Here is a 57,671-nt window from a genome sequence, read left to right as displayed (position 1 = left end):
CGCTGCACGGGTCCAAGCTCGGCACCAAGGCGGGCAAGGCCGTCGACGTCCCCATGCCCGTCGCCACGCTGTACGCCAACGACTTCCAGCGCGTGACCTATTGGACGACCGCACCCGGCTTCGCCCTGGACTTCGTCATGTCGAAGTGACGCGTGCCCGCTGGAGCGCCGGTGCTCCAGGTGGCTGCCATCCGGCGACGCGACATCGCCGGGGCCGTCCCGTGTGCCGGTTGCGGACACGGATGGTCCCGGCGCAGACCCCGGAGTTCGGGTACGTGCCAACCCGCGGTTCAGCGAACCTTCGTCGTAGGTCCGACCCGTCGCGTGTGGCGTCCGGACAGCCCGCTAACGTTCCTCCGATCACCGGCGTCCAAATGTTCCGACGGGGCCTGCGGCTCCCGGGAACGCAGAGTGACAGGCGGTGTTTCACCAGTGAGACCGGTCGCGACGCCGACCTGTGGGCATCGTAAGGAGACCCCAACGTGGCAACCGCGCCGGCGGGCGAGAGACGCACGCCCTCGCCGACCCCTGCACCCGTACGCCTCGACTCGCTCACGGGGCTTCGCTGGTTCGCGGCTCTGGCTGTCTTTGCCTTCCATGTGTCCGACCGGGCACCATTGCCGCACCTCTACACAGTCAGCCAGTACGGCGACGCCGGGGTGTCGTTCTTCTTTGTGCTCTCCGGGTTCGTTTTGACCTGGTCGTTCTCACCCTCGGTGCCCCTTGGGACCTTCTATTGGCGGCGGTTCGCCAGGGTTTGGCCGCTCCTGCTCGTGACATCGTTGCTGGCCATCTGGGCCCTGCGTGAAGACGTATCGGCGGTGTGGGGGAAAGTGCTGCTCTCCCTCGGGTTGCTGCAGGCATGGCTGCCGGCCGGCGATGTCTTCGGCAATCCCGTTGCATGGACCTTGTCCTGTGAGGCGTTCTTCTACCTGCTGCTCCCCTTCGTCGCCCCACGGCTCATCGGGCGTTCCCTGCGCACGCTCGCGGTCTTCGCACTCGTCGTGATCGCGGCGATGTGGGCCTACCGGTACTTCACGTTCGAGTTGTTGAATCCGACGGAACATCGGACGAGGTTGCAGATCGTGCGTTTTCCGGCCGGCCGTTTCCTCGAGTTCCTGCTCGGCGTCAGCGCCGCCGCAGCAGTGCTCGGCGGCTGGCGGCCGCGGCTCCGACGCCGACACCTGCTGGTGGTCCTGGGCGGGCTGCTCTACGGGCTCGACTGGTTGCACCGGCAGCCGTGGACCGTCGCGAGTTGGACGATCCAAGCGATCGCACCGTTGTTCGCGCTGTTGATCGCGGTGTCCGCGGTCGCCGATGTGCAGGGGCGGCGCTCGTGGCTGTCTTCGTCCACGACCGTGGCCCTCGGCACGTGGTCGTACGCGTTCTACCTGGTCCACATCCTCGTGATGGACGGCTTGACCGACACGGTTGTGTACTCGCCGAAGACGACGTGGTCCAACCTGGCCCCCGCCATGGTGTGGTTGGTGCTGTCGGTCGTGGCATCGGCTATCGCATACCAGTACCTGGAGAAGCCATGCGAGAAACGTCTGCGGCGGCTGTCGGAGCAGCGGCCGTCGGCGACTCCGTCCGTGCCGGGGCAGGTCGTTCGGGAGTCGGATCCTCCGCGACGCGTTGCGGCATCTGGATGAGGACGGCGAGGCCGAGGGCGACGACCAGCCAGAAATGTACGCCGATGCGGTCCACATCCCCCATCGCGGGGTGCAGGGCGAGCGGCAGAACCGTGCACAGCGCGACCGCGATCCAGACAATGCCGAGGCGGCGGAACGCGAGCCCCAGGCCGACGAGGCCGATCAGCGCCAGGCCCGAGCCCATGTTCCAGTTGGGAACGGCTTGGAGCCAATCCGACCAGAAGGTCTGGTTGCCGTCCCACAGCCGGTCGTAGACGTCCGGGGGCATGGGCTTCTGGAAGTGCGCCCCGTAGAAGTCATGCAGGCTGTCCTTCACCCCCGGCAGGCCGAGCGCTGCACTCACCGCCATGTGTGCGGCGCCGGTGGCCGCGCTCACGGAGGCGACCCAGAGAGCGCGCACGCGGAGGGCACCGACGGCGGTCAGCGCGAGGATGATCGAACCTGCGGCCAGCCCGGCCACCACGGCTTGGCCTGACGAGGACCGCGACAACAGTGCCCACAGAAGGCCAAAGACCAGCAAGGCCAGGCATGGATACCGGCGGCCCTTGAGTGCCTTGGCTGCGCCCGCCAGGGCAATGAGTATGCCCAGCAAGGCGGTTCCTTCCGACAGCATGCGGGTCGACCAGTATCCGGTCGGCAGGATGTAGAAGAAGAACTCGGCGAGAAGTGCGTGGGGCTTCGACATTCCCATGGACCTTGCGGCCCCGTACATGGCGACACCGCAGGCCGCTGAGATGAGGAAGCTCGCAACCGCGAAGCCAGGTGGCCCGAGCACCTTGAGGAACGGTGCGGTCAGCAGCGGATACAGCGGCCGAGCGGTGAATATCGCATGGTAGGGGTCCGGGAAGTCCCAGCTCTCCCCGACGTATTCGCGACAGTCGGCCTTCTCTGCCTTGGAAATCTCGTCCATCCGGCGCAGGTCGCCGCAGACGAAGTCCATCGCCTTGCCGCTCACGTCCTCGGACTCGCCTGTGAACCGCAGCGCTTGCTGGTAGTAGTGCATCGTGTCCGGATACGTCAGCACCCGCTGGTTGTTCCACATCACCAACGACAAGGCGAAGGCGACGATCACGGCGGCAATGATCCCGACGGCCGGAATCCCCCGTATTGCAGACTTCATTTCCCTCTCCTGAACCAAACGTTCCGGACGCACTCGGCCGACCCCGCGCTGTACCTCAGACGACGGCGGTCCAGGACGACATCCGACCGCTGTCCGCATCCGAACGCGCCACGTGGAGACGGCCGTCGACGCCCACGACGGCGGCAACCAGGCGTCCTCCCCCATCCCGAGCCACGGCGGGCGAGTGCAGCAGAACAGGGCCACCACTCATCCAGTCCACCGCCGCGTCGTGCTGCAAGTCATGCCACCCCACGCTGACGTTGCCCCGGCCGTTTCGGCACGCCAGGCCCGTACGGCCGCCTTCCGCAGCCACCGCGGCCACCGGGCCGAAACCGCCGTCCCCGCCGAGCCACTGCGGTTGCAGGTCCCACCCGCCGCGCGGTTCGAGCTGGGTGTACAGGAGCACCCACGCCGACTGGGGCTGGCGGACGATCAGCCGGAGGCGGCCGTCGTCGCCGCGGATCGCGATCGGCGGCCCCGCCGGCGCGGCGACGTGCAGCTTCCCGACCCGGAACGGCCCGCCGGAATCCGGCTGGTACCAGCGGACGATGCCGTCCGCGGAGCTGCCGAAGACCTCGATGCGGTTGTCGGCCGTGGTCACCGCGGCAAGCCCGTCCTGGATCCCGCCCCCTTTGTGGTCGGTCCACGGCCCCCACTGGCCTCCAGGGTCGAGGCGCCGACCGCTCAAACCGGTGCCGGTATTACGCACGAAGACGTGCACCCCGCTGTCGACCGCAACCGCCGCGGGCATCCCCATCCCGCGCGCACGCCCGGGTTGGACGTCGGTGCCGTCCGCCGGATTGCCCAGTTCCGCCCACGGCGCGAAGGGGCCTCCAGGAGCCGTCTGGGCCGCGACGACAAGGGCACGCCGCTGTTCGACCGGAGCACGGCCCAGGGTCATCCGCACGCCGAAGACGTGGAAACGTCCGTCTCGCGTACAGGTCACGGCCAGATGCGGAAGCAGCGGCCCACCGCCGAGCGGCACCGGCGCGGCGAAGCGGCCGTCGCGGTCGGCCGCCCACATGACCGCCTCACCGCCGACTACGGCGAACGCCGCCAGTCTCCCGTCGGGAGCCGCACACAGCCAGGAGGCATTGCCCGGATACCGGTGCGTTGTGCTCTGCGCCCAACCCGTGCCGGGAGCTCCAGCGGCGACCTTGAGGTCACCACAGCCCTCCGGCGCGCCGCAGTCCGCGCCGTCCGCCCATCCGTAGACGTCCAGCAGCCGCACCTTCTCGCGGAAGGCGATGCCGTCCAGGTTGTAGGGCCAGCGCTCGTTGACGTAGCCCCGGTAGCTCTCGACCGCCGCGCCACCGCCGCCACGCCCGTTGACAGTCTGTACCGCAGCCCACGAGAACAGCGCCACCGCGGTGTGGTCCTGGTGGTCGGCGAAGTCCTCGAAATCCGCGTGCTGCCTGGTGGCGGGGTTTCGGTCGTCGTGCTTCAAGTGGTCCGGGTCCGGGTCCAGGGTGCGGATCACGGTCGGCTTGAAGCGCTCGATCAGCGCGGCAAGGCCCTCGATCAGCGTTTCGCGGCTGTAGGTGTACGGCCGGGTGGCCGGGCCGGAGCGGAACGCCATGGTCGGGATCGCGGCGGTCTTGCCCTCCCACAGCTCGCGGGGGCGTCCGGTGCCGGCAGTGCCGCTGCGGGTGCCGTCCTGCCACAGATTCAGGAAGACGAGCCGCACGTGCGGGGCGGCCGTAAGCGTGGCCAATTCCGCGATCGGGCCTCCGGGCATCGGCAGCGCTTCGCGCGTCCACGGGCTCTTGCGGTCGCCGACCGCCATCTCGGCGTACGCGGCGCGCAGTCCCGTCTGCCGGGCCGCGCTGTAGCCGGGGAAGTCGACCGGCACCGTGGCTCCGTCGTCCCCGGCGCGGTTGTTGCGGCCGTCCGTTTCCCCGCAGGTGACGCATACACCGATCAGCTGTTCACCGCTGCGTATCGCCTGCTGAATGTCCGGATTGAGGAAATACAGGTCGTCGTCGGGGTGCGCCACGATGTGCAGATGCGTGGCGGCGGTCTTGTCCGGCGGGGCCGTCGAGTTCTGCGGATTCGTCGAGTCCTCCTCGCCGCGCGTCGACACCCAGATGCCTGCGGGCACACCAATCGCAACCGCTCCTCCCACGGCCGACAGGGCCACGAAGTTGCGGCGTGTCATCTGTGCCACAGGCACGCCTTTCCTCACCAGTCAATGCCCTGAACATGGCCCGCCCATGTCCTGGCGCGGCACACTGCAAAACCAGGCAGAACGCGGGGGATGCCGACCCGTCGGCAATAGGCACGACCGGCAGCGGTCATACTGTACGCGCTGGCCCTGAGTGGCTTCTATACGCCTGCCTCTCGGGGATACCGGACATACCTGGACCGACGACCGGGAGAGCGGCACGTGTCAATTGGGGACGCAGAATCGGCCTCGGCCGCCCGTGGCGGCGTCGGCGGCGCGGACGCACCGAAACTGGTGGTCCGCAGCAATTCGGAGCGTTCCCGCGCGGTTCATCTGTACCGCCGATTCGTCCCGGACGCGCTGCGCTCCAAAGTGGCCGAGTCCGTCTCCCCCCAGACCCGCACCCGGATCGTGACCGGCGTCGGAACGGCGGTGCCCCGTGCCGCCTCGGAGGTACGGCGGCGCGCGTTCCAGGTCCGGCACGCCCAATACGTCTCCGCGCCCGGGCGGATCCTCCTCGCGGACGCCGGCGCGCTACGCGTCGCCGAGCTCGTGCCCACGGTGTCCCCGTTGGGGGCCCAGCGCCGCAACCTGGACCGGGTACGCGCCGCTCTCGAAACCGCGGGCGTGCCCTATTTCTGCGTCCGCGGGCACGCACCCCACGCGTCGGTGGTTGCGGTACGCGAGTCGCACCGGCGCTCTGCCCTGGTCGCCGTGCGCCAGGCATGCGGGCAGACGCCGGGGTATGTGTCCTTGCTTCGCGCCGCCGCGAAGACGTTTGCGACCGCGACACCGGGCTTCGAAGCAGCCGTCTGGGCCGCCGCCGAACGGGCTTCCGTCATACGGCTCTTCTGGCTGCAGGCAGCGGACCCCGCCGGGAATCTGGTCTTCGGCGAAGACTACGGCTGCGACATCGAGTTCTGGCGCGAGGACAGCGGCATGCTCGTCGCTCCACGTCCGAACCGCGTCGCGGACGCGGTTCCGGCGGGCACCCGAATAGTGGACGCCGAGGAGGCCCTGACCACACCTTGGGCGCCCCGTGGCGACCGGGGGCGGAGCCGGCCGATTCCCGAGGAATTCGACCTGCCCCTCACCGATGACATCACCTTCCCCGTCGATGCCGTGTACACGTGGGTGGACGGCAACGACCCCGCGTGGCGGGCCCGCCGCGACAAGGCGCTCGCCGACGCCCGGGGCTCCACGGTCCTCAACGGGCAGGCGGCGAACGACGCCCGCTACCGCGACCGTGACGAGTTGCGGTATTCGCTGCGGTCGATCGACATGTACGCCCCCTGGATCCGCACCGTCTACCTGGTCACCGACCGCCAGACCCCGGCCTGGCTCGACACCGACCACCCCCGCGTCAAGATCGTCGACCACCGCGACATCTTCACCGACCCCGACGCGCTACCCACCTTCAACTCCCACGCCATCGAGTCCCAGCTCCACCACATCGACGGACTCGCCGAGCACTTCCTCTACTTCAACGACGACGTCTTCCTCGGACGCCCCGTCACCCCCGCCACCTTCTTCCACGCCAACGGACTCGCCAAGCACTTCACCTCACCGTCCCAGGTACCGCTGGGCCCGCCCGCCGCGGACGATCCGCCGGTCGTGTCCGCGGGGAAGACGAACAGGGCCCTGGTCACCGCGATGTTCGGACGGGTCCCCGTGCAGAAGTTCAAGCACGCGCCGCACCCGTTGCTCCGCAGCGTTCTTGCGGAGATCGAGGAGCGGTTCCCGGCCGAGCACACGGCCACCGCCGCACACCGGTTCCGCGACCCGTCCGACATCTCGGTGACGTCGTCGCTGCACCACAACCACGGCTTCCTCACCGGCCGTTCGGTGCCCGCCGAGATTGCGTTCGCGTACGCGGACCTCGCCGCCCGGCATACGCCCCGACGACTGAACCGGTTTCTGGAACAGCGGGCGCTGGACGCGTTCTGCCTCAACGACACCGAGTCGGAACTCGTCTCGCTGAAGTCTCAGGTCGCCCTGCTGACATGGTTCCTGGAGGCGTACTTCCCGGTCGGCGCGGAGTGGGAGCGCTGACGCCTCCGGCGGATCACACAGACCGGAGGGAGTCCCGGGCCGCATTGTTGCGTTCCGTGCCCCTCTCGAACTGACTCGCCACGGGGAAATACTCGGTGAGGAAGGCGTGGATCACGCGAGCCTGTTCGTCCGCCGGGACGTCGCCGTCGTGGTAGTCGTTCAGGCAGAAGACGTCGTGGGGCCGGGCCGACAACAGGCGGGTGAGCCGCTTCTGCTGCTCGCGCAGACCGACGTTGACGAACCCGCAGGAAATCGCTCCGGGCACGCTTCGGCCGGTCAGGAACGCATAGTAGTGGTGCAGCGACGAGGCGATCGAGATGTCGCCGTGGCTGCGCAGGGGCGAATGCGCGGTGCGCGTGGCAGCGTCGGCGAACTCGGTCTCCAGGTCGGCGAGAACGCTGCGGCGCAGCGGGTGCGGGGTGTGCAGGAACGCGTTCACCAGCGTCCTGCCGAAACGCTCCGCGATGAGCGCCCGGTTGTTCTTGGCCGCGCTCATGTTGAACTCGTCGTCCGCGGCGACCGGCGTCATCGGGACCGTCGTCGGTGAGGTGAAGTGCTTGGCGAGTCCGTTGGCGTGGAAGAAGGTGGCGGGGGTGACGGGGCGTCCGAGGAAGACGTCGTCGTTGAAGTAGAGGAAGTGCTCGGCGAGTCCGTCGATGTGGTGGAGCTGGGACTCGATGGCGTGGGAGTTGAAGGTGGGTAGCGCGTCGGGGTCGGTGAAGATGTCGCGGTGGTCGACGATCTTGACGCGGGGGTGGTCGGTGTCGAGCCAGGCCGGGGTCTGGCGGTCGGTGACCAGGTAGACGGTGCGGATCCAGGGGGCGTACATGTCGATCGACCGCAGCGAATACCGCAACTCGTCACGGTCGCGGTAGCGGGCGGAGCCGTTCGCCTCGGCCGCGGGCGTGAGGCCGTTCGCGACGAACATCTTGTTGCGACGTTCGTTCCATGCGGGGTCGTTGCCGTCCACCCACGTGTACACCGCGTCGATCGGGAAATCGATCGAGCTCACCAGGGTCCGCGTGAACGGCTCGGCAGTGGATACGTCGCGGCCCGCCACCTCGAGGAGCGCGGGAGTCAGGGACTCCTTGGGCAGGATGCGGCCCAGTGTCGTCGCGGCAGGGTTCTCGAGATCCCGGCCGTCCTCCGAGTCGCTCCAGAAGGAGACAGTGGTCCCGTACACCCCGGCGAACCGCACGGTGCCGTTGTCGGTCATGACCGGCTGGAAGACCCGGATGCCTGATGGCGCCTTCAGCAGGTTCCACGCCCCCAGGGTCCCGGCCATGGCGGTCTTCATGACGCCGCCACCCGCGTTCAGCGCCGCGACATAGACCGCCTCGTCGGCATATCGCTCGGCAACCGCGTCCAGCACCTGCTGGCGGTACTCCTCCGCAACGCCGACCTGGTGCCGCAGGTTGCCGTCGTTGAAATAGATGTACGGGATCCCGGACTTCTCCAAGACGTCCAGAACCAAGTGCAGGTTGCGGTCGATGACATCGGCGGCCGACAGGTGATCGGCGACCAGGCACACCTGCCCGCCATGGCGGCGCAGGTTCGGGTGGAGTGCCTCGATGCGGACCTGGTGGGCCTTGTAGCTGAAGCTGGCGATTCGGCGCGTGCCGTGGGAGGGCACGGCCGCGAGCACGACGTTTCCTCCCGAGGTGCCTGCCAGGTGCCGCGCGAACCGGTCGGCTTTGGCGTCCGCGCTGCCGGGCAAGGCGGCCTGGGCGGCCACCTCGCCGAAAAGCGATTCCCAAGCCGCCCCTACACGGTCGGGAGAGAGCTCGTCCAACGTCTCCAACGCGGCGGTTCCGAACTGGTTCCGGAGTTCCTCGTCGCCCATCAGGCGGGCGAGCGCGGCGGCGAGCCCGTCAACGTCGTCCAGCGCGACGAGGAAACCGTCGACCCCGTCGCGGATCAGCTCGGCCGGGCCGTTGGGACAGTCGTACGCAACACACGGGAGACCGGCGGCTTTTGCTTCCGTCAACACGAGCGGGAACGCCTCGACCCTGGAGGTCAGCAGGCAGATCGACGCCCTCGCCCACTCCTCGTCCATGCGCGGCGCGTTGCCGAGCAGGTGGACGTTGTCGTTGAGCTCCAACTCGTCGACCAGGTTGCGCAGTTCCGACAGTTTGGGTCCTTCGCCGTAGACGCGCAGAGTCCACTCGGGAAAGGTGTCCGTGAGCTGCCCAAAGGCGCGGATCGCGTGATGGATCTGCTTCTCCGGCACCATTCGTCCGGCCATCGCCACGACCGGGTTGACCCGGGTCGAACCCGGGCGGAAGCCACCGGGAACCGCGTTGGGGATGGTCGCCAGGTGGGGTGCCAACTCCCCGAACGTCTCGGCAAACCAGGTTCTCGTGGGCTCGGTGAGCGCCACCAGGGCGTCGAGTGCCGGGGCATAGCGCAGCAGCGGTTCCCCGCTGATTCCCCGCAGTTCCGAGACCCGGTGTTCCTGATGCACCGTCTTGACGCGCGAAGGGACCAGTTGCACGGCCAATGCCATGAGCGCGGGCGTGGGCGTCACCACGATGTCGGCGTCGGTTTCCCTGAGCAGACGCTCGAGTTCGAGGTCGGACAGGCGGTTGAAAACCGCCTCCCACGCGGGTTCGACGTAGCGGCTGGGCAAGGCGGCAAGCGAAACACAGTCGTCCGCACCGAGGGAGCGGGCGGCGACAGGTCGGGGCGCCGCCGCGTTCGTGGCGTCGATCAGGTGGCGCAACCGCACGCCGTCGGGTATCGCGAAGAACTGACGGGCGCGCGTCCGGAAGACGCTGACGACCTCGACCTCGTGCCGGGCTGCCATCAGCGCGGCCTGGGTCAGCACGGCGCGCTCCGTGCCACCCATCGTGTCGGCGCTGGTCAGCAGGTACTGAATCTTCACGAGGGAGCTCCGGGGCGGGCGGCGGCGACGAGGGTGCAGCCGATGCGGAATTGGTGGCGGGAACTGTAGTGCGGTCGGACGCGGACCAGAGCCCCGCCCTTGGTGGCGACCAGAAGCTTCCTCATGCGGAAGATGCGCCTGGGCATGCGAACGATGTCGAGTTCCCGGGTCAGAAGCACGCGTTTGCCGTCGCGCAGCCGGGCATGCAATTGCCAGACCCGCTCGCCCGCCCCGGCACCGCTGATCAATGCGTCGAATGGAACCTCGATGGTGACGAGGTGCGATGTGCCGGGTTCAGGCGTGGCTGTGCGGGTGACGCCGTCATGCGTGAACTCCACGGCAGTCGGCCGTGCCCGCGTCAGGCCGACAGCCCGGAATGTCAGACGTGCCCCGCCGTGCCGAAGCTCGAACCGCACCATCTCGGCCCGAGGCTCCGGGTCGGCGACCGCGATGCGGAGCAGACCGAGAGGACTCAGCCGGATCTGGTTGCGCCGACCGGTCAGACCACTCGCCAGGGGCGTCTGGGTGGGTCCGCCGGCGACCGTCGGGCCGAGCGGCCCCTCGAGGTCGAAGGCGCGCAGGCGCTGCCCTTTCGCGGTGACCAGGACCAGTGCCCGCCATCGGCCGGCGGACAGGTCGACGCCGTCCGCTTGCGGGCCGAGCAGCGTCGTCGCCGCCACCTGGACCTCGTCGGGACTGATCTGCTTCAGGCGCAGCGGTACCCGGTGGTGGCTGCTTCCACGCACCAGGAACAGGGAGGCGGCATCCGCCGCCATCTCTTCCCGGAGCGGAAGAACGGCCTGCAGGTTGAGCGAGTGGCCGTCGAGCACCGACGCGTGCAGTACACGGCCGCGACCCTCCCCCGCGACCGGGTGCACGACCTTGTGGACGACCGCCGATCGCGCTTTGGCCACCTGGGGCCGCACCCGCTTGTCCAACATCTGCTGGGTCTTCACCGGCAGTACATCCAACGCGATACGAGCCGAGTCTCGTGTCACACGCAGCGCGTGCCGGGGTCTCACCGTGGCCGTCCTCAGGAGGTCGTGCCGCTTCCGAGTGCTCGGCACCCGAAAACGACGGCATGAGGCACCCCGCAATGCGGCGGCGCGCCTGGAGTGCCGCGAAGTTAAATCGCATGGCGCCGACACCGTTTCCCGGCATCAGGCCTGGCCGACCCGCCCAGGTTAACCGGTTCCTTGGCGGCAGCCGGTTCTACGGCCATCAGAGATGGTAAACAACACTGCCCGCGAATCGAAAGTCACGGTGATCGGGTGCGGTCTGCCGGGTAAACGGTCGCCGAGAACAGGAACCACAGGCATGCATGCAAATACGGAGTGTTATCGCACTCCGTTGGTTTGTTGCCATAAGGAGCGAAACGGCGACTCTGAAGACTTTGGTCGCTTTGCGCCCTTGCCTGAGGCCGCCCCCGCCGACCGGCCCTTCGTCCTGGTCGCCACAAGCCCGATTTGTTCGGTGTTGCGGAAACCCTGGCGGTCAGCCGGGGTCCACCTGGCGTTAACCTGGTCTGATGAGTTGGCTGGTTACCGGTGGCGCCGGATATATCGGCGCGCATGTCGTGCGGTCGCTGCAGTCCGCGGGGTTCGGCGTGGTTGTGCTGGACGATCTGTCGACCGGGTCGGCGGACCGGGTGCCCGAGAGCGTGCCGCTCGTCGTGGGCTCGGTGCTCGACCGCGCGCTGCTCGACACCGTGTTGGCGACCCACGGCGTCGACGGGGTCGTGCACGTGGCCGGCAAGAAGCGCGTCGACGAGTCGGTGACCCGCCCGCTCTTCTACTACGAGGAGAACGTCGAGGGCCTGCGTACGCTGCTCGACGCGGTGGTCGCCGCGGGTGTACGCCGCATCGTGTTCTCCTCCAGCGCGGCCGTCTACGGCATGCCGGACGTCGACTTGGTCGACGAGGACGTCACCTGCCGGCCGATCAACCCGTACGGCGAGAGCAAGCTCGTCGGCGAGTGGCTGATCCGGGCCGCCGCCACCGCACACGGCATCGCGTACGCCTCGCTGCGCTACTTCAACGTGGCCGGCGCGGGCGCCCCCGAGCTGGCCGACACCGGCGTCTTCAACCTGATCCCGATGGTCTTCGAGCGTCTGCGCGACGGCGCGGCGCCGCTCATTTTCGGCAACGACTACCCGACGCCCGACGGTACGTGCGTCCGCGACTTCATCCACGTGCAGGACCTCGCCGAGGCGCACGCCGCCGCCGCCCGCCGCCTGATCGACGACCCGGAGGCGGCCCTGACGCTCAACGTCGGTCGCGGCGAGGGGACATCGGTCCGTGCGATGGTCGACCTGATCCGCGCCGAGACCGGCCACGAGGACGTGGTCGCCGCCGTCCGGCCGCGCCGCCCCGGCGACCCCGCGCGCGTGGTGGCCGCCGCCGACCGCATCCGGCGCGAGCTGGGCTTCGAGGCGAGGTACGGCCTGCACGACATGGTGGCCTCGGCGTGGCGGGGTTGGGCACCCCAGCCTGTCACCTGACCCAGCCCCGCATGTGACCCGGTCCGGCGTGTGACCCGGCCCGGCGCGGCGCCCGGTCGCCGAGCCGTGTGCCGCATCCGGGCCGGTCAGGCGGATGCTGCGATGGCTACCACCACGGCGATGATCGCGATCAGGGCGATCAGCACCAGTATCAGTGTGCGTGAGACCGGTGCCTCCTCGGGAGCGTCCGGCGTCCCCACCGGAACCGGGGGCGGCATCGGCCGTGGCGGCGGCATGTTGAACGCGTCCTGACCCGTCACCGCGGCGCGGGCGCACCAGGGGCACGCGGTGAGGTGGAAGCCGTACGTGTGCCGCGGCCGTTCCCCGCAGGTCTCCACGCGCGACCGTTCGCGGTCCAGCGCGCGCAGCCAGTCCTCCGCCGACGGCCGCGACTCGGGCCGGTGCACGCCGGGTCCGAAGGCCTGCCGCGCGAGCGCCAGCAGCGAGGGCGGCAGGACGGTCGGCTCGACCATGTTGCGCGGCGTCGTCACCGCCTCGGGGTGGACTACGTACGAGCAACTCGCCGCGATGTTGTCCTTGATGGTGCTGTCGCTGCTGCTCCCGTGCGGTACGCCCCCGAAGGGGTGGTTGCCGACCGTCAGCAACTGGTAGATCAGCACGGCCAGCGCGAAGTTGTCGGTGTGCGGCGACGCCGGGCCGCCCGCCTGGCGTTCCGGCGCCGAGTAGTCGGCGGTCTGCATGAGCGCCGGGAAGTGCTCGCCGCTCGCCGGGTCGGTGAACGCGATCGAGTCGCAGTCCAGCAGCGTCACGAAGCCGTTGCCGTCGACGACGATGTTGTTGCTGGAGAAGTCGCCGATGACCAGGCCCTCGTGGTGCATGCGTGCGGTCATGAAGGCGAGGTTCCAGCAGACGCCGAGCAGGAACCGCCAGTCGGTCTGCGGCGGGAAGCAGCGCAGCCGCTGCGCGCGGGTGAACAGGCCGATGAGCGGTACGTGTTCGGGTTCGCCGAAGCGCCGCATCGCGTAGCCGAGGAATTCGCCGTCCACGCCGCGCACCACGGCGGTGGGCCAGGCCAGTTCGGGGGGCTGCGAGGTGTTGGTCGGGCGGCCGCCGAGCGGCGTCAGGTTGAGCATCCGCTCGACGCGGCGCTCCTGGTCCGGCCCTTGCGGTTCGCGGTAGAGCTTCACGACGGTGCCGGGGTTGTCGTCGAGGGGATACACGGCAGCCTGGCCGCCGCCTTTCGGCGCGTCCCGGCTGCTGAGAACCACCTCGTCGTCGCCCACGCGCAGGCGCCGCTCGGTCATGTGCGCACCGCCCGCAGGAGTGTCTTGTCGTCGGCGTTGAGGGCGGTCAGCCGGTCCGAGCGCAGGAGCGCCGCGAGCGCCTCCTCGTCGGCACGGGGGTCGGGCCCGGGGTTGTCGAGGGAGCGGAACACCGCCGTGGCGAACGACTTGTTCGGGTCGACGGCCCGCCCGCCGAACCACGAGATCGCGGCCTGCGCCAGGCCGTCCGTGGACAGCAGGACCCCGTCCGCGTCCGGGTCGAGCACGCACTCGGTGCGGATCCAGCGCGGCGCCTCACGCGACGTCAGGAACACCGTCTCGTTGCTGTATTCGCTCGCCGACTCGGGCTGCGGCAGCAGGTGGTAGAGCGGGGTGCCGCCGTCCGCGCCGGCGCGCAGGATGGCGAATCCGTCGCCCACGCTGGCGTACCCGATCCAGGTGGGCGCCAGGACGACGACGGTGAGCGTGGTGGCGAAGTCGTCCGGCCGCCCGCCGTTCTCGCCGGTCCGGCGCAGGAACTCGTCGCGCACTTCCAGGAAGGTGTCGCCCAGCAGCGCGTGCGCGGCCTCGCCGTCTGTCGCCGCGCCGCCGGAGCCGTTCGCGAACAACCGTGTGGCGCCTATGCGTTCGGCGAAGTACGCGGTGGCCAGCCGGACCGCGAGGGCGGAGCCGACCTCGGACTGGGGGCGGCTGCCGGCCCCGTCCGCCACCGCGAGCACCACCACGCGGGCGTGCTCGGGTCCGGTCGCGGCCTCGGCCCACGCGTCCTGGCACGGCACGCCCTCGCGGCGGTGCCGGTATCCCTCGACGCTGATGCCGTGCGTACGCCACGAACCGCGCGGCCCCGACCCCAAGCCCGACCCCGACCCGGACCCCGGCCCCATCAGGGCTCCCACGCGGAGCGCTGGGTGCGGAACTGGTGGAAGATCTTCTCGAACACCTCGTCGCCCGCGCCCTTTTGCTCGGCGTTCGCGCTCGCCGACATCATCGCCAGCAGTTCGCGGAACGGGAATCCCTGCAACTGCGCGTGGAACGCCGGTGCGAGCGCCCGCAGCACGTCGAGGCCCTGCGGGGTGATCCCGCCGACGCCGATCGCGTACAGCCGGAAGTGCCGCTTCTCCTGCTCGGAGGCCAGCACGGGTACCAACCGCTGCCAGGTGTCGGTCAGTTGCCCCTGGGTGTCGGTCGGCAGGCCGTCGGTCATGAGGCAGATCTGCGGCCGGTAGTACTGGAGTCCGGCCTGCCGCAGTTCCTGCTTGCGGGCCGCGACGATCTGCATGGCCAGTTCGACGGCCTCGGTCAGCAGCGTGACGCCGGACGCGACCAGGCTCGGCGCCTGGAACTGGTGGGCGGGGACGAAGGGCGTGCCCGGCTGCCCGGGCGGGATCACATGCGGTCCGCGCCACGCGGCCACCCCGGTGCCGCCGAACGTGATGACCGCGACCTCGACGCTCGCACTGAGGCTGACGTCGTCGTGCAGTTCCCTCGCCCACTGCCCGAGCGCCTCGTTCAGTGTCGCGATGGGCGTGCCACCCATGGAACTCGACGTGTCCAGGCACAGCACGAGCGGCAGGCGCTGCGCGTTGTTCTCGAAGTCGATGTCGGCGTACGCGTCTTGCGGCGCGGCCTGCGGTACCTGTCGGAGCACGGTGGCGTCCTGCGGCACCGAGCGTCCCCAGCGATTGCCGGGCAAAGTACGACCCCCTCAGTTCTTTCCACGTCGCGACGGCCGGACGGCCAGCAAGGCCCCGGACTCGGCAGCGACGGTGTCGACGGATTCCCCGACGGCCGGCGGCTCTCCGGCGTCCGCCCAGGTGGCTCGGACGAGGCAGCGGTCGAGTTCGACGTACCCCTGCGGGTGGAGGCTCGTCCGCACGGTGGCGGCACGCGTCGGACCGACAGCTCTGGCCCCGCCCCGCGACGGCCGCCGTCCGCCCGTCGCCGCGGCGGCGGGACGCGGCGGCGCCGAGGTCCGGGGCGGGGGCGGCGCGGTCGCCGTTGCCGTTGCCGTTGCCGTCACGGTCGCCGCACCCCCCGGGTATGCGTCCACCTCGCCGCCGTAGGCGCGTTGCGCCGCAAGCCGCCGTCGGAAGGGCACCGCCAGGGCGAGTACCACCGCCAGCACGAGGACGGGCAGGGCCAGCGTCCAGGACGGCACTCCTTCGTCACCGCCGTCGGTGCCGCGCGTGGGCAGCATCAGCAGCCCGCCGTTCTCCTGCGCGAGCCGTTCGGCGACAAGGCGTTCGCCCGACACTCCCTCGGCCGGGGCCTTCTCCAGCAGTTCGCACACCGCCTCGCAGCCGCCCGCCGACTTCAGCAACGCGACGGTGCCCGGGTCGAGACGGGCCACCGCGCTATCGCGGGCGACCACCCGGCCGGCCGGATCGGCGGCCAGGGTGAAGAGCAGGCTCCCCCCGACACCGCTGTCCCCGCTCGGCAGCACGACGGCGAACCGGCCTTCGGCGAACGCCTCGCGGGCGTCGCGGACGTCGCCGGCGTCCACACCGACCAGGCCCAGCGGGCGGGTCAGCGTGACCACGACCGCACCCGAGCGCGAGGACCGCGCGGTCTCGGCAAGGCAGCGCAGTGCGGGCTTGTCGAGCTGTGTCGGAGCCCCCGCCGCGCATCCGTCGGGCAACAGAATCCCCGGCGCACCGGCGGCGTCCCCGGCCGCGGAGGCATGTGAAGCACGTTGACCATACGAGGCGTTCGAGGCGTTCGGGGCGTCCCCGGCGCTCGCGCCCGCCACGCCGGAGAGTGGCAGGCCGAGAAGCAGCGCCGCACTCGCGACCGCGGCGGAACCCCGCCCCCGCGTCCAGGTCATGCGCGCCCCCACCCCATGAGGAATGCCGCATTCTATCGGCGGCCGGTTCACAGCCGGAACAGTTCTTGACAGCGCGTGAACATCACGCGCCCGTGCTCCACCCACCGCGTCGCCAGCGCGTCGAAGTCCGGTTGGGTGAGGCGGCAGGTCAGCGGCATTGTGCAGGTCCCGGCGATGCACGGGTGCGGTCCGCGTACGTCCCACACCGACAGCATCGGCACCAACTGCTCGGTGTTCCAGGCGTTCGCCGCCGCGGCCGCGGTGGCCAGCTGGTCGCGGCGCAGCGTACGCCCGTTGGTCATGAACGCGACCAGCAGGCTCGACGTCGTCATGAACCGCACCGTCAGCAGCCGTTCGGTCGACGGGATGTCGAACTCCAGCGTCACCGAGACCGTGTCGGCGGTCGTGCGCAGTTGGTGCCGGACCGCCCAACGGTCCAACAGCACACGCCAGTCCGAACCGAGCATGTGGACCTGCGGTCGGCTGTGCTCAACGTCCGGCACGGGTCATCGCCTCGACGATCATTTCACCGGTCAGCCCGGCGTCCAGCAGGGTCTGCGCGTGCAGGGTGAGACACGAGGCGGTGGGACCCGGTGTGCCCGCGTTGCCGGACGGCGGCGGCAGTTCGTGCACCCGCAACGTCTCGGCGACGGCGGGGAACGGCCATCCCCCGGCCTGCAGGGCGTGTTCGGCGCTCGACGCCGGGTCCGCGGGCTCGGCGGCCCCCGGCTCGGCGAGGAGTTCCGCGAGCAGGTCGTCCAGGTTCGGCCGGTCGCCGGGTTCCTTGGCCAGGCAGCGCCGGATCAGCTCGCGCAATCCGTCGGGAGCGCAGGCGAGTTCGGGTTCCCCGTGGACGAGCCGGTACAAGTGGCCTTCGCCTCCCGGGAAGGGCTGCTCGCCCGTGGCGGCGAACAGCAGGACGCCGCCGAGGGAGAACAGGTCGCTCGACGGTCCCACCATCATGCCGGTGATCTGTTCCGGTGACATGAACGCCGGGGTGCCGAGCACGATCCCGCTGCGCGTGAGCCCGGCGGCCCCGAGCATGCGCGAGATCCCGAAGTCGATGACGCGGGGGCCGTCCGGGGCGAGCAGCACGTTCGAGGGCTTGAGGTCGCGGTGCACGACGCCCGCCGCGTGGATCGCCCGCAGCGCCTCCGCGAGCCCCGCCCCGAGCAGGCGCACCTGCGGCTCGGCGAGCGGGCCGTTCCGGGCGACCTCCTCGGCGAGGGACGGGCCCGGCACGTACACCGTGGCGAGCCACGGCGGGTCCCCGTGCGTGTCCGCGTCGACGACGGCCGCGGTGAAGAGGCTGCCGACCGCCCGCGCGGCGTCGACCTCCCGCTCGAAGCGGTCGCGGAACTCCGGCTCCATGGCCAGCTCCGGCCGCACGACCTTGACGGCCACCATGCGGCCGGTCGGCGAACGGCCCAGGTACACCCACCCCATGCCGCCCGAGCCCAGCCGCCCGACGATCTGGTACGGCCCCACCCGCTGCGGATCGCTCAACGGCGTCCTCACGCTGTCCTCCCCTGCGGCCCGCCGACGCCGTACCGCTTCCGGTGCACCGGTTGCCGGCGTCGGACGGCCGCAAGGGGATTGTCCCGGGAAACGGCTCCTCCCGGTATGCGAACCACGAGACCGTGACCTGGGTCGTGTCCGGGGGCCTTCGGCGTCAGCCCTTCCAGGGCGGGGTGAGCCCCCAGTCCCAGCGCGGCATCGGCGTCTGCGGCAGCGGCGGCGGGTTCGGGCCGGAGTAGATGATCGCCATGCGCGTCCCCCACTCCAGGTAGTACGCCAGGACGCCGCGGAACTCCGGGTCGTCCGGCAGCCCGACCTCGTCGGCGGTGTCGGCGAGCAGCGCGACCCAGCGACGCCGCTGGGCCTCGGTGATGCCCTTGCCGAGGTGCTTGGAAGCCATGTGCGGGTGGCCGCCCAGATCGGTGCTGTAGACCGCGGGGCCGCCGAACACCTCGCCGAGCCACGCCGCGACGTGCTGCGCGTGGTGGGCGTCCATGCCGGCGAACACGGGGGCCAGCACCTCGTCCTCGGCGACCCGCTCGTAGAAGCGGGTGAACAGGCGGTCGAAGGCCTCGGCGCCGCCTGCCCACTCGAACAGCGTGGGGTTGGAGCCGCCGGTGCCGACGACGTCCGTCACCTCGTAGTGCCGCATCTCCTGGATGGCCGAGAAGTAGGGCTTGATCTCGGCGAAGAACGCCGGGAAGTGCTCGCCCTTGCGGAAGCCCTCGAGGTGGTCGGGGGCGGAGGTCCAGCGGATGCGCAGTACATAGGAGCCGGGCTCCTCGGTACAGCGCGCCAGTTCGTAGTCCACGCACTGCGGGGCGGCCCGCAGCGACGCGGCGGCCCGGGCGTACGCGGCCTCGAATGCGGCGGCGTCCGGCTCCGGGATGGTGTAGCGGATGTATTCGACGATCATGGTCGCGCCCCTGGGGTCGGGAACCGGATTTCCCGCCCCAACGGCACGGCGGCGGCGGATGATTCCCGCCCGCGCGTAGCGGACAGCCGGCGTGCGGCGGCCACCGCGGCCCGACCTGGCGAGACGTCCGTCACAACCGGCGGGAATTCACCCTCCCGACGACTTTCGGACAACAAAGCGGGCGTACGAGGGCTCCGGTCGGCCCGCCACACGCCGGCGTACGCCTCCCGCCCCGCCCGCGTCCGTGCAGCTCACGACGCCGCCAACACGTTGGGGCGAAAATCCGGTTGGCGGCCGGACCGACGCCGTGCGCGCCGGTGGCGTGATGACGGCGCATGTCCGAGGTGCCTGATAAATCGTCACTTCACGGACTGTTTCCGGCCTCTGACTGGACGTCATCGATCTGACTAGGATGTTGGCGCCCTGCTGTCCCCGCCCACTCCACGTGGCCGTTCCCGAGGATCCGATGACAGACAGCGTCCCGTCCGCGGTGTTCTGGAGCCTGGTCGCGGTGGCCCTGATCCTGACGGGAGCGGTGGTGCGGCTCCTGTGGACCGCGGCCGCGCACAGACGCCGAATAGCGGACCTGGCGGGCGGCGTCGAGGCGCGCGACACCTCGTTGCGCACACTCGTCGAGGACCGTCTGCCGCTGTTGGAGAAGAACCACCGGCCGTTCGGCCCCGTGGTCCCCGACCCCCGGCTCGAAGGCACGTCGCACGCGCTGAGCGTGCACCTCATAGAGGAGATGTTCGGCGGCGCCGTGCGCCGTGCGCAGATCCGCGCCGACCAGTCCGCCAAGGCCGCCCTCAAGGGCGCCATGCGGGCGCTGCAGGGCCTCGCCAACGAACAGCAGCTCGCCATCTCGGACATGCAGGACGAGTACGACCGCCCCGACATCCTCGGCAGCCTGCTGGAGATCGACCACACCAACGCGCAGTTCGGCCGCCGCGCCCAGGCCATCGCCGTCCTGTGCGGGTCGTGGCCCGGCCGCCAGCGCGAGGCGTCCTCGCTGATGGACGTCGCCCGCGGCGCCAAGTCGCGCATCCGCGACTACCGCCGGGTGCAGGTCCACGAGCAGATCGAGGTGGCGGTCGTCAGCCGCGCGGTCGAGCCCGTGGTGCTCGCGATCGCCGAACTCCTCGACAACGCCACCCGGCACTCGCAGCCGAACACCACCGTCGAGGTCAACATCCAGCCCGCGCACAACGGCGCGTGCGTCGTCGTCGACGACGCGGGCGTGGGCATGAACGACAAGGAAATCGAGGCCGCCGTCCGCTTCATCGGCGGTGACGAGTACATCGACATAACGCGGCTCGGCGACCCGCCGCAGTTCGGGTTCGCGGTCGTGGGCGTGCTGGCGCAGCGGTACGGCTTCAGCGTCTCGGTCGACACCCGCTCGCCCTACGGCGGCGTCCGCGCCGTGCTGTTCCTGCCCAGGGAACTGCTGACCCACCTCGAACCGGAAGACGTGCCGGGGCTGGTACGCGAACTCCGCCCGCCCGTACCGGCCCAGGCCCTCCCCGCCGCCCCGCGGCCGACCGCCCCGGAACCCCGCGAGGCCCACGAGGCCCGCCCGGCACACGTGGCCGAGCCGGTCCACGCGGCCGACCCGGTCCACACCGGCCACCCGGTCCACCCGACCGACGCAACCCGGCCGGCCGACGCAGCCAGCCCGACCGACGAAGTCCGCCCGGTCCGCGAAGACCGGCAGGCCCACGGGCACGCCGGTCAGCCCGAAGAGCCCATGCCCGTCGACGTCGTCGGCTCGACGGCGGCCGGACTGCCCAAGCGCAGGCGCCGCGACGCCGCCGCACCGGCGGCACGGGCCGCGCGTCCCACCGCCGCCACCGAGGCGGCCGCCGCCGCGGACGCCGTCGCGACGGACACCGCGCGGGGCCGCTCCGTGCACGAAACGGCCGCCCGCATGGGCGCGTTCGCCCGGGGCACCCGCTCCGGCCGGGCCGCGGTGCGCGACGGCGACGAGGGACACGGCGACGATCAGGACAAGGGGATCGCACACTCATGAACGACCACGGTCACAACGACCTGGGCTGGATGCTCGACGAGGCCCTGCGGGTCCCGGAGGCGCGGCACGCGATCCTGCTGTCCGCCGACGGGATGCTGCGCGCCCACTCGCGCGGCATCGACCGCGACGAGGCGGACCGCCAGGCCGCCGCGCTCTCCGGCCTCCAGTCGATCAGCCGCAGCACCTCCGCGTTCGCCGACCCCCGGGAGACCCGGTGGCGGCAGACCCTCGTCGAGTTCGACGGCGGCTATGTGTTCCTGGTCGCCGCCGGAACCGGCGCGTACCTCGCGGTCTCGGCGTCCGAGCATGTCGACATGGAGTCCGTGACGTACGCGATGCAGAAACTGGTCGACCGTCTCGGCAAGGAACTGACCAGTCCGCCCAGGCAAGGCCTCGGAGGCCGCCCATGAGGCGCCGCCGCCCGGGGCCGGCCGGGGACCCGCAGGCGCCGGGGCCCGACGGCGGCGCCCCGGGCGGCCGCGGCAAAGGACTGGTCCGGCCGTACGTCGTGACGGACGGGCGCGCGCACCCGAGCCGCAACACGTTCGACCTGGTCACCCTGGTGATCGCGACGGCCGACCGGCCGCTGTCCGGACTCACCCCGGAGAAGCGCCGCCTGGTCGAACTGTGCCGTCCCGGCTCGCTCTCGGTCGCCGAGGTCGCCGGACACCTCGGCCTGCCGGTGAGCGTCACCAAGGTGCTCCTGGCCGACCTGGTCGACGCCGGCCACATCCTCACACGCGCCCCCATCCCCGCGGCCGAGCTTCCCGAGGCCCAGTTGCTTCAGGAGGTGCTTGATGGACTCCGTGCTCGCCTCTGAGCGCGACGCACAGTCCGGCCCCGGAAACGGTGCCGTCTACCTGCGCCCGACCGTCCGAACGTCGGTGAAGCTGCTCGTGGTCGGGCATTTCGCGGTCGGCAAGACGACGTTCGTCGGCACGCTCTCGGAGATCCGGCCGCTGCACACCGAAGAGCGCATGACGCAGGCCGGCGCGCTGGTCGACGACCTGAGCGGGGTGCCCGACAAGACCACCACGACGGTGGCCATGGACTTCGGCCGCCTGACCCTCAACGACCGGCTGGTGCTCTACCTGTTCGGGGCACCCGGGCAGCAGCGCTTCACCCGGCTGTGGCAGGACATGGCGACGGGCGCCCTCGGTGCGCTGGTCCTCGCCGACACGCGCCGCCTGGAGCAGTCGTTCGAGGTGATGGGCCTGCTGGAGGACCACGGGCTGCCGTACGCGGTCGCCCTCAACCAGTTCCCCGACTCGCCCCGCTACGCCGACCACGAGATCCGCGAGGCGCTCGACCTGCTGCCCGAGACCCCGTTGGTCACCTGCGACGCCCGCGACCCGCGCTCGTCCACCGAGGCGTTGATCGCCCTTGTCCGCCACCTCCTCACCCTTTCCGGCCAGGAGCCCTCGTCTTGACCACGAACCCCGACAGCGGCACCGCGGAGACCGAGTCCGCCGGCCCGCCGCCCGGTTGTCCTGCCCACGGTCTGACCGGAGTCCCGCTCTACGGCGCCGACTTCGCCGACGACCCGGCCTCCGTGTACGCCCGCCTGCGCCGCGACCACGGCCCCGTCGCACCCGTGTTGCTCGACGAGCAGGTGGAGGCGTCGCTGGTGACGTCGTACGACGCCGCGCTGCAACTGCTGCGCAGTCCCGAGACGTTCTCCAAGGACCCGCGCCGCTGGAAGGCCGTCCAGGACGGCCGCATCGCCCCGGACAACCCGGTGCTGCCGATGATGGGCCACCGCCCCAACGCGCTGTTCACGGACGGCGCCGAGCACGCCCGCTACCGGTCGGCGATCACCGACAGCCTCGGCCGCGTCGACCCGGTCGAGTTGCGCGAGTACGTCGAGCGCAGCTCGGACTCGCTGATCGACAGCTTCGGCCCGGAAGGCAAGGCGGACCTGCGCCGCGAGTACGCGCTCGTGGTGCCGCTGCTGGTCTTCATGGAGATGTTCGGCTGCCCGCCCGGGACCGCGGAGAAGCTGGTCCGCGGCATGTCCGGCATCTTCGAGATGGTGGACGCCGAGAACGCCAACGCCCTGCTCTTCGAGGGCATGGTCGAACTCGTGGCGCTCAAGCGGGCCGAGCCGGGGCCGGACGTGACCTCGTGGCTCATGGCGCACCCCTCGGGGCTCACCGACGAGGAGCTGATCCACCAGCTGACGCTGCTGATGGGGGCGGGCACCGAACCGCAGCAGAACCTCATCTCGAACAGCCTGCGGCTGCTGCTCTCCGACGACCGCTTCGCGGGCAGCCTGTCCGGCGGCACCATGCCGGTCGACGACGCGCTCGACGAAGTCCTGTGGAGCGACCCGCCGATGGCGAACTACGGCGTGCACTTCCCGGTCCGCGACGTCGACCTGGCGGGCGTACGCCTGCGCGAGGGCGAGCCGGTCGTGGTGAGTTTCGCCGCGGCCAACACCGACCCGGCCCTGGCGTCGCACCGGCGCGGCGGCAACCGCGCGCACCTCGCGTGGAGTGCGGGACCGCACGCGTGCCCCGCCAAGGAGAGCGCCCGGCTGATCGCGGCGGTCGCCATCGAACGCCTGCTGGACCGGGTCCCCGACATCAGGCTGACCGTCCCCGCCGAACAACTGCGCTGGCGCCCCGGTCCGTTCCACCGGGCGCTCGCGGAACTCCCGGTGGTGTTCCCGCCGGTGCACCCGAAGGACGCGACGGCATCCGGCGCCGCGTACCCGGCGCCGGGCGCGACCCCCGCCTCCCCCCGACCGCTTCCTCCGCATCCCGCTTCATCCGAACCACAGCCTGGAGGCAAAGAGTGGCCGAGCAGTCCGGCGCCTACGTCATCGACCCCTTCGGCAGCGACATCCACGGCGAGAACGACGAGCTCCGCGCCCGCGGCCCGGCGACGCTGGTGGCACTCCCTGGCGGTGTGGAGGCGTGGTCGGTGAACAGCCAGGCCCTCATCAGGGACCTGCTGACCGACCCGCGCGTTTCCAAGGACACGCGGCAGCACTGGCCGGCGTGGATCAACGGCGAGATCCCGGCCGACTGGCCGCTGCAGATCTGGGTCTCGGTGCAGAACATGTTCACCGCGTACGGCGGCGACCACAAGCGGCTGCGCACGCTGGTGTCCAAGGCCTTCACGGCCCGGCGCACCGCGGCGATGCAGCCGCGCATCGAGGAGCTGACGCGCGGCCTGCTCGACCGGATCGCGGCCACCCCGGAGGGGGAGACGGCGGATCTGCGGCGGGACTTCGCGTACCCGCTGCCGATCAACGTGATCTGCGAGTTGTTCGGCGTGCCGGAGAGCTCGCAGCCCGAGCTGCACGCCGCGGTGGACACCATCTTCCGGACCACGGCGACGCCGGAGGAGATGCAGGCGTGCCAGGTCGGCATCTACGGCATCCTCACCGCACTGGTCGCGGAGAAGCGCGAGAACCCCGGCGACGACATGACGTCCGGGCTGATCGCGGCGCGTGACGACGACGGCAACGGCGAAGCGGCGGTGCTCAGCGAGGGCGAGCTGATCGACACGCTGCTGCTGGTGCTGTCGGCCGGGCACGAGACCACGGTCAACCTGCTCGACAACGCGATCCACGCGCTGCTGACGCGGCCGGACCAGCTCGCGCTGGTGCGGTCCGGCAAGGCCTCGTGGGACGACGTGATCGAGGAGACGCTGCGGGCCGAGGCGCCGGTGGCGAACCTGCCGCTGCGGTACGCCGTGGAGGACATCGAGATCGGCGGCGGCGTCACGATCCGCAAGGGCGAGGCGATCCTGGTGGCGTACGGCGCGGCGGGCCGCGACCCCGAGGTGCACGGCGACGACGCGGCCGAGTTCGACGTCACGCGCGCGGTCAAGGACCACCTGGCCTTCGGCTTCGGCGCGCACTTCTGCCTGGGCGCGCCGCTGGCCCGCATGGAGGCGCGGATCGCGCTGCCGGCGTTGTTCGAGCGCTTCCCGGACCTGGCCCTCGCGGTCAAGGAGGAGGAGCTGGAGCCGATGGAGTCGTTCATCTCCAACGGCCACAAGGCGCTGCCGGTACACCTGGGCAAGTAGGCGTACCAAGGCGGTTGGGAGCACGGCGAAGCGCCTCGGATTCCCGAGGCGCTTCGCGTTTTTTGCCGCGACAGCCGTCCGTCGTGGTGGCGCGCCGGCCCAACACGCCGCCACGACGTACCGCATGCCAAGGCGCCCGCCTGCCTGCGGGCACCCGGGCAATCACACGGCGCGCCGCCGTGGGGGGCGGGCACGCGCCGTTCCACCGCCGACCCGGCCCGCGCGTCCGACCGGCCCTGTTCCGTCTGCCAACGGCGGAGAGGAGGGACGCGGGGTGCCGGTCGGAGGCCTGCCCGGCGGCCGCACGGTCGGGCCGGGGGCATGGCCGCCGCCCATGGCTGGGGTCGGCGGAGCTGCGCTCGAGCGGGGCATGGGACTCCTCAAAGCGGGGGGCGCTCTGATGCCGCACGGCAGCCGGCCGACCGTCGACCCGCTGTCCAGGATGGGGTCGACGGCCGACCGGCGGCCGATCGGTGGTGACGCGTGCAGTCTCGGATCCGGACCCCGGCAACGCACACCCCCGGGTCGGGGGTTGCATCAGGGTTGCAATGGACCCCCATCCGCGTGCACGATCGCCAGATGTCGAATCCGGAAGCCGGGCCTACCCGCCCCGAGGTGCGCGATCGGACCTAGTCGGGGCACCGGTTCCCTTCCTAGTCTGCCGAGCATGCGATCACGTGTGCTCGGAGCCGTGCGGTACGCCGGCGTGCCCGCCGCCGGGGCACTGGCGGCCGGCGTCCTCACGGCGTGGGCGGCCGCGCCCGCCCACGCGATCGACAACCGGGCGGTGGCTCCGTACGCCGCGAGCGGCGCACCGGCCAAGGGCTCGACGGCCGGGTGCGCCGACGCACCGCTGCTCGAACCGGGCCGGTACACCGACTCGCTCGCCACCGACCGCGATCTCTTCTACCGCGTCGGCAAACGCGGCGACCAGGTGCTGGAGGTCTCCGCCACGGCCGTACTGGCGCAGAAGGTGTTCGCCGGTTCCGAGCTCTCGGTCGGCGCCGGCTGGGGCGAAGGCGACAAACCCGAGTCGTGGCTCGCGAAGACCGACAACGCGGCCGACGGACTGAACGTCATCAGCGTGGGCGCGCGTTCGAACAGCAAGGCCGTGGGCGGTACTTCGGCCTGCATACGGATCGGCAACGGCATCAGGCCGGTGGAGGGCTCGACCGGTCCGTTCAAGGTCGAGGTGGTCGTCGGCCTCGTCGCCCCGGACGCCGTCCCGGGCACCGGCGCCGGTGCCCCCGCCAACGCCGACGACGGGTTCTCCTTCGCCGGGGCCAAGCGCCTCCCGGACTCCGGCACCACTCGCGGGACCGTCGCGATAGGCGAGTTCCCGTTCTGGCGGGTGGATCTGAGGGCGGGTCAGACGCTGACCGTACGCACGACCCTGGAGGTTCCCGCCGACCTCGCGGCCGGCCCCCAGGCAGGGTGGGCAGCGCACATCTACAACCCGCTGCGACGCGCCGCCAACTGCCCGGCGGAGGCGGGCGGCCCGCGCCGGGCCTCGCTCGCCGCGGGCGCCAACCGCGCCGAACTCCGGTGCGGTCCTTGGACGGTGGAGGCGGACAAGCCCGACTACGAGACGACCTACAACCTGCCGGGGACGTACTACATCGCCGTCGGCGTGACGGACGCGAAGGACACCGCACGCGGGCAGGTCGTGCCGTACGAACTCAGGGCCACCGTCGACGGCGTCGGCTCCGGCCCCGACCCGCGCGCCAACACCGCCTTCGGTGCGTCGCTCGACGACGACGCGAACGGCACGGACTCGGCGGCCTCGGACGACGGGCGCGACGGCACCGACACGGTGCTGATGGCGACGGCCGCCGGATCGGCGCTCGTGTCGGTGGCGTCCCTCGGCATGCACGTGCGCGCCCGCCGTTCCCTGAACGCGCGGTCCCACAGCCCCGGGCACCCCCTGCCCTCCGGCGCCCCGGGGAAGCCGCGCAAGCCCAGGAAACCCAGGAAGTCCCGGTCCCGGCCGATGCGGCTGCCCGCGGACCTGCTGCCCGGGCAACCGCCCGCGCCCGCGGCCCCGCCCGAAACCGCGCCGCCGCCCGGTCCGCCCGACCCGCCCGCGACGCCCGGCCCGAAGAAGCGACCGGCTCCGCCTCCGCTCTCCATCCCGCCGAACCACAACGCGCTGGACTCGGTGTGGTCCATCAGCGTCGTGCTGGGCGAGGACCCGGACGACGGCTCCGAGGTGCCGGACACCTCCGGAAGCCACCCCGCGGTCTCCGCCGAACCGCCGCACCGGGACGGGACGTCGCCGGACCCGCGGAACCTGCCGTCGTGGCGCCCGGGACACGACGCCTGACCCTCGCCGGCGCCGAGGGAACCCCCTCTCAGGCCCCTCTGTCCCAAAGCCGCGTGCCCGTGCGCGTGCGCCGGATAGCACCATGGCCCGCCACGGGCCAAGCATGAACTTCACGATCGGTCGTGTGTGTTCGTACGGGCCGGAGGAGAAGGAGGCGGTCAGCTGATGCTCCGCATACGCCCTGTGGTGTTCGCCGGACGGGTCCGGGACGCGTTGAAGCCCGGGCGCGGGCGGACCACGACCGCCGTGGCGCTCGGCGCCGCGGGTTCGCTGATCGCGGGGATGGTCGTCGCGGGCATGGGTGCCGCGGGAGCGAATCCTGACCTGTCCGACATCGGCGCCTGGCTCGCCAGCGACAAGAAGGGCAACGTCGCCCACGTCAACGGCCTCACCGGCCAGGTCGACGGCCGGGTGAAGCTGCCGCGCAACGACGACACCCGGCTCCAGGTGAGCGAGGACGGCAACACGGTCCTGGTGCTCGACGAGAGCACCGGCACGGTGAGCCGCATCGACCCCTCCCAGCTGACCGTGCCGCAGACGTTCGACCACGAGACGCCCGGCCTCAAGCTCGCCTCGGGCGGGGGCAAGGCGTGGCTGGTGGACGCCGCCAACGGCCAGGTCCGGCCCATCGACCCGGTGTCCCTCGCCCCGCTCGGCGCGCCGCTGGACGTCGGCGGCAAGCCGCTCGGCGAGGCGCAGGCCGACCCGGCCGGCACCCTGTGGGTCCCGGTCCCCTCCACCGGACAGCTGGTGCCGGTCACCGGCGACAAGCTCGGTTCGCCGATCAAGGTCGCCGAGCCGAACGGCGCGCTGCTGCTGACCATGGCCTCCGGCCGGCCCGTCGTCACCGACGTCAAGGGCGGCCAGATGCTGATCGTCTCCGGCAACGGCGTCGAGCGCACCGTCAAGCTGCCCGAGGACATGGCGAAGGGAAATCCCGAGAAGCTGCTCGCGCCCGGCCTCAGCGAGGGGCCCGTGGTACCCGTCCTGGCCGCCGACACCGGAACGCTCACGCTGGTCGACATCGACAGCGGTTCGGTCACCGCGGTGCCGCTGACCGTGCCGGCGCACGACTTCGCGCCGCCGCAGGTTCTGGGGGCGAAGGTCTACATCCCGGACCGCTCGGCCGGCTCGCTGTTCGTCTACAACATCGTGCAGGCGAAGTTCGAGGACCAGCTCAAGGTCACCGGCGTCCCCGGCAAGCTCGAGGCGTACGTGCGGGACGGCCTGCTCTGGGTCAACGACCAGGACAGCGCGACCGCCGCCGTCGTCAACGTACAGGGCCAGCTCCAGCTGATCGGCAAGTACGAGAACACCCCCGGGCCGGGACAGGGCTCGGCCACCGGCTCGACCCCGCCCACCCCGGCCAAGAGCGTGCCCGAAGGCGGCGCCACGTCCTCTCCGGAGGAATCGGCGGCATCGTCGTCCGCGCCGCCCTCCGGGAGCCCGGACGACGAGTCCACGGGCGGGGCGGAAGACCCCTCCGGCGACGGTTCGGGCCTACCGCCGGTGGTGCCGCCCGTCGTGCCCCCGGTCGAGCCGCCCGTCGTGCCGCCGGGTCCCGGTGACGACGACGGGGGCGACGACCCGCCCCCGAGCAAGTCCACGCGGCCGGATCCGCCGAAGACCTCCGAGGCACCCAAGCCCTCCAACACGCACAGGCCGCCGGACCCGGATCCCGAGCCCTCCACGACACCTCCCGTGGATCCCCCCAAGCCGCCGGACCCCCCGACGGATCCGCCGAAGCCGCCGGACCCCCCGACGGATCCGCCGAAGCCGCCGGACCCGCCCGCTCCGCCGACCACGCAGGTGCCGACGACCCCGGCCACGAGCGACAAGCCGACCGAGACGCCCAGCAGCAAGCCGCCGACCACCTCGTCGAACCCGAAGCCGCCCACGACCGCCACGAAGCCGCCGACGACCGCCACGAAGCCGCCCACGACCACGACGAAGCCGCCGACGGGCACGACGAAGCCCCCGGCCATGAAGAAGCCCGGCACGCCGGTGGCCACGTCGGGCGCCGGCAAGATCACGCTGATGTTCCAGCCCGCGTCCGGCGCGACACCGTTGCGCTACACCGTCGGCGGGACCAGTGCCGGAATGGGTGTGACCCCCGCGTCCGTCGGTCCCAAGGGTCCGTTCATGTTCACCGTGACCGGCGGGTCGTGCGAGAAGGAGTACCGCTTCTACATCACCGCCGAGTACCCGGGCGGCATCATGAACTCCGGCTGGTCCACGGCCGTGCGCCCGTGCCTGCCGCCCGGCAAGCCGACCAACCTCACCGCGACGAAGTCCGGTGACAAGGCCAAGGTCACGTGGGGCGCGCCGACCAACACGGCGGGCGAGACCATCACGTACACCGGTTCGTGGTCGGTGAAGCCCAGCGCGAAGACCACCCCGAAGGCCGCCGTCCAGGGCGGCGGTTCGGACCAGCTCACGCCCGCGCTGTACGGCGGCCTCGTCGCCGACCCGCCCGCCGTCAACCACCCGACGGTGGCCGACGGCACGGACGTCGCCGCCGCGGCGGCGCCCACGAAGGGCAGTTGGACGACGACGGACCGGTCTGTCACGTTGTCCGTCGGCGGCGTCAGCGGCTCGTACACGTTCAAGGTCACCGCCAAGAGCAAGGGTGGTTCCACGGCGTCGGCTCCGGCCACGCTGACCATCACCCTCAACTACGGCAAGGTCAGCAACGTCACGCTCGACGCGCCTCCGGAGCTCCCCGGATCCGCGCCCTACCCCCCGACTCCGTCTCCCTCCGGCCCGGGGGACGGTGACGGCGCGGTGGCTCTCGCCGCTGCCATCGCGCCCAGCCGCCGTCCGGACCACGACACGGCCATGTGATCGCCCGGGCGCGCGGACCGGGTCCCGCGCGGGCGGTGCTTCCTGCCTGACACCGCCCCTGCGGGACCCGGATCCCGGCCACCACTCATCCGACGACCGACCCCGGGCGGGCCCTCGACCAGGTCCACGGACCGGCCCCCCGAAGACCGTTCGCAATCTCGACTCCCACCTCAGGAGTGCCGTGAGCACCATCCCCCACCCGGCGGCCGGGTCCCCGACGGCGCCCCTCGGCCCGCCCTCGTCGTCCGCCGGCCCGTCGCCTGCCGTGCACTTCCACGCGCCGGACGCCCTGCGCCTGTTCCGCGAGTGCTTCCACGCGCTCGCCGACAACGTCGAGCGCGTCGTCATGGGCAAGCGCGATGTCGTCGAACTCGCGCTCACCTGCCTCTTCGCCGAGGGCCACCTGCTCGTCGAGGACGTGCCCGGCACCGGCAAGACGACCCTCGCCCGGGCGCTCGCGGCGTCGCTCGACGCGCAGTGGCAGCGCGTGCAGTTCACTCCGGACCTGCTGCCGTCCGACATCACCGGCGTGTCGATGTTCCGGCAGACCACCAACACCTTCGAGTTCCTGCCGGGGCCGGTGTTCGCCAACATCGTCATCGGCGACGAGATCAACCGGGCGTCGCCCAAGACGCAGTCGGCGCTGCTGGAGGTCATGGAGGAGGGCCGCGTCACCGTCGACGGTGTCGCGCACCCGGTCCCGCGGCCGTTCATGGTGGTCGCGACCCAGAACCCGGTGGACATGTCGGGCACGTACCCGCTTCCCGAGGCGCAGTTGGACCGCTTCCTGATGCGCGTCACCGTCGGCTACCCGGACCACCGCTCCGAAGTGGCGGTGGCTTCGGGAACGGCCGGCGCACCCGCCGTCGAGTCGCTGCCCGCCATCGCCGCGGCGCACCACATCGGCGAGTTCATCGAGGTCGCCCGGCAGCGGGTGATGGCGTCGGAGCCCGTCGTCGACTACGCGGTACGCATCGCGCAGGCCACCCGCACGTCCCCGCACACGCGGCTGGGTGCCGGCCCGCGCGGCAGCGTGTCGCTGATCCGCGCGGCCCGCGTGCGCGCCGCGTCGCAGGAGCGCGCGCACCTGCTCCCCGAGGACATCAAGGCGCTCGCCGCCCCGGTCCTGACCCACCGTCTGCTTCTGTCCCCGGACGCCGAGTTGGCGGGTTGGACGGCCGAGTCGGTGCTCGCCGACGTGCTCTCCGCCGTCCCCGCACCCGCACTCGGGGGCATGGCGAAGGCACGCGCATGACCTCGGTGCGGGAGTCCGCGCGGCCGCGGACTCCGGCGGACGACGAGAACGCGGAAGCCGGTGCCCGCCTGAGGTCGGTACGACCCGCCGCCGTCGGCCTGAGCAGTTCCCGTCTGACCCCCTCCGGCCGCGCGGTACTCGGCACCGGGGTCGTGGCGTGCGCCGTGGGCTGGGGCCTTGGCTACGCCGAGGCCCTGGCCCTGGGCGTCGCCGCCCTGGCCGCGGTCGCCTTCGCCCTCGTGTGGACGCATCCCACCCCGTCGGTGCGGGCGCGCCGGGAGATCGTGCCGATCCGCGTGGCCCGTGACGAAACCGCCCAGGGCGTCGTGGTGTTGCACAACACCGGTACGCGCACGCTGCGCGGGATGCGGGCCGAGGACCGCGTCGCCGGCGTCCCCGTCTTCCCCGTCGACCTGCCTCCGGTGCCGCCCGGCGCCGAGGTCCGGGCCCGCTACCGGCTGCCCACCGACCAGCGCGGCAGCGTCGAGGTGGGACCGATGCTGCTGGTCCGCGGCGACCCGCTCGGCCTGGCCCGCCGGGTCCGCGAATGCGGCTCCGCCGAGACGCTGCTCGTGCGGCCGCGTACCGTGCCTCTTCCGGTGCTGCCCGCGGGGCGGACGCACCACCTCGAAGGCCCCACCTCGGACACCGCCGAGGACGGCACGCTGACCTTCCACTCGCTGCGCGAGTACGTGCTCGGCGACGACATGCGGCGCGTGCACTGGCGTTCGTCGGCACGTACCGGCCGCCTGATGGTGCGGCGCATGATCGACGTCAGCCTGCCGACCACGACCGTGGTGCTGGACACCGGCCAAGACGCCTACCGGGACGGCGCGTTCGAGACCGCGGTCGACGTCGCCGCGTCCGTCGCGGAGGCCGCGGCACGGAGCCACTTCCCGGTGCGGCTGCTCACCGGCGGCGGCCTGCTGCCGCTGGGCGACGGCCACGACCCCGGCGCGGACCACGTGCTCGACCGGCTCTCGCTGGTGAGCGCGGAGAGCCGGCACACACTTTCGGACGCCCTCGACGTCCTGGAACGCCTTCGCGAGGGTGACACTCTCGTCGTCGTGACCGGCGGCGAACTCCCGCTTCCCGGGGAGAGGTTGGGGCGCATGCGCGGGCGATTCGACCGCATGCTGGTGGTACGCGTAGGCGTGTCCGCCGCCGCGACGACGGCGCTCGGCGTGCCACAGCTCACCGTCGACCTGCTGGACGACCTGGTCCCGGCCTGGCGCAGGGAGGCGATGCGATGAGCACCACGGCACCACCTCCCACCACCGCGCCCGTCGGCGGCCGCGGGACCGCGCCGGCCCCCTCCTCCGCCGACGCGCAGACTGCCGCGGGCAACCGGGCCGGGAAGCGCACCGGTTCGCCCGGCGGCGCCAAGAAGCGCTCGAAGTCCCGCAAGCCCACGGTCTCGTCGTCGTCCGCACGGGCCGCCCGGGCACGCCGGCTCTGGTCGCTGGTGCCCGTCGCCGCACTCGCGGCGGTGTCCGGCCTGGCGTACCACCGCGTGTTCGGCATGCGCGAAGTGCTGCCCGTCGTCGGTCTGGCCGCGACCGTCCCGGTCCTGCTGGTGCTGCTGTGGTCGCGCCCGACGGACAAGCACAAGCCGCGTCCGCTGGTCGGCTCCCTCGCGGTCTCGGCGCTCGCCTGGAGCGTGGCGGTGTCCGCCACGCTCTACCGCGACGACGCCCTCGCGCACGCCCTGCCGACACCGGACCTGCTGCGCCGGGCCGGCTCGGACGTTCTGGACGCGCCGCGCGGCATCCTGACCACCGTGCTGCCGGCCCCCGGCGACGCCGCGCTGCTCGTGCTGGTGTCCGCCGGGGTCTGGATCGCCGCCTTCGTCGGCGCCGAACTCGCGCTGCGGGGCACCTCGTCCGCACTGCCCGCGGTTCCCGGCCTGCTGATGCTCGCCGTGCCGGTCGTGCTGTCGACCGGTGCGCCCGGCTCCAACACGGCGGTCCTCGCCGGCGCCGTCGGTGCGGCCGGCCTGCTGCTGGTGTGCCGTGCGCCGGGCCGGCGGTCACCGGGCCGGATGCTCGCGGTGGGCGTGCCCTGGGTCGCGGTGCTCGCGGTGCTCGCCGGGGTCGTGGCGCCGCAGATGCCCGGTGTGGGTGCCCCGCCGGACCTGCGGGACAAAGTGAGCCCGCCGCCGCCGGTACGCCTGGCCTCGGTCAACCCGCTCGACCGCATCTCGGCCTGGCTCCTGACGCCGGATCAGCCGCTGTTCCGGGTCCTCGGCCCCGCCGAACCGGACCGCTACTGGCGGCTCACGGTCCTGGACCGGTACGACGGTGTCACGTGGTACCCGGTCAACGGCCTGCGTCCGACCGGCGGCCGGGTGCCCGAGGCGTCCGACGAGGACGCCAAGGCCGCGCATTCCGTGCAGCAGATCACGCTCGACAAGCTGGACGGCGTGTGGCTGCCCGCCGCGGACCGGCCCACCCGGGTCGACGTGCCGGGCGACGTGGACCTCGCGGTGGACCCGGACAGCGGGGCCCTGGCGACCGACGCGCAACTGACTCCCGGAATGCACTACAAGGTGGAGTCGAGCGTCCCGGAGTACGACCCGGACCGCATCCAGGAACTGCCCACCGTCTACGACACGGCGAACACCGCGCTGCCGGAGGTGGACGCCGCCGCCGAGCCCATCGAGTCGATCCAGGAGTTCCGCAGGCTCGCGATCGAGGCGACGGCAGGCGCCACCTTCCCGTACCAGCAGGCGCTGCGCCTGGCGAACTGGCTGCGCGAGAAGCACCGTTACGACGTCACGGCGGTGCCCGGCCATTCGTACCGCAACCTCCGGTTCTTCCTGGAGTCGAGCAAGGAGGGCACGTCCGAGCAGTTCGCGGCGGCCTTCGCGGTGCTGGCCCGCTCGATCGGGCTGCCGACCCGTGTGGTCGTGGGCTTCTCGCGGGGCACCGCCGAGCCGGACGGCTCGTGGCGGGTGGACAGCGGGGACGTCGTGGCATGGCCCGAGGTCGAATTCGCCGAGGTCGGCTGGGTGCCGTTCTTCCCGACGCCGGGTGAGGCCGGCCGGACCGGGGCACCGAAGAACGATCCGGCGGACGCGACGCCGGGCGGCCAGGTGCCTCCCCCCGCGGTGAACCCGCCCGCGCCGGCCGAGCCGTCGCGGACCGAGAAGGACGCGGACATCGCGGACCAGGTGCGCCCGGGCGCGTCGGGGCCGGTGCCCTCCACGGGCGGCTCGGGAACACCTTTGTGGTGGTGGGCCGTACCGCTGGCGGTGCTGTTCGCTGCGGCGGGCGGCCAACTCGGTCTCGCCGCGGTGGCCCCCGGGATCGTCCGGCGCCGCCGTCGGCACGGGCCGCCGGACATGCGGTTGTTCGGTGCCTGGCGGCAGATCGGGGACCGGCTTGCCGAGATCGGCATGCCGGCCGGCGGGGCGCTGACGGTACGCGAGGTCGCGGAGTACGGCGAGGCCAAATTGCCCGCCGAAGTCGGCGAACGCTTGTGGCCGTTGGCCAAGCTGGTCAACGACACCGCCTACGCGGGCCACGCGCCCCTGGCCGAGGAGGCCGACGAGGCCTGGCGTACCTGCACCGAGGTCGAACAGGCGGTCAGCCGCTCGGCCGAACGCCCGGGTCTGCGCACGCGAATGCGCAACCGGCTCGCGCCGCGGCAACTCGTGGCGTCCTTGCGGCGGGAGACAAGGGGATGACAGTGGACACGGGGCCAGAAGCAGGGCCTGGCGCGACATGGCGGCCGCCGGCCGGCATCGGTGCCGGGGTGGCGCTGGGTGTCGGCGAGCAGGGCATCGAGCCGCCCGCGGACTTCGTGCGACCTGCGCTCAGCCTGCCGGTGTGGTGGGACGACGACGCGGGCGTTTCCGCGCCTGCGATGTCGTTCGAGAAGCCCGCGGCGCCTCCGCCCGTACCGTCCGCGGCGCCGGCGGCGGCCCTCGTGGAGGCCCCTTCGGTACTGCCGCCGGTGGCGCCGACGGATGCGGACCTCGGGCCTCCGGTGCCTTCGGTAGTGCGGCCGGCGGCCGTGCCGGCCCCGGCCGATCCGCTGCCGGGCTCCTTCGAGGAGCGCCACGGAACCGGCGGCATCGGCGGTATGGGCGGCGTCGACGGGGCCGACGGGGATCCCGACTTCGGCTGGAGCTTCGAGCCCGACCCCGAGTTCGGTTGGGAGGAGCCGACCAAACCGTCGCCGCCGTGGTGGCGGCACCCGATCGCGCTGTTGAGCGCGGCCGTGGTCTTCGTCGGCGTCGCGGGAACGTACGTCATGCTCGGTAGCGAGGAGGAGGAGCCACCACCGCCGCCGCCCAGCGCGGCACCGCAGCCGGCCACCCCCATCTCTCCCGAGGAACTCGCCGCCCACCAGGCCCGGTCGGTGGCCGTCAAGACCGCCGAGGGCCGCCTTCAGGTGACCTGGAAGGTGCCCGACCTGCCCGAGGACGTGGTGGGGTACGCCGTCGTCGCCCAGACGCCGACGGGTGAGCTGCTTGACCGCAAGCTCGTCGACCCCGACGAATTGGTGGCGGTCTTCACCGATCGCGCCGCGCTGCCGGGGACCTGCGCCGTGGTCACCACGCTGGTACGCGCGGCACCGAGCCTGATGCTCGCCAAGGGCAACGCGGTCTGCCTGCCGACTGCTTCGGGGTCGCCCGGCGCGGGCGCCGGGACCTCGTCGCCGGGCAGCACCGGCACGCCGGCGGCGGCGTCGCCGGCGCCGGACACCGGTGCCGACGCACCGGACGAACCGGCACCGGTGGCCCCCGACGAGGAGTGACCGGCTCGTCGGCACACGAGACGAAGGCGCCGCCCACCCGCAAGGGGTGGACGGCGCCTTCGTCGTGGGCTCGTGGCCTGGACACCGACGGCTCGCGCATCCGGGTATGTCGGACTCCGGAGCCGGGATCAGAGGCCGGGATCACAGGCCGGGATCAGAGGCCAGGGGCCGGACTCGGCTACGGGAATCAGGGGTTGGGGCTCGGACTCGCCCCGGCCGCCGGTGATGCCGAAGCCGGCGCCGTCCCCGGCGGGCACACGACCAGGAACGGGCCCTCCGAGCTGTCGACGAGGTCCTCGACGGCGAATATGCCCGTGCCGTTGCCGGTCACCGCGCTCGGCGCGAGCACCTTCTCGGGAAGCGCGTCCACCTTGCCGGTCGCCGTGTGGACGACGGCGAAATCCTTGGTCTCGTCGTCGTCGTCGAGCAGGCGGCCGTACGCGGTGCCCTTGTCGTCCACGGCCGTGAGGTAGACGCCGCGGGCATCGGCGTTCCCCGCGACGCAGACCGCTTTGCGACCGGACAGGTCGACGGCGAACGGACCGCTCACCAGGTAGCGGCCTTGAGGCGACACATGGGTCTCGGCACTCAGGTCCAATTCGTCGGTCAGCACTTTCGTCGCCTCGGTGCCCGCCGCACATTCGGCGGAGGCGAGCACCGCGCCCGTGGCGAGGTCGTGGGCGGCGTACAACGGCGGGGAGTTCTCGTCGGTGCGCCACATCGCGACGACCACGGTCCGGGACAAGCCGACCACCGTGCCCTGCCCGCGGTTCGGGGGTGCGACCTGCGGGCTGCGCCACCGTCCCATGATGCCGAACGCGAACCCCCCGGAGCTCGAGGCCTGTTCGACGAACAGCGGTCCGACCGCCGTGGCGGCCCGGGGCGTGTCGCGCACCATGCAGGTCCAGCTGTCGGCGGGGCAGCCGGCGGCCGGGTGCTCCGCGCTGTACGGCACGTCGGCCGTGGCGCCGGTCATCGGGTCCCACACGGTGGTGGGCGGCGGCTCCTCGGTCCGCGGCCTCGGCGGCGTGATGAGCACGCCGCCGTCGCCCACCGCGATGCCCACGTCGGCCGCGTCCTCCACGACGTGCTCCAGGTGCTGCGCCGGAGCCTTGTCGGGCCCGTCGCCGACCAGCCTGAACGAGTCGGCGACGACGAGTTGCCGGGCCCTGGAGACCCCGTCGGCGGGCAGCGTGCCCACCCGCACGACCACCGCGTACAGTCCCTGGCCGGCGTCGACGATGCGCACCGTCGGCAGGTCGTCGGTGTCGAGGACCTTGAGCGGCGTGGAGGTCCAGGCCACCGTGCCGTCGGTGATCCGCCGGGCGATCACCACGGGGAGGTTGCCGTCCTCCAGGTCGGCGGCGTACAGGTCGACGGTCACGCCCGCGGCCGGCGACACCGCGAACACGCGGTCGGTCTGGTTGGCCGACCATCCGCGCGACGCGTCGAACCCCGCGGGTGCGACGAGTTCGGTCTCCTGTGCGGGCGCCGGGGTGCCGGTGGGGTTGTGGGGCCCGACGACGCCCGGCAACGGCGACGCGGACTCCGGGCCGGTGTTCTCGACGTCGGGACCGGCCGAAGCCATACACCCGCTGAGCAGCAACATCGCGGCGATGCCCGCCCCCAGCCGGGCGGCGCGCCGCACCACCCGGCGGCGTCCCCACCGCTCGCGTACCGCGGGTCCTGCGGACATGTCGGCGCTTTCCTTCCTGTGGTCCATGATTCGGTTCCGGCGGTCGGCGCGGACTCCCGGCGGGTCAGCCGTATTCGATCGCGGAAACGAGCCAGGGCTTGCCCGACATCTCCCGCGTCATCGTCACGAAGAGCACGTCCTCGTCGGGCACGCCCTTGTAGCCGTCGGAACCAACGGGTTGAGTGGTCACCGACCAGGCGTGGTAAGCCTCCACCGCGGTGTTCGGCGGCTTGCCCATGTCGTCCGCCAACTCCGCCTCCACGACCATCCGGACCTGGTGTTCCTTCCACTGCCGCCACCGCGGGTCCTCGCGGACGCCGGGCATGATGCCGCGCTGGTCGGAAAGGAACTTCGGGGTGAAGTACACACCGGCGCGCAGGATCGCGTCGGCCGCCGAGGTGTCGGTCGTGGTGTCCGAACTGAGCATGGTGATCACGGCGGCCTTCGACACGGCCAGGGGATCGTTGCCGTCGACCTGTGTCGCCACCGGCACCGACGGGGTGGGCAGCGGTGCGGGGGTCTCGCCGCCGTGGTCGTGGTCGTCGTGCATCTCGGTGTAGGTCGGCGTCGTCTCCGTGGACGGCCAGACACTCGGATCGGTGGCCGTGACGCCGGGGGTCGGGAGGCCGGGAGCCGCCCCGGTGCCGTAAGGTCCCACCGGTTCGGGTGCGCCCGAGGACGCCGTGGTCGAGGCCGCGCGTTCCGTCCCGGGCAGTGGCCCGCTGCACGCGACCGCCAGCGCGGCCGTGCACGCCAACACCACTGCCACGGAACGGGTTCGACGTGGGCGGGACCGGTCACCCATAGCTCAGCCCGTTCTTCTTCAGCCATTCCGAGGGGTTGACGTCGTCGCCGTATCTGGGTCCGGTGCGTATCTCGAAGTGCAGGTGCGCACCTGTGGTGTTCGTGCCGCTGTTTCCGATGTACGCGATGACTTGCCCCGCCTTGACCTTGTCCCCCTTCTTGACGGTGAATCTCAGCGTGTGCGCGTACTGCGAATACAGCTTGGCGCCGTGCTTGATGATCACTTCGTTTCCGTAGGACCCCGTGTACGCCGCCTGGTAGACCTCGCCGTCGGCAACGGCCTTGATCGGGGCGCCGACCGTCGCGCCCTTCTTCATGACCAGATCGATGCCCGTGTGCCCTTGAGGGTCCTGATACGGCCCCGGCGCGTGGTAGCCGTTGGTGAGCGTGGCCCCCTTCAACGGCGCCACTTTCGCACCACCGGCTCCGTCCTTGGCGGCTGGGCCGGTGTACCGCACAAAGAACTTCGTCTTGTTTTCGTACCAGCTCAGTTTCCCGACCCGGACGTTCTCGCCGGGCTTCGGCGCCTCGATGATGTCCGTGCTGTTGACCACGACGGCGATGTGGTACACGCCCTTCATGCTGCCGTCGCGCGAGAAGCCGACCAGGTCACCGGGCAAGGCGTCCTTCGCCGCGATCCGACGCGGGGTCTCGCTCATGATCTGAGCGCTTGCCGTCCGCGCCACCTTTACCCCCAGCTGACCGAGGACGTACTGCGTCAGCCCCGAGCAGTCGAAGGCGCCTGGTGACTTGTTGGTCTTGGGACTCGACGCACCCCAGCGGTACGGCACACCCAGCTGCTTCCGCGCCTCGTTGACGACCCGCGCCCCGAAGTCGCCGGCCGGCCCCCCTTGGACGGCGGTGCGCAACAACTCCATGTTCTTCTTGATCGTCTTGACGTACTTCTGGGTCTCGGCGTACGGAGGTATGCCCCGGTAATACTCCACCGCTCCGGGACCCGAGTTGTACGCGGCGAGAATCAGCGACTGAATGTCCGCGCTGCCATAGTCGTCGACGTATTGGACCAGGTCACAGTCGTAGACCCCCATCGACATGATTCCGTCGTACGGGTTCCAGACGTCCGCCTTGCCGTCCCCGTTACCGTCGGTACCGAAGGCGGCCCACGTGGCGTCGATGAACTGCGCGATGCCTTTCGCCTTTGCCGGACTCGTCAGGTTGGTCGGCCACTCCTTGGCGTCGAGATTGCCACCTGCGACCTCCTGGTAGATCTGCGCGGCGATCATCTCCGGCGAGACCTCCGGGCACAGGTTGCCCGCGCGCATCACGATGTCGAGATACTGCTCCGGGATCAGCGACGTGTTGAGTCCCACCGGCTTCATTTCCACGGTTTGCTCATCGTCGGACTTGAAGAACAACGAGCAACCGGTGGTCATCACCAGCACCATGAGCAGCGCCATTGCGCGGAGGATGCGGACCACGGTCACCCCCGCGAAGCTTCGCGGCCTGCGCCGAGTTCACTGGCGATCTCAGCAGCGAGCTGCTGGGTGTTCACCACCGCCACGGGCGCGGCCGTGGGGGCCTGGCTCTTGGCCGCCGCGGACTTCATGCCGGCGGACGGCGAGTCAAATGCCTTGGTCACTGCCGCCGCCATCTTGTCCAGATGCTTCATCCCGAAGGCGGCCAACTTCGCGGCGTCTGCCCCGAGCAGTCCCGCCTGGGTGTTGACGGGACCCAGGAGGTCGCTCATGCCGCCCCCGCTGCCGACTCGTCAGACGGCGCCTCCCCGCGACGGCGAACGCTGTACACAGGGTCGTCCCACATTGCCGGGGGCGAGGCCTCGATCGGCAGCGGCTCCGGCGGCCGGTCCGAGTGGCCCTCACGCGGGTCGCACAGGACGAAGGGCCCCCGGTCCGGGTCCATGAGCGCGCGCAGGTGCGGATCGGCGTGGTGCAACCACCACGTGGACAAGCCCAACGCGGGGTCCTGCTTGAGGTGTTCGAAGGCCCGCCACATCACCGAGAACCTGGCGACCGCCTCGGGGTGCTTCCACCAAGCCGGGCACCACATCGCGACCGACCTGCCGAGACGGCGGCGCACGATCTGTGCCACATATCTGGTGACGAACTCGTCCAACGAGGCGAACACCATGTCGGCCTCGGCGTATTCTTCCTCGGCCACCGCGGCCGGTGCTTCGCTCATGTCGTCTTCCCAAGGGGGACCGGGGGCGGGGCAGCCGGCGCGGGGGCAGGCGGCACGGGTGCGGCCGGGGCCGGTGGGCCGGGCTCGTAGCGGGCGATGGACTTCCGGATCGTCGCCGCGTGCGGGCCCTCCCACCACGGGACCGTCTTGACGAGCACCGGCGGGGTTCCGCTGAACTGCACGAACGCGCGACCGCGCGGCATGGAGGCGAGGTCGGCCTCGTTGAGCACCGCCTCGGGCCGGGACGAGCGCGAAATGCCGCGTGGATCGCCCCACTTGTAGGTGATGCTGGTGGTGCCGGGCTCGAAAACTCCGGATGCCTTGGACAAGTCGCCGAGGAACTTCATGTCGGCCACGCCGCCCCCGTACACACGGACGTTGGCCGCGCCCCACAGCTTGGACATGCCGTTCTCGCCCCACGCCGCGGCGCCCTGCGCCCAGGACTGGAGGATCGTCATCATGACGATCCCGCGCGATCCGAAGTGCGAGTACTTGTCGGGCAATGCCTTCCACGGGCAGACGTTTGCGGCCTCGTCGAGGACGAAGAGCATGGGCAGCGGCAGCCGTCCACCGGGCGAGCGGATCCCGGTGTTCTCCGCCTCCTCCGCGAGCGCCGCGGTGAGCGCCAGCACGAGAGGGGCCGCGGCCTTGTTCGTCTCCTCGGAGAGGAGGTAGATCGTGTCCGTGGTCTCCGCGAACGTCTTGTAGTCGAACGTGGGCCGGTCCGGGTTGGCGCCCGGCGTCACCCACTCGGTGATGTTCGGCGCCGTCAGGAACGACATGATCTGCGTCGCGGTGCCGTAGACACCCGCACGCTGCCGGTCCGGACTGGCCATGTTCGCCTCGACCGCGTCCGCCGAGATGTCGTGTCCGGCTTCCCGCAGGATGCGCGCCGGGGCGTCGTCGTTCGGTCTGGTCAGCCAGGTGTAGACCTGGGTGATCGGCTTGCCGTCCTCGGACGCGGCGAGCAGGAGATGCGCGATGAGGTCCTCGGCGGCCGGTTCGAAGTACGCGTCGCTGCGTGCGTGCGCGGGGCGGTTGATGGACGAGAACCGACCGGTGATCTTCATGGCGCGGACGATGCTGTTGCCCACGTACGTCATCGGGTCCCAGTACCAGGTCGGCTTCTCCCCCGCCTGCGACTGCGGGTCGAACACCCAGACCTTGCCGCGCTGTTGCCGGGAGATCCGGGTCGCGTCCACGACGTCGCGCTTGTTGGAGGTGACCACCACGGGACCGGGCGCGGCGACGATGTTCGGGATGGCCCGGGTCGCGGTCTTGCCGGTACGCGGACCCCAGATGTCGACGTGCATGTCCTCCCACGACCCCCACAGGTCGCGGTCGTTGCGCACCGCCTTGCCGAGGTACACCCCGGGCGGGGCGTCCTCGGGCACGTTGAGCCGCTGTGCGATCCCGGACACGCCCTCCGTGGTGAACCCGCGCAGATCCCGGTCCTTGGCGAGGAACCTGATGGCCCGGTCCACCAGGACCTCGTCGCGGGTGAGGATGCGATAGACGACGTAAGCGACCAGGCCGAACACCACGACCAGGATGAGCCCGAGCGCGATGTACGCCCCGGTACCCGGCCACTTGTAGGTGCCGCGCATGAGCCCCTCGACCATGTGCCAAGGGGACTCGGGCGGAGCGGGCTTGTCCTCGACGACCGAGGTGATCGCGGCGGCGCCCCAGGCGGCGAAGGCCACCACCACGAGGATCACCACGCAGGCGAGGCCGAGCAGCCACTCGTAGAACGGGTTGGGACCGCGGCGGCGGCGCGTGGCACTCATGCGACGGCCGCCCAGATCGCCCAGGTGACGAAGGGGGCCCCGGCCAGGGCCACCAGGCTCCAGGTCATCGACCCGATCACCTCGCCGAGCGCGTCACCGTGGTTGTACCTCGAGATCCCCACGAAAAGGTGCCGCAACAGGCCGAAGAGGCAGAACACCGCGACCAGGGCGACGGCGTAGCCGAGCACGGTCTTCATGGGGCCCACGACACCCGCCGGGGCCTTGTACGCGCCCGACCCGACGATCTGTTTGTCGGCGCACTTTTCGGAGACGGGTCCCTCGACGTACGGGCACTCCGCCTTGGGGGGCGGCGGCTTCTTGCCCGAGTAGGTGAACCACGGATGCTCCCTGTTGCACCGCTCGACCGTCTCCTTGGTCTCCTTCTCGTCGTCGAATTTGATGTGGCTGCAGGGGTTGGCGTTCGGCTCCGTGGGGTCGGGGCACCTCGGGAACAGGTCTGCCGCACCGTCCTTGAGGGTCAGGCACGGGTTGTCCATGTCGACGAGCCGGTGGCTGTTCCCGTTCACGAGACCGGGCGCGCCCTGCCCCCGCAGCCACTCGCCGATGCCGGTCCAGTCGTGCGGACCGAGGCAGTCGAGGTCGGGCTTCCAACGGCGGTCGTCCTCGTCACAGGGCTGGCCGAGGCCGTGCTTGGACCCCGGGGGCCCCGGCTTCTTGTAGTTGTCCGAGTCCTCGTCCCAGTTGACGTAGTAGTCGTTCTCCGAGTGGAGGAATTCCCCGACGTCGGGGCCAGGGCAGTAGTAGGTGAAGGCGAACCCGTTGATGTCCTCGGCGACGTAGACGCATTTGGGGTTCTTGTTGTTGCCCTGCGGCAGCAACGCCGGTGCCGCCCGGAGGGACTGGGCCGCTGGCGCCGGCTGGACGGGCTGAGCCGCCGGTGCCGCCTGGACGGTCTGTGCCGCCGCCGCGACCAAAAAGAGCGCGAAGAGCACCGCGACGAGCCGGCGGACCGCGGTCATGTCGCCCACCGGCGGTTGGTGTCGTTGACCTCCCGCTCCGCCGCGGTGAGGTCCACGTGCACGGGGATTCCGGGACGGCCGCCCACCTTGACCATGAAGTTGCCGAGGCCGGGTGGCGGCGACTCGTCACCCTCGCTGCCGTCCCACGCGGGCGGGGTGGACCAGTCGACGATCATCTGCTGTTCGGAAGCGGTCATCCCGACCACCTGGGTGAGCAGAGGCATCTCGGCGTTCGGCAGACCGCCGCAGATGACCATGCCGGCGCGTTCGACGAATCCCTTCGCCTTCATCCGGTCCTCTTCGGTGGGCAGCGCCAAGAGGTCGGACATCGTGTGGGTGATCATGGCGACGCCGACACCGCGCTGGCGGTTGAGCCGCGTCAACGCGTCGACACGGTCCACGAGGCCCCGTCCAGCGCGCAGTACGCGCCACAGCTCGTCGAGGATCACGAAGTAGTGGCGCTGCGGCTCCAGTCCGGCGTCCGCCAGCGCCTGCGCGGCTGCGACGGCGCCGAACCCGTAGCTCCAGCACGCCAGCAGCGCCGCGGCCTGCAACTGGGTCTCGGCGTCGTCGATGCTGCTCACGTCGAAGCAGACCGGCCGGTCACGCTTCATCGGCTCGGTCGTCGGCTTGGAGAACATGTCGCCGAGACGGCCGTCGCCCAACAGGCTGACGAGCGAGGATTCGAGGTTCTCGGTGACGTCCCGGTAGCGGTTGATGTCGCCTCGGTCGAGCGCGACCGCGCGCAGCGGCTCCGGCGCTTCGCGGAGCATCGCCAACAGGTCCCCGAGTACCGGGACACCGTCGTACTTGTCGTCGAGCAGCCGCAGCGCGGTGCTCAGCAGTGTCTCCTCGCGGTCGGTGACCGGGCTGCCGCGCACGATCGTGATGAGCGACCCGACTGCGTTGAGGCGGCGGCCGTGCATGTCGCCGATCAGCGCCCTGCGCGCTTCGCCTGTGAGCCGGTTGACCGCGTCGATGGACTCCCCCGGGTCCAGGACGTTGAGCGAGCCGCGTCCTCGGCCGAGGGTGATGACCTGGCCGTCAAGGGCGTGGATGAGGTCGACGTAGTCGGGCTTGAGGTCGCCGAACACCAGCGGGTGCACGCCGTACCCGGCCAGTCCGAGGGCCTGGCGCCGCACGATGGTCGACTTGCCGAGACCAGGCTTGCCGAGCACGAACTCGCTGGGATTGAGCAGGAGTTTGGCGCGCTGGAACCAGCTGATGGGGTCGCAGCACAACGTGGCTCCGCTGGTCAGCGTCCGGCCGAGCGGCACGCCGGTGACCGGCGTACCCGACCCGGCGCCGAACGGCCACATGCCGCAGACCTGCACGGTGGTGCCGCGCCATTCCGGCACTGCCTCGACGTACGAGGCGGCGCCCGCCCCGCGCCCCAGCCAACCCCGGGGCCCCGGACGGCCTCCGCCGCGGGGTACGCGCTCACGGCGCTCGACCGGTTGCCTGCGCTGCCTGCTCACATCGCCTCCCGCAGCTGCTGGGGCACCTTCAGGTGATTGGGGAGGACAAGTCCCAAGGGCAGCGCGGCGGCGAACGCCGACGCCTGCGAGCCGTAGACGCGTCGCAGTTGGAGTCGCGCGGTGGCCGACAGGTTGTCGATGGCGGCGTTGGCGACTTCGAGGTCCTCGTAGTTGGAGACGGTCGCGGTGACCAGCATTCCGAAGCGCACGAGGCCGGCGCCGGTGGCCTCTTCGCGGGCCGACTGGTCGGCGGCGCTGACCGCGGCCGAGTCGCGGGCCTGGATCATCTTGCCCTGCTGGGCGCGGAACAGGGCGTCCTTGCGGTCGCGTTCGACCAGGCGCGCGGCGGTACCGGCGTCGTGCGGGCGGTAGAGCAGCGTGATGCGCTTGCGGGTGATGTCGGCGTGCGGGGCGACCAGGCGCGTGAGGACGTTGGCGTACACCTCGCCGCGCGGTGCCTCGGACATCGACCAGGTGATCGAGAAGGCGCCGTCGTGCCGGTAGTGGTCCCACGACTCCTGGGAGGCGATGGGCCCCGCCTCGTTCCAGGTGAGCTGGGATCCGCCGGTGGCGCGGGCCTGTTCGATGAGGCCGGCGACGCTCGGGTCGTACGCGACGCGGACCGCCTCGGCCAGTTCCTCGGCACCCATCGGCCGGGCGGGGCCGGCCCCGGTCATTTGCAGGCCGTTCGCCAAGCCCGGTACCCGGGTGCCGAGTTCGAGGGCCATGTCGGCCGCGGTCTTGCGACCGCCCGCGTGGACACCCGCGCCCGAATAGGTCAGGGCCACGCGCGTCGCCAACTGGGCCGAGCCCACCGGATACGTCTCGACCACTTCGCGCAGCACGTACTTGGACAGCTCCGGCGCGTCGCCGGAGATGTTGCCCTCGACCTCGCGGCGCAGACGCTCCCCCGTGTCCGGTGCCGCCTCCACCGTTACCGAGGCCGCCACCAGCCGCGGCTCGTGCGCGAGTTGCGACAGCCAGTGGCCCCAGTACGCCACCCAGGTGTCGATCTGCTCGCTGTCGACCAGGGACGCACCGTCGGCGCTGCACGTCAGCACGACGGTGTGGTGGTTGGTGGCGGGCACGGAGAGGATCGCGAACGGACGGCCGTAGGCGTCGTGCGCCTCGTGCAATGTGGACGCTGCGGCCAGCCCTGGCAACCGGCAGGTGCCGACCGGGATACGGCCCAGCGGACCGGACCGGTAGAGGTGCTGGCCCTTGGACTTGCCGCTGGACCAGGCAGTCCGTGCGGTCATCCACTGCAGCCCGTTCCGGCCGTGGCGGTCGGTCACAAGCATCGGCACCATGCCTATGCCGAGCACCACGGCCAAGCCCACGGCGAGCATCCACGACAGGTACATCACAAGGGCGATCACCAAGAGACCGCCGAACATCACCGCAGTTCCCGCCAGGCCGAGTCGGCCGAGTCCCGGCGAAGTCGGCTGACGCCAGTTCCCGTAAGTACGCGGAGCGCTCTGTGACATACGTGCCTTCTCATCCGTCCGTGAGGACCGTCATTCGTGGGGTCGAGTGGTGGGACTACGGAGTGCGGAGATCAGTCGTCGGGGAGTTGCGAGCCCGCCGGTCCCGAGGGGCCGGGCGCAGGGCCGGACGTGTGGCCGGACGCAGGACCGGGCGCGGCGCTGGGCTCGGCCTGGGGTTTCGGTCGGGGGACGATCCTGCTGGAACTCTCCGACCCGGGCGTCCCGTCGCCGTGGTAGGTGACGGAGCCGTCGCCGGAGGTGCTGAAGGTGTACGGGGGAGGCTGCGGAACGGTGTCGTGGGACGCGCCCCCGGCACCCCCGGCCCCGGAGGCGCCCTGACGGTCCGGATAGTCGGGGCGAGGGTTCTGGTCGTTGCCGCCGTTGTCGGCGTCGTTGCCGGTGTCACGGCTGCTGCCGTCGCTGTAGATCACCCGACTGGCGTTGACCGGCTCGGTGTAGACGTTGCCGCCGCCCAGCGAACTGCCGTCAGGGCCCAGGGCCTCCGCGCCGCCACCGTCGTTGAGTGCGGCGAGGTCCGATGCTGCCTGGGCCGCCGCGGCGGTCTGTTCAGGGGTCGGGCCGGACTTGCTGCCGCTCGCGCCGCCGTCCGTGCTGTCCCCACTGCCGCCGCTGCTGCCTGATCCCGTGTTGTTGCTCGGCTTGGTCTGCTTTCCGCCGCCGCTGAGGGGGGAGAGCGGGGTGCCCCCGCCGCCGCCGCCGCCACCACCACCGCCGCCGCCGCCACCACCACCACCGCCACCGCCACCGCCACCGCCACCGCGGCCGTTGTGGCCGACCGACCCCATGCCAGTCGACGCGTTGGCCCGGGCGGGGCGTGGGTTCCCGGACCCCCGAGCCAGTCCCGTGGCCGGGGAGATGGCGGCGTGGGCGACGTTGAGCGCGGTACCGACCGCACGGGCGCCGATCGGCCCGACCAGGCTCGCAAGGTTTCGGGCCGACGAACCGCTACTGGCCAGGCCCTCGGCCATGGGGATCGCCAAGCCCATCATCGCAAACGGGAGGAATACCACCAGAATGAGCATGAAGATGACGAAGAAGCCGTTCTGTGCTCCCGATTCGGCGGATTCCTTGTTCGCGTTCAGCAGCTTCATCGGCACCACGAGTCCTAGGCCCTGGAACGCGTCCAGGAGTCCGAGGACGATCATCGTGGTGACGCCTCGCCGGAGCATCTCCCGGCCGTAGGCCGAACCCGAGAACGCGGCGATGAACGGCATGGTGCCGACCAGGGCGATGACAACCACGAACTGGAAGAGATTCTCGAAGTAGAGGACCAGGCTGAGGACGATGATGCAGATGAGGAACGTCGCGTAGATGAAGAAGTTCTCGTCGTCGAAGTTCTGGGCGTAGTCGCGGATCGCGGACTCCATGCTGCGCGCCGCGTCGGGCTGGGTTTCCCCGGGCATTCCCTGGTTGATGGTCCAGTCGCGCAACGAGACGCCCATCCGGACCACCGCGTTGTTGAACGTGATGGTCAGGAACAGCGTGCCGATGAAGATGATCCCACCCCACATGCCTTTCGCGGGCGCACTCGGGTCACCGGACCGCGCGGTCTGCCACAAGTGCATGAGGATGACGAGGGCGAGGACGAAGAGTGCGGGGATTGCCAGCGTCTTCTTCGTGAAGTCGACGGTCTCCTCGGTTCCGGGCACCTCCTTCCCCACGATCGGGTTCGGTGCCGTCATCCACCAGGTGAAGACCGACTCCGCCGCCCGGTTGAGCTTGTAGGTCGTCCATTCGACGGGCTGCGTGAGGATGCTGGGTTCGTCGCCCCGTGCGGTGTACCACTTGTCGCAGTACTCCTGAGCCGGGTCGATGTCGGATCCGAAGATCCCCGGGTGGAAGTTGAGGTCGTCGCACTGCTTGGCCATGGGCGCGACAAAGGCCGGCGCCACGGCCCGTGGGGTGCTGTGGCTCGGGGCGGCGGCGGCGCTGCCGGCGGCGACAGTGAGCCCCAGGACGGCGAGACACGTGGCAAGCAGCACAAGGGCCAGCCCACGCGGCTGGACGAGGACCCGAGCGGCGCGTGGACGCCCGTCCCCGGACTTCCGGTTGGTACGCGGCGCGACCGGCACGGTCACCATCCCTTCGATTCGGGGCCCCACGGGGTGAACCCGGCAAGGGACTTGAGCGGCTGGACGGCCGACGAACCGGCCCCGTTGGGCTGGATCCGCAGCCGCCAGTCACCGTCGATCCATTCGACCGAGTAGATGGTGGCGACCGCCGTACCACGGTCCACCGACCCACGGGCCACCCGGATCGCCGCGGCATCCGCGGAGAAACTGATCACCTGGTAGCCGGCCACCTGCATGAAGTCGCGAGGGTCCGCGTCCTCGACCTCTTCCGCACCCTTGGCGGCCGCTCGCTCCGCCAGCCTCCGCATCGCGGCGTCCCGCTCGTGCCCGGCTGCCACCTGGAACTCCAAAACGGGGCGCCAGTCGTCGGCCAGCGAGTAGCGCGCACTGATCTGTAGCGCGGCGACGATGGCGCCTGCGGGGGTGCGGGCGAAACACCGGGCCACGTCGCCCTCCGCGGCATGCGGCCCGGCCGTGGAGGAGAACGGGATGGCCAAGCCGTGGTACGTGGACCAGGAAAACTCGACCGGCGCGGTGCGGGGCTCGGTCCCGTCCGGCTCGGGCTGCTCGGGGCACGACTCGAGCGGCGGCAGCGGAGGCGGCGGTGCGGGCGCGGCACCGGTCTGCTGCGGCTGCACGACCGGCTCGTCGTCGCCGAGGGCAATGGTCATGAGTCCGGTCAGGAGCAGCACGACGAGAAGCGCGGCAGAGGCGATCCTGCGCTTTTGCGCGAAAAAGCCCTCGTCGCTCCCGCCGACGCGCATGCCGGCCCCGCCGGCGGATGCGCCTTCCCGCCCGCCTCGTCTGAACATGCCGTCGCCTCCCCGCCGTTCGTTGGTCGGATCAGGCGACCGCGAACACGATGAACGAAATTCCGCCGGTCGCCAGCGCCAGACACACGAGAATCACGATGATTCCCGCGAACGGCACGGCACTTCCGTCGCGATAGGCGCCGATGGCGTCCGCGAGCGCCCGGAACAACATGAACAGGGCGTAGACGACAAGCAACGCGACCACGAAACCGGCAACCGTGCCGAGTGCCGAGTTCATCTCTTTCGGCAGTTCGGTCTTCTTCGGCGTGATCGGGTCCTTGCCCGCCGGCGCGAGCATGACGTGGATTTGCTGCGCGGCACTCACAAGACGCCCTGTCATGACGACCTCTCCGAATTTCTGCGAGCTGGTTGGGATATCTGCGCCACGAGCTTGACAACCGCCTTGGGCGTGTTGCCCGGATCGGGCGGATGGCCGAGGCGCCAGGGTTCGACCCAGGGGACCGACCACAGCAGGGGTACGCCGCCCGCCACGAGCGTCGTCAGGTCACGAAGAGGCTTGGGCAGCCGTCCTGGGGCATCCGCGACGACCACGAGGCCGAGCACCGCGACATTCGGGACGACCCCCGCGGCCCACTGCCGCACGGCCGACTGTGCGGCGCGCAGGCCCCCGAAGTTCGACCGGCAGACCAGCACCACCCTTGCCGTGCCCTGGCCTTCGGGAACCGGCCAGGCCCGGTCGCCGTCCGCGCTCTGCGGTGCGCAGGCCTGCAGCGAGCCGACACCCGCGCCGCCGTGCACGCCGACCCACCACCACGGTGCGAGGTGCGCGTCGGGGCGGCGGCGCAGCGGCAGTCCGCCGCGCGTCGGCGGCGGCACCGCGCCGCTCGGCGGCGGCTGGGTCCGCAGCGGGCGCGGAGTGTGTTCGACGACCGGCTTCCGCTCGGTGACCGCCGAATCGTCCGCGGGAATCCATGGATTGCCCAAGGCCGGTGTCACCTCGCTTTCCCGATCACACCCGCAACGCCCGGTCCGAAGTCCGAGAACCGGAACGCGCCAAACGTATCCCCGGCCTATTTCGCGTGCTATCCACGGCGCGTGGGACCGGCAATCCCGATTGCGCGAGCGAACGGTTTTCCCCGGCACGGCGAAACCGCTGCCGGGTTCCACAGTGCACAGTCGATTCCGGCATTTCCCCCTGCAAAGCGCCCGGCGGGCCCGGTCCGGCCGATTTGCCCCGGGTGCGTTGCGGCCGATCGCTCCTATGCTCCAAAGGACTTCGTAGGACGCTCTCCTGCGGCGCGCCCGGACGGATTCCGACGCCGCGCCATCCCCCGAGGAGCCAACGCGTGACCGAAACCATGGAAGTACCCGGCTGGCCCGTCGTGACCATCGAGATGTCCGACGCGGACTCCGTCGTCGTCGACGGAGTGCGGATTCCGGTGCCGACCGGTACCGACCCGCGCGTCGTCGCGGTCGAACAGGTCACGAAGACGGCCCAGTTGCTGGGGCGGCCGGTGCGCTGCGAGGCCATCGAGGCAGACGGCACGATCTACCCGCTGATGGTGGCCCCGGACTCGACGGTCACCGAGGCGGGGCCGCGGATCTCGCCGAAGGCGCGCAAGTCGTTCGGCCGCAGGCGCGGTTCGTCGGCGGCGCCGCCCGCTCCCCCGGCACCGGGGCGCCGGGTTCCGACCGGCGCCGCCCCGCTGCCCCAGCCGGAGCCTCGGCCCGAACCCCGGTCGGATCCTCGTTCGGACCCCCCGATGGCCCCACGGTCGGAGCCCGTGCCGGAGCAGCGGCCGCAGTGGCAGTACGAGGGTGAACCGGAGTCCGTCGCCCCGCCGTTCCACCCGGTGGCACCGCAGGTACAGGCTCCGGCGCAGGCTCCGGTTCCACCGCAGGTGCAGGCCCCGGTGCCACCGCCGGTGCGGGCCGAGCCGCCGGCCCCGATGCCGGTGTCCGAGCCGACCGCGCCGGCCGCGGCTTCGGCCCCCGCTCCCGCTCCCGCTTCGCCGGCCCCGCCGGTGTCCCAGCAGGCTCCGGTCCCGCCGCTTGCTGCTGCGGTCCCGCCGCCTGCTCCGGTCGCGCCGCCGGCCGCGGTACCGCGGCCGGTTCCGGAGCCGGTGGCCGCCGTACCCGAACCGGTTTCCGCCATACCCGAACCGGCGCCCGCCGCACCGGAACCGCGCCCCGTGCCCGAGGTGCGGCGTGCGACCCCACCGCCCCCGCCCGGCGCGCCGCGTGCGCTGCCGGTCCCCACCCCCGAACAGTCGCAGGTGTTGCGCGGCATCCGGGCCGCTGTCGCGTCGGGGGACATCGACAGCGCCCTGCAGCGTGCACTTGCCTTGGAGGATGCCGTGCGCCAGACCGCCGAAGATCCCGAACGCCTCATCGCCGCCCGCGAGGTCAGCGCCTACGTGACCATGCTGGCCGGGGAAACCGACCGCGCCGTGGGCCTGTTCGCACGGGCCGCGGTGGACCGGGTCGGCATGGACGGGCTTTCCGACCCGTGGGCGACGCGTCTCGCGAAGAACGCGCACTACTGCTGGCTTCAGGTCGACGACGTGGAACGCGCCTTCGAGGTCGGGCCATTGGTGCTGCGTGCGTACGCCGCGGTGGCCCCGGACGCGGAACCGGAGGCGTCCGCGGCCCGCCACCACCTCGACGCGCTGCGTGCACACGTTGCGGCGAGCTGACGCGGGCGCCCGGCGGGGCGCGGTCGTCGCGGCCGACCCGGGTTCAGGACCCGGGCGCCGCGAAGTCCGCACGCCAGGCGCGGCAGGCGGCGACGTACTCGGTCAACTGCCGTTGGGCGAAAGCCTCGGCGGACCAATTCTCGTCCAGGACCGCGGCGGCTTGCGGTGCCACGTAGGTCCAGGCGTGGCCGCCGCCGACGAGCGGCAGTCGGACCAGGTCGTACAGGTCGTCCTCGTACGCGTCCAGAATGTGCCAGTCCCGCGCCGATATCCCGCTCAGCAGTACGCCGTCCGCGCGCGAGTCGGCGGTCGCAAGCGCGGGGTACACCTGGCCCGGCAGGGCCGCCGCGCGCCAACCGTCGACCGCGGCGGGAGCCAGTGCGGGCACGCGGTCAAGCAGGGTCCGCAGCACCTCGGGGAACATCAGGCTCCCGTAGGCGAACAGGCGGTCCGGGTCCACCGACAGGCGGTCCGTCCGGCCAGAGCCTCCGGAGCCCCTCGGGTGTGAGGGGGTCCCGATAAGCGGCATGCAGCACCTCCGTGATCACCGTGCCGTCCGCTTCGGCGAGGCGGACGAACCAGTCGAAGCCGGCCGGGTAGGCCCACAGATAGGAACGCAGCCGGGGATCGGCCCCTCGGTCGGCGAGGAGGTCCGCGATATGGCGCTCGGTCCAGTACGGCACGCGGGCGCGGGCATGTGCCGCGCACGCCGCCACGGACGCGCCGGAGTTGATCGCGATGTGCAGTTCGGAGCGTACGAGTTGCAGGTAGTGGTCGAGCCGCACACGCGCGGCCAGCACGTCGTCCTCGGGCACGATGAACAGCGGGAGTGCCTGCGCGAGGCCTTCGAGCAGCACCTGTGTGGGGCCGTGCACCGACAGCAGGCGCACCCACGGCACGTCCTCCGCGGCACAGCGGTGCGCGAACGCGGCGCACTGCATGCCGTGGCCGAGCACCTCGTGCAGCGCGAACTGCCGTACGCCGACCCGGGTGAAACGGGCGTTGCGCGGATTGAGCCGCAACCGCACCCGGCTCCCGGCCCCGTCCAGCCAGTACGCCCAGTACTCGTCGACGTCGACGCTCTGGACGGTGAGTTCGTACGGGGCCTCCGTGCCGACCGCCTTGCGGACGCGCGGCTCCAGTTCGACGGCCGCGGCGCGGATCAGCTGCGACGCGGCGGCGGCGTCGAGCGGTCCCTCGAGCGCGCGCAGCGCGTCGTCGGTCCCGGTGTCCCAGCCGATGCCCAGGCGGTCCAGTTCAGCGCGCGCCAACTCGCCGCGTGCGGTGACGTATTCGGCGGGCCAGCCGGTGGCCGGGCAACCCTGCGTGGCGCGCACGTAGTCGTCCAAAGCAGGGCGTTCGCCCAGACGGTGGCCGAGGAAGGCGAGGTCGGCATGCAGACGGGCGGTGAGGTAGGGCTCGTCGGCCGCCTCGACCCGGGGAGCGAGGGCGGCGAGGCGCCGGTACACCTCCAGCCGGTCGGCGGCCGCCGGGACCGGCGGGAGGCCGGGCGGCGGTGGGGCGCAGTCGAACTCGACCACCCCGGGTCCGCCGCGCTCGACCTCGAGCCGGTGCCAGGAGCGGATGACCGACTCGAGCGCGTCACGCGCCTTCACGGACGACCTCCCAGTGCAGGGTGACGAATTGATTGGGCCGCAACTCCTCGCGCGCCAGGCTGATGTGCGCTTCGGAGCCCTCGTGGGAGAAACGCACGTGTTCGTCGATCACCTGCTTCGCCCCGTCGGGATGTTCCTCGATGGCGCTGCAGTCCACAAGACGTGCGACGCCGTTCTGGCGGACTCCGATGTGCAGCCGCAGCGTGTAGCGCGTGATGGCCTGGCGCCAGTAGTGCGCCTCGGTGAAACGGCCGCCGCGGCACCGGTAGGCGATCTTGGCGGTGCCCATCGGGGGCACCGGGGGCGAGACGCAGCAGGCGAACTTCGCCAGTGTCCCGGCGTCGTGGATGCGTTCGACGGTGACGTGCTGGCGGCTGCCGGGCAGCGTGATGATCTCCAGCGGGCCTTCGCCGTGCTCGAACCACAGTTCGCGGGAGAACCGGGTGAGCGGGCGCTCCGTGAGATTGAGCACATGGTGGTGGTAGGTGAGGTAGACCCAGCCCTCCTTGTCGACCTCGATGTCGATGCCCAGGTCGAGTTCGACGACGCTGTCGGCGAGGCGGGCGCGCAGGCCCGGGGCGACCGGGAGGCCGTCGGCTCCGGGTTCCGTCGCGGCGTCGGCGTCCGCCTCCCAGGGGCGGGGCGCGAGGCCGAGCATTTCGCCGGGTATGCGCAGTCCGTCGGCGACGCGCTCGACGACGTGTTGCTGGCGAACTCGGGCCCGCCCCTTGATGTATTCGCCGACGCGGCTGGGGGTCATCTCGCACAGCCGGGCGAGTCGGCTGAGGCTCATGCCCGCCCGGTCGCGGGCGAGCGCGAATATCGCGCCGACGTCGCGCTCGGCACACGCCTCGCGCATCTGCGGACTGGTCATGAGTGCGTCCGGCAGGGGGCTGTCCCGGCCCGTTCGCGGCATCTGTGCAAAACCCCCAAGCGCCGTCCTCCGCACCACGTCGGGTACGAAGTTACCGGGGAGTTTACCCGGCTCGGATAACCGTCTCGACCTTATAAGCCGCCGTCCGGCTTCGGATACTGCTCAACCGTACGAGGACTGCCCGCTGTTCCCCAGCTTGCGGGACCCTCAGCAACTCCATCACGCGTCTCACGGATTTCCCCTCAGGATCTGCGGTCCTTTCCTGTAGGCGCGCGGCAACGACAGGAGAGACGGTGATCACCGGCAGCACCGACGGCGCGAGGAAGCGCCGGCCACGGCGCTCGGACCGGCCGACGGGAGAAGACATGGGACACGCTCAGCGTCTCGACACTGTGCTGGCACAGGCGTCGACGGTGTTCCTCGGTTCCGCCGCGGAACCGGGCGGCGACGCCGTCTCACCCGTGGCACTCGCCGACTGGGCCGCCCACCGGTATGCCGAGGCGGTCCGCATCGTGAAGGACGCCGAACAGCGCCAGCGGCGCGCGGTATGGGGGCTGCTCTGCGGCGAACAGCCCCTGGCCGCGGCGACGATGGCCGAGGCACTCGACTGCCCCCTCCCCCCGATCACGCGCGTCATGGCCGTCGCGTGCGATCCGGACCGGAGGGACGCTGTGGCGGAACTGCTGCGGCGTACGGCGCCCGAGGGCACCTGGATCGTGCGCGACACAGGCGAAGGGTCGCCGCTCGCGGTCCTGCTTCCGGCCGGGGAGCGGGACTCCGACGACGACGTCGCACGACGTGTCACGCGCGAGTTGGTGCGGACGTACCCGCAGTGCCGGGTCGGGGCCTCACCGCCCGTCGACCTGGCATCCGTACCGACCGCCTTCGGGCAGGCCCGGTACGCGCTCACCGCCGCACGCATAGCGGTCGGCGGATACGCCCGGTTCCACGCATGGCTCGCCCCGGAGCTCCTCTTGGCCGGTCAGGCCGACGCGTGGGCACGGGAGCAACTCGCGCCGCTCGCGGCACACCGGGCCCGCCGACGCGGCGACCCGGAGGCCGACGAGCTGCTCGAGACCCTGGGTGCCTGGCTGGTGGACCGGCGCGGCGCCGGAACGCGGCTCGGCATCCACCGCAACACCCTCAGCGGTCGGCTGCGCCTCATCGAGGCGCTGCTGGACCGGGACCTGCACCGGATCGGCGACCGTGCGCGGCTCTCGCTCGCGCTTCGGATCGCGGCACTGCCCCGGGACACCCCTCCCGGGACGGGCCCCGTCGGACCGGCGCCCACGGGGGTACGCCTCTCGCTCGACCACCCGGCTCTGGACGGCTGGGCGTTCGCCGGACTGCACCCGCTGGCCGGCGGGTTGTCCGGGCCCGACGCGGGCACGTTGCGCGTCTGGCTGGCGCACGACGCACGGCTGTCGGCGACGGCCGCCGCGTTGGGTCTCACCGTGCCGGGCGCCCGCAAGCGCCTGACCAGGATCGGGAATGTACTCGGCCTCGATCTGTTGCACGGGCCGCACGCCGAGGCGGACCTGTGGCTCGCGCTGCAGGTGGCCGACCGCTCTCGGGACACGCACATGCTCACCGACCGCCGCAAGGCGTCGTGAGCCGCACCATCCAGGCGCGACCGGCGCAGCCGGCGCGAACGGCACCGACCACGCACCACAGCACCGAAGTCACCACATAGACCCACCTTTTGGGCCCGCCCCCGACCTGCGCCCAAACCCCCAGGAACCAGTACGACGTGACCTCCAGGCAGGAGTCCCTCATGCCCGCCACGGCTTACCCCCGCCCCATGCTCGTCGCCGCCACCTCCGGGGCGTCCCCATCAGCGCCGGGCCGACGCGCCGGCATCGCCGGCGAGCGCCCCGCTCCGGTCGCCGACAACGCGCCGCGGGCCGGCGCCCGCGCCACCGCCGTCCCCCCGGGTGCGCGCCCCGGCGCCGTACCCCCGGGCGCCCTCGGCGCGCGCCGGCCGGCCGCGCCGGTACCCGCGCCGCGCGGTTCGGCGCCGGTCCCCGGCCGCCGCGTCCCGCAGCCCGCCGCGCCCGCCGCCGGCCTGCCGCCGCGCGGCCGGGTGCTCTACCAGGGCACCGAGCCGCGCCTCATGCACCACGCGGTCGGCTCGCACGTCATCCCGCACCGCCTGCGCGTTCCCGGCACCGGCGCGGTGCGGGCGAAGCTGCGCGTGCTGCACCGCGGCGAGATCGCCCTCTACCAGATCGGCTACGGCGCGCACGCCGAACTGCGCTTCGACGCCCAGGCCCCGGTCTACCTCGTGCACCTGCTGCACTGCGGCGGCGGGCAGTTGATCGTGGACGGCCGCGAAATGCCGCTCTCCCCGGTCGTCACCGGCCCGGGTCAGGAGGTCGTCGCACGCTGGGCGCCGGACACCACGGCGCTGGTCCTGCGGATACCGCGCCGTGTCGTGGACGCCGCGATCCGGCCGTACGCCGACGACCCGGCGGAGAACACGCCGTTGCGCTTCGACCCGCTGCTGGACAGCGCGAACGACGAGGTGCGGCAGTGGCTTTCGCTGGCGCACAGCTTCGGGTCGATGGTCGACTCCGGTCTGCTGACCCGCTCCCCCGACGCCGCCGCGCACTTCGAGCAGATGCTCGTGCACGGGCTGCTGGCCTGCCAGCCGCACACGCTCAGCGGCGGTACGCTGCGCGGCGGTCCGGTCGGCGCCCCGGTGGCGCTGCGCCGCGCGCTGGCGTTCTGCGAGGAGCACGCGTCCGAGCCGATCTCGGTGGCGGACATCGCGGCGGCGTCGCACATGAGCGTGCGCACGCTCCAGGAGAAGTTCCGCACCCACCTCGGTGTCACACCGCTCGCGCACCTGCGGCACGTGCGGCTCGCCGGGGCGCACGCGGACCTGCTCGCGGTGGCCGAGGGCCGCAGCGACGACACGGTGACCGGCATCGCGCTGCGCTGGGGATTCAGCCACCTGGGCCGCTTCGGCTCGTTGTACCGCGCGGCGTACGGACGCCTCCCGTCGCAGACGACCCGCTCGGGGGACGCGGACGTCTACGCCTTCCAGCCGCGCGCGGCGGGATGAGCCGCGGTCGAGCCGTGCGTCGGCCCGTCCGGCGCGT

Annotated in this window: 45 protein-coding genes (1 of these 45 only partly in view); 19 read left to right on the top strand and 26 right to left on the bottom strand. The window is 71.5% G+C overall.

From position 1 onward, the window contains the following. Together ACWD12_RS23160 and ACWD12_RS23155 are read left to right on the top strand one after the other, a co-directional pair. Positions 1–149: the end of a DUF4232 domain-containing protein gene (locus ACWD12_RS23160; protein ID WP_450101106.1), read on the top strand. It extends 763 nt beyond the left edge of the window; only the last 149 of its 912 coding nucleotides appear in the window; its start codon lies beyond the left edge, outside the window; the stop codon is at positions 147–149. A 332-nt stretch (positions 150–481) separates the two neighbouring features. Next, entirely contained in the window at positions 482–1,651 is a 1,170-nt protein-coding gene (locus tag ACWD12_RS23155) for an acyltransferase family protein (protein WP_450101105.1), read from the top strand. A gap of 1,175 nt (positions 1,652–2,826) precedes the next feature. Here the strand turns inward: ACWD12_RS23155 and ACWD12_RS23150 are convergent. Continuing rightward, positions 2,827–4,872 carry a PIG-L family deacetylase gene (locus ACWD12_RS23150; protein WP_450101104.1) on the bottom strand — a complete coding sequence of 682 codons (2,046 nt, stop codon included), beginning with the start codon at positions 4,870–4,872 and terminating at the stop codon, positions 2,827–2,829. A gap of 285 nt (positions 4,873–5,157) precedes the next feature. Here ACWD12_RS23150 and ACWD12_RS23145 point away from each other — a divergent pair, with 285 nt between their 5' ends. Then, on the top strand, positions 5,158–6,987 hold the full coding sequence (locus ACWD12_RS23145) for a stealth conserved region 3 domain-containing protein (RefSeq protein ID WP_450101103.1): 1,830 nt from the start codon (positions 5,158–5,160) through the stop codon (positions 6,985–6,987). A gap of 13 nt (positions 6,988–7,000) precedes the next feature. Here the strand turns inward: ACWD12_RS23145 and ACWD12_RS23140 are convergent, their stop codons facing one another. Both ACWD12_RS23140 and ACWD12_RS23135 read right to left on the bottom strand, forming a co-directional pair. Continuing rightward, entirely contained in the window at positions 7,001–9,871 is a 2,871-nt protein-coding gene (locus ACWD12_RS23140; protein ID WP_450101102.1) for a stealth conserved region 3 domain-containing protein, read from the bottom strand. After that, complete coding sequence (locus ACWD12_RS23135; RefSeq protein WP_450101101.1) at positions 9,868–10,827, bottom strand: hypothetical protein; 960 nt, start codon at positions 10,825–10,827, stop codon at positions 9,868–9,870. Before ACWD12_RS23135 ends, ACWD12_RS23140 begins: the two co-directional genes overlap by 4 nt. 572 nt (positions 10,828–11,399) lie before the next feature. Between ACWD12_RS23135 and galE the strand changes: the two genes are divergently transcribed. Further along, positions 11,400–12,371 carry a UDP-glucose 4-epimerase GalE gene (gene galE, locus ACWD12_RS23130; RefSeq protein ID WP_450101100.1) on the top strand — a complete coding sequence of 324 codons (972 nt, stop codon included), beginning with the start codon at positions 11,400–11,402 and terminating at the stop codon, positions 12,369–12,371. An 86-nt stretch (positions 12,372–12,457) separates the two neighbouring features. On the opposite strand, the gene ACWD12_RS23125 is transcribed toward galE, so the two are convergent. The 7 genes from ACWD12_RS23125 to ACWD12_RS23095 form a co-directional block, all read right to left on the bottom strand. Then, positions 12,458–13,636, bottom strand: coding sequence for a protein kinase domain-containing protein (locus tag ACWD12_RS23125; RefSeq protein ID WP_450101099.1), 1,179 nt, complete (start codon positions 13,634–13,636; stop codon positions 12,458–12,460). After that, complete coding sequence (locus ACWD12_RS23120; RefSeq protein ID WP_450101098.1) at positions 13,633–14,499, bottom strand: PP2C family serine/threonine-protein phosphatase; 867 nt, start codon at positions 14,497–14,499, stop codon at positions 13,633–13,635. The genes ACWD12_RS23125 and ACWD12_RS23120 overlap by 4 nt, the downstream gene beginning before the upstream one ends. Continuing rightward, on the bottom strand, positions 14,499–15,263 hold the full coding sequence (locus tag ACWD12_RS23115) for a vWA domain-containing protein (RefSeq protein WP_358346803.1): 765 nt from the start codon (positions 15,261–15,263) through the stop codon (positions 14,499–14,501). Before ACWD12_RS23115 ends, ACWD12_RS23120 begins: the two co-directional genes overlap by 1 nt. A 57-nt stretch (positions 15,264–15,320) precedes the next feature. Further along, positions 15,321–16,439, bottom strand: a complete 1,119-nt coding sequence (locus ACWD12_RS23110) for a hypothetical protein (protein ID WP_450101097.1) — start codon at positions 16,437–16,439, stop codon at positions 15,321–15,323. Positions 16,440–16,486: 47 nt separating this feature from the next. Beyond that, a complete protein-coding gene (locus ACWD12_RS23105; protein ID WP_358346809.1) occupies positions 16,487–16,942 on the bottom strand; it encodes a hypothetical protein in 456 nt (151 codons plus the stop codon). Next, positions 16,929–17,957, bottom strand: coding sequence for a serine/threonine-protein kinase (locus tag ACWD12_RS23100; RefSeq protein WP_450101096.1), 1,029 nt, complete (start codon positions 17,955–17,957; stop codon positions 16,929–16,931). The genes ACWD12_RS23105 and ACWD12_RS23100 overlap by 14 nt, the downstream gene beginning before the upstream one ends. Before the next feature lie 154 nt (positions 17,958–18,111). Further along, positions 18,112–18,873, bottom strand: a complete 762-nt coding sequence (locus ACWD12_RS23095; RefSeq protein ID WP_450101095.1) for a globin domain-containing protein — start codon at positions 18,871–18,873, stop codon at positions 18,112–18,114. A gap of 466 nt (positions 18,874–19,339) precedes the next feature. Here ACWD12_RS23095 and ACWD12_RS23090 point away from each other — a divergent pair, with 466 nt between their 5' ends. The 12 genes from ACWD12_RS23090 (at position 19,340) to ACWD12_RS23035 (ending at position 36,123) form a co-directional block, all read left to right on the top strand. Next, positions 19,340–20,899 (top strand): ATP-binding protein, encoded by a 1,560-nt coding sequence (locus ACWD12_RS23090; protein ID WP_450101094.1) that lies wholly within the window; start codon positions 19,340–19,342, stop codon positions 20,897–20,899. After that, positions 20,896–21,309 carry a roadblock/LC7 domain-containing protein gene (locus tag ACWD12_RS23085; RefSeq protein WP_358346821.1) on the top strand — a complete coding sequence of 138 codons (414 nt, stop codon included), beginning with the start codon at positions 20,896–20,898 and terminating at the stop codon, positions 21,307–21,309. Before ACWD12_RS23090 ends, ACWD12_RS23085 begins: the two co-directional genes overlap by 4 nt. Next, positions 21,306–21,719, top strand: coding sequence for a DUF742 domain-containing protein (locus tag ACWD12_RS23080; RefSeq protein ID WP_358346823.1), 414 nt, complete (start codon positions 21,306–21,308; stop codon positions 21,717–21,719). The genes ACWD12_RS23085 and ACWD12_RS23080 overlap by 4 nt, the downstream gene beginning before the upstream one ends. Continuing rightward, entirely contained in the window at positions 21,697–22,329 is a 633-nt protein-coding gene (locus ACWD12_RS23075; RefSeq protein WP_450101093.1) for a GTP-binding protein, read from the top strand. The genes ACWD12_RS23080 and ACWD12_RS23075 overlap by 23 nt, the downstream gene beginning before the upstream one ends. After that, on the top strand, positions 22,326–23,828 hold the full coding sequence (locus ACWD12_RS23070) for a cytochrome P450 (RefSeq protein ID WP_435838948.1): 1,503 nt from the start codon (positions 22,326–22,328) through the stop codon (positions 23,826–23,828). The genes ACWD12_RS23075 and ACWD12_RS23070 overlap by 4 nt, the downstream gene beginning before the upstream one ends. After that, positions 23,744–24,937, top strand: coding sequence for a cytochrome P450 family protein (locus ACWD12_RS23065; RefSeq protein WP_450101124.1), 1,194 nt, complete (start codon positions 23,744–23,746; stop codon positions 24,935–24,937). Before ACWD12_RS23070 ends, ACWD12_RS23065 begins: the two co-directional genes overlap by 85 nt. Positions 24,938–25,604: 667 nt before the next feature. Continuing rightward, entirely contained in the window at positions 25,605–27,260 is a 1,656-nt protein-coding gene (locus ACWD12_RS23060; RefSeq protein ID WP_450101092.1) for a hypothetical protein, read from the top strand. A gap of 165 nt (positions 27,261–27,425) precedes the next feature. Further along, positions 27,426–30,104 (top strand): hypothetical protein, encoded by a 2,679-nt coding sequence (locus tag ACWD12_RS23055; RefSeq protein ID WP_450101091.1) that lies wholly within the window; start codon positions 27,426–27,428, stop codon positions 30,102–30,104. Positions 30,105–30,285: 181 nt separating this feature from the next. Beyond that, complete coding sequence (locus tag ACWD12_RS23050) at positions 30,286–31,359, top strand: AAA family ATPase (RefSeq protein WP_450101090.1); 1,074 nt, start codon at positions 30,286–30,288, stop codon at positions 31,357–31,359. Beyond that, complete coding sequence (locus tag ACWD12_RS23045; RefSeq protein ID WP_450101089.1) at positions 31,356–32,612, top strand: DUF58 domain-containing protein; 1,257 nt, start codon at positions 31,356–31,358, stop codon at positions 32,610–32,612. Before ACWD12_RS23050 ends, ACWD12_RS23045 begins: the two co-directional genes overlap by 4 nt. Beyond that, the gene (locus tag ACWD12_RS23040; protein ID WP_450101088.1) at positions 32,609–35,047 is read left to right on the top strand and encodes a DUF3488 and transglutaminase-like domain-containing protein; all 2,439 of its coding nucleotides are present in this window, start codon (positions 32,609–32,611) and stop codon (positions 35,045–35,047) included. Before ACWD12_RS23045 ends, ACWD12_RS23040 begins: the two co-directional genes overlap by 4 nt. Beyond that, positions 35,044–36,123 carry a hypothetical protein gene (locus tag ACWD12_RS23035; protein WP_450101087.1) on the top strand — a complete coding sequence of 360 codons (1,080 nt, stop codon included), beginning with the start codon at positions 35,044–35,046 and terminating at the stop codon, positions 36,121–36,123. The genes ACWD12_RS23040 and ACWD12_RS23035 overlap by 4 nt, the downstream gene beginning before the upstream one ends. A gap of 187 nt (positions 36,124–36,310) precedes the next feature. Here ACWD12_RS23035 and ACWD12_RS23030 read toward each other — a convergent pair whose 3' ends face one another. The 13 genes from ACWD12_RS23030 to ACWD12_RS22970 all read right to left on the bottom strand — a co-directional run bounded on the left by ACWD12_RS23030 (position 36,311) and on the right by ACWD12_RS22970 (position 50,365). Then, positions 36,311–37,819 (bottom strand): hypothetical protein, encoded by a 1,509-nt coding sequence (locus ACWD12_RS23030; protein ID WP_450101086.1) that lies wholly within the window; start codon positions 37,817–37,819, stop codon positions 36,311–36,313. A gap of 64 nt (positions 37,820–37,883) precedes the next feature. Next, the gene (locus tag ACWD12_RS23025) at positions 37,884–38,588 is read right to left on the bottom strand and encodes a hypothetical protein (RefSeq protein WP_450101085.1); all 705 of its coding nucleotides are present in this window, start codon (positions 38,586–38,588) and stop codon (positions 37,884–37,886) included. Positions 38,589–38,616: 28 nt separating this feature from the next. Next, positions 38,617–40,041, bottom strand: coding sequence for a peptidoglycan DD-metalloendopeptidase family protein (locus ACWD12_RS23020; protein ID WP_450101084.1), 1,425 nt, complete (start codon positions 40,039–40,041; stop codon positions 38,617–38,619). A 23-nt stretch (positions 40,042–40,064) separates the two neighbouring features. After that, positions 40,065–40,331 carry a hypothetical protein gene (locus ACWD12_RS23015; protein ID WP_450101083.1) on the bottom strand — a complete coding sequence of 89 codons (267 nt, stop codon included), beginning with the start codon at positions 40,329–40,331 and terminating at the stop codon, positions 40,065–40,067. Beyond that, positions 40,328–40,783, bottom strand: a complete 456-nt coding sequence (locus ACWD12_RS23010) for a DUF4913 domain-containing protein (protein ID WP_450101082.1) — start codon at positions 40,781–40,783, stop codon at positions 40,328–40,330. Before ACWD12_RS23010 ends, ACWD12_RS23015 begins: the two co-directional genes overlap by 4 nt. Continuing rightward, positions 40,780–42,570 carry a type IV secretory system conjugative DNA transfer family protein gene (locus ACWD12_RS23005; protein WP_450101081.1) on the bottom strand — a complete coding sequence of 597 codons (1,791 nt, stop codon included), beginning with the start codon at positions 42,568–42,570 and terminating at the stop codon, positions 40,780–40,782. The genes ACWD12_RS23010 and ACWD12_RS23005 overlap by 4 nt, the downstream gene beginning before the upstream one ends. Further along, positions 42,567–43,550, bottom strand: a complete 984-nt coding sequence (locus ACWD12_RS23000; RefSeq protein ID WP_450101080.1) for a hypothetical protein — start codon at positions 43,548–43,550, stop codon at positions 42,567–42,569. The genes ACWD12_RS23005 and ACWD12_RS23000 overlap by 4 nt, the downstream gene beginning before the upstream one ends. Continuing rightward, entirely contained in the window at positions 43,547–45,028 is a 1,482-nt protein-coding gene (locus ACWD12_RS22995) for an ATP/GTP-binding protein (RefSeq protein ID WP_450101079.1), read from the bottom strand. Before ACWD12_RS22995 ends, ACWD12_RS23000 begins: the two co-directional genes overlap by 4 nt. Beyond that, the gene (locus tag ACWD12_RS22990) at positions 45,025–46,515 is read right to left on the bottom strand and encodes an SCO6880 family protein (protein WP_450101078.1); all 1,491 of its coding nucleotides are present in this window, start codon (positions 46,513–46,515) and stop codon (positions 45,025–45,027) included. The genes ACWD12_RS22995 and ACWD12_RS22990 overlap by 4 nt, the downstream gene beginning before the upstream one ends. 71 nt (positions 46,516–46,586) lie before the next feature. Next, positions 46,587–48,617 carry a hypothetical protein gene (locus tag ACWD12_RS22985; RefSeq protein ID WP_450101077.1) on the bottom strand — a complete coding sequence of 677 codons (2,031 nt, stop codon included), beginning with the start codon at positions 48,615–48,617 and terminating at the stop codon, positions 46,587–46,589. Next, positions 48,611–49,420 carry a hypothetical protein gene (locus ACWD12_RS22980; RefSeq protein ID WP_450101076.1) on the bottom strand — a complete coding sequence of 270 codons (810 nt, stop codon included), beginning with the start codon at positions 49,418–49,420 and terminating at the stop codon, positions 48,611–48,613. The genes ACWD12_RS22985 and ACWD12_RS22980 overlap by 7 nt, the downstream gene beginning before the upstream one ends. A gap of 31 nt (positions 49,421–49,451) precedes the next feature. Then, positions 49,452–49,745 (bottom strand): hypothetical protein, encoded by a 294-nt coding sequence (locus tag ACWD12_RS22975; RefSeq protein WP_358346870.1) that lies wholly within the window; start codon positions 49,743–49,745, stop codon positions 49,452–49,454. Between the two features lie 11 nt (positions 49,746–49,756). After that, a complete protein-coding gene (locus ACWD12_RS22970; RefSeq protein ID WP_358346872.1) occupies positions 49,757–50,365 on the bottom strand; it encodes a DUF6668 family protein in 609 nt (202 codons plus the stop codon). A 362-nt stretch (positions 50,366–50,727) separates the two neighbouring features. Between ACWD12_RS22970 and ACWD12_RS22965 the strand changes: the two genes are divergently transcribed. Further along, on the top strand, positions 50,728–52,077 hold the full coding sequence (locus ACWD12_RS22965) for a hypothetical protein (protein ID WP_450101075.1): 1,350 nt from the start codon (positions 50,728–50,730) through the stop codon (positions 52,075–52,077). A 43-nt stretch (positions 52,078–52,120) separates the two neighbouring features. On the opposite strand, the gene ACWD12_RS22960 is transcribed toward ACWD12_RS22965, so the two are convergent. Genes ACWD12_RS22960 through ACWD12_RS22950 form a run of 3 tightly spaced genes read right to left on the bottom strand, consistent with a single transcriptional unit; the run spans position 52,121 to position 54,567 of the window. After that, a complete protein-coding gene (locus ACWD12_RS22960; protein ID WP_450101074.1) occupies positions 52,121–52,501 on the bottom strand; it encodes a gamma-glutamylcyclotransferase family protein in 381 nt (126 codons plus the stop codon). Beyond that, positions 52,470–53,693 carry a hypothetical protein gene (locus ACWD12_RS22955; RefSeq protein ID WP_358346879.1) on the bottom strand — a complete coding sequence of 408 codons (1,224 nt, stop codon included), beginning with the start codon at positions 53,691–53,693 and terminating at the stop codon, positions 52,470–52,472. Before ACWD12_RS22955 ends, ACWD12_RS22960 begins: the two co-directional genes overlap by 32 nt. Then, a complete protein-coding gene (locus ACWD12_RS22950) occupies positions 53,680–54,567 on the bottom strand; it encodes a helix-turn-helix domain-containing protein (RefSeq protein ID WP_358346882.1) in 888 nt (295 codons plus the stop codon). The genes ACWD12_RS22955 and ACWD12_RS22950 overlap by 14 nt, the downstream gene beginning before the upstream one ends. A 365-nt stretch (positions 54,568–54,932) precedes the next feature. On the opposite strand from ACWD12_RS22950, the gene ACWD12_RS22945 reads away from it, so the two are divergent. Together ACWD12_RS22945 and ACWD12_RS22940 are read left to right on the top strand one after the other, a co-directional pair. Then, the gene (locus ACWD12_RS22945; protein WP_450101073.1) at positions 54,933–56,180 is read left to right on the top strand and encodes a helix-turn-helix domain-containing protein; all 1,248 of its coding nucleotides are present in this window, start codon (positions 54,933–54,935) and stop codon (positions 56,178–56,180) included. A gap of 161 nt (positions 56,181–56,341) precedes the next feature. Then, positions 56,342–57,634 carry an AraC family transcriptional regulator gene (locus ACWD12_RS22940; protein ID WP_358346886.1) on the top strand — a complete coding sequence of 431 codons (1,293 nt, stop codon included), beginning with the start codon at positions 56,342–56,344 and terminating at the stop codon, positions 57,632–57,634. Positions 57,635–57,671 lie beyond the last annotated feature (37 nt).

Source organism: Streptodolium elevatio (genome assembly GCF_053592165.1).
Note: the sequence above shows the minus strand (reverse complement) of the source record. Positions and strands in the feature narration are given on the sequence as shown.

Bases quoted from the DNA above. Each gene is read 5' to 3' on its own strand.
- ACWD12_RS22960 (WP_450101074.1), bottom strand. From the start codon at position 52,501: ATGTTCCCCGAGGTGCTGCGGACCCTGCTTGACCGCGTGCCCGCACTG.
- ACWD12_RS23095 (WP_450101095.1), bottom strand. From the start codon at position 18,873: ATGATCGTCGAATACATCCGCTACACCATCCCGGAGCCGGACGCCGCC.
- ACWD12_RS23060 (WP_450101092.1), top strand. From the start codon at position 25,605: ATGCGATCACGTGTGCTCGGAGCCGTGCGGTACGCCGGCGTGCCCGCC.
- ACWD12_RS23090 (WP_450101094.1), top strand. From the start codon at position 19,340: ATGACAGACAGCGTCCCGTCCGCGGTGTTCTGGAGCCTGGTCGCGGTG.
- ACWD12_RS23125 (WP_450101099.1), bottom strand. From the start codon at position 13,636: ATGACCGAGCGGCGCCTGCGCGTGGGCGACGACGAGGTGGTTCTCAGC.
- ACWD12_RS22985 (WP_450101077.1), bottom strand. From the start codon at position 48,617: ATGGTGACCGTGCCGGTCGCGCCGCGTACCAACCGGAAGTCCGGGGAC.
- ACWD12_RS23055 (WP_450101091.1), top strand. From the start codon at position 27,426: ATGCTCCGCATACGCCCTGTGGTGTTCGCCGGACGGGTCCGGGACGCG.
- ACWD12_RS23015 (WP_450101083.1), bottom strand. From the start codon at position 40,331: ATGAGCGACCTCCTGGGTCCCGTCAACACCCAGGCGGGACTGCTCGGG.
- galE (WP_450101100.1), top strand. From the start codon at position 11,400: ATGAGTTGGCTGGTTACCGGTGGCGCCGGATATATCGGCGCGCATGTC.
- ACWD12_RS23075 (WP_450101093.1), top strand. From the start codon at position 21,697: ATGGACTCCGTGCTCGCCTCTGAGCGCGACGCACAGTCCGGCCCCGGA.
- ACWD12_RS23110 (WP_450101097.1), bottom strand. From the start codon at position 16,439: ATGACCTGGACGCGGGGGCGGGGTTCCGCCGCGGTCGCGAGTGCGGCG.
- ACWD12_RS23020 (WP_450101084.1), bottom strand. From the start codon at position 40,041: ATGGCGCTGCTCATGGTGCTGGTGATGACCACCGGTTGCTCGTTGTTC.
- ACWD12_RS22990 (WP_450101078.1), bottom strand. From the start codon at position 46,515: ATGTCACAGAGCGCTCCGCGTACTTACGGGAACTGGCGTCAGCCGACT.
- ACWD12_RS22945 (WP_450101073.1), top strand. From the start codon at position 54,933: ATGGGACACGCTCAGCGTCTCGACACTGTGCTGGCACAGGCGTCGACG.
- ACWD12_RS23120 (WP_450101098.1), bottom strand. From the start codon at position 14,499: ATGGGGCCGGGGTCCGGGTCGGGGTCGGGCTTGGGGTCGGGGCCGCGC.
- ACWD12_RS23085 (WP_358346821.1), top strand. From the start codon at position 20,896: ATGAACGACCACGGTCACAACGACCTGGGCTGGATGCTCGACGAGGCC.
- ACWD12_RS22940 (WP_358346886.1), top strand. From the start codon at position 56,342: ATGCCCGCCACGGCTTACCCCCGCCCCATGCTCGTCGCCGCCACCTCC.
- ACWD12_RS23005 (WP_450101081.1), bottom strand. From the start codon at position 42,570: ATGAGTGCCACGCGCCGCCGCCGCGGTCCCAACCCGTTCTACGAGTGG.
- ACWD12_RS23035 (WP_450101087.1), top strand. From the start codon at position 35,044: ATGACAGTGGACACGGGGCCAGAAGCAGGGCCTGGCGCGACATGGCGG.
- ACWD12_RS23080 (WP_358346823.1), top strand. From the start codon at position 21,306: ATGAGGCGCCGCCGCCCGGGGCCGGCCGGGGACCCGCAGGCGCCGGGG.
- ACWD12_RS23000 (WP_450101080.1), bottom strand. From the start codon at position 43,550: ATGACCGCGGTCCGCCGGCTCGTCGCGGTGCTCTTCGCGCTCTTTTTG.
- ACWD12_RS23030 (WP_450101086.1), bottom strand. From the start codon at position 37,819: ATGTCCGCAGGACCCGCGGTACGCGAGCGGTGGGGACGCCGCCGGGTG.
- ACWD12_RS23010 (WP_450101082.1), bottom strand. From the start codon at position 40,783: ATGAGCGAAGCACCGGCCGCGGTGGCCGAGGAAGAATACGCCGAGGCC.
- ACWD12_RS23040 (WP_450101088.1), top strand. From the start codon at position 32,609: ATGAGCACCACGGCACCACCTCCCACCACCGCGCCCGTCGGCGGCCGC.
- ACWD12_RS22950 (WP_358346882.1), bottom strand. From the start codon at position 54,567: ATGACCAGTCCGCAGATGCGCGAGGCGTGTGCCGAGCGCGACGTCGGC.
- ACWD12_RS23045 (WP_450101089.1), top strand. From the start codon at position 31,356: ATGACCTCGGTGCGGGAGTCCGCGCGGCCGCGGACTCCGGCGGACGAC.
- ACWD12_RS22980 (WP_450101076.1), bottom strand. From the start codon at position 49,420: ATGTTCAGACGAGGCGGGCGGGAAGGCGCATCCGCCGGCGGGGCCGGC.